The sequence below is a fragment of the Ruegeria sp. K11 genome, assembly GCF_056531905.1.
The window spans coordinates 57,672-112,158 of sequence record NZ_JBQFMP010000005.1; the positions used below are offsets into that span (position 1 = coordinate 57,672).

General features: G+C 60.1%; 59 protein-coding genes (2 of these 59 only partly in view). 35 read left to right on the top strand and 24 right to left on the bottom strand.

Features of this window, described 5'->3' with window-relative positions:
- The 4 genes from ACR0K4_RS09220 to uvrC form a co-directional block, all read left to right on the top strand.
- Positions 1–323, top strand: partial view of a S49 family peptidase gene (locus ACR0K4_RS09220; RefSeq protein ID WP_480853729.1) — the 3' end only. The gene continues 475 nt to the left of window position 1, outside the view; the window shows 323 of its 798 coding nt (coding positions 476–798); its start codon lies off the left edge, out of view; the stop codon is at positions 321–323.
- 168 nt (positions 324–491) lie between these two features.
- On the top strand, positions 492–1,454 hold the full coding sequence (locus ACR0K4_RS09225) for a calcium/sodium antiporter (protein ID WP_480518098.1): 963 nt from the start codon (positions 492–494) through the stop codon (positions 1,452–1,454).
- Between the two features lie 19 nt (positions 1,455–1,473).
- Positions 1,474–2,253, top strand: a complete 780-nt coding sequence (locus tag ACR0K4_RS09230; RefSeq protein WP_480853730.1) for an SDR family oxidoreductase — start codon at positions 1,474–1,476, stop codon at positions 2,251–2,253.
- A gap of 290 nt (positions 2,254–2,543) precedes the next feature.
- Positions 2,544–4,418 (top strand): excinuclease ABC subunit UvrC, encoded by a 1,875-nt coding sequence (uvrC, locus tag ACR0K4_RS09235; protein WP_480853731.1) that lies wholly within the window; start codon positions 2,544–2,546, stop codon positions 4,416–4,418.
- On the opposite strand, the gene ACR0K4_RS09240 is transcribed toward uvrC, so the two are convergent.
- Entirely contained in the window at positions 4,415–5,299 is an 885-nt protein-coding gene (locus tag ACR0K4_RS09240; RefSeq protein ID WP_480853732.1) for a DMT family transporter, read from the bottom strand. The two genes, uvrC and ACR0K4_RS09240, sit on opposite strands and share 4 nt — an antisense overlap.
- 151 nt (positions 5,300–5,450) lie before the next feature.
- Here ACR0K4_RS09240 and pgsA point away from each other — a divergent pair, with 151 nt between their 5' ends.
- Genes pgsA through ACR0K4_RS09255 form a run of 3 tightly spaced genes read left to right on the top strand, consistent with a single transcriptional unit; the run spans position 5,451 to position 6,816 of the window.
- Positions 5,451–6,119 (top strand): CDP-diacylglycerol--glycerol-3-phosphate 3-phosphatidyltransferase, encoded by a 669-nt coding sequence (gene pgsA, locus ACR0K4_RS09245; RefSeq protein WP_480518105.1) that lies wholly within the window; start codon positions 5,451–5,453, stop codon positions 6,117–6,119.
- A gap of 3 nt (positions 6,120–6,122) precedes the next feature.
- On the top strand, positions 6,123–6,368 hold the full coding sequence (moaD, locus tag ACR0K4_RS09250; RefSeq protein WP_480518107.1) for a molybdopterin converting factor subunit 1: 246 nt from the start codon (positions 6,123–6,125) through the stop codon (positions 6,366–6,368).
- Between the two features lies 1 nt (position 6,369).
- Positions 6,370–6,816, top strand: a complete 447-nt coding sequence (locus ACR0K4_RS09255; protein WP_480853733.1) for a molybdenum cofactor biosynthesis protein MoaE — start codon at positions 6,370–6,372, stop codon at positions 6,814–6,816.
- Between the two features lies 1 nt (position 6,817).
- Here the strand turns inward: ACR0K4_RS09255 and ACR0K4_RS09260 are convergent, their stop codons facing one another.
- The 3 genes from ACR0K4_RS09260 to ubiA all read right to left on the bottom strand — a co-directional run bounded on the left by ACR0K4_RS09260 (position 6,818) and on the right by ubiA (position 10,073).
- The gene (locus ACR0K4_RS09260) at positions 6,818–7,138 is read right to left on the bottom strand and encodes a hypothetical protein (RefSeq protein WP_480518111.1); all 321 of its coding nucleotides are present in this window, start codon (positions 7,136–7,138) and stop codon (positions 6,818–6,820) included.
- A 1-nt stretch (position 7,139) separates the two neighbouring features.
- Positions 7,140–9,044 carry an OmpA family protein gene (locus ACR0K4_RS09265; RefSeq protein ID WP_480853735.1) on the bottom strand — a complete coding sequence of 635 codons (1,905 nt, stop codon included), beginning with the start codon at positions 9,042–9,044 and terminating at the stop codon, positions 7,140–7,142.
- 66 nt (positions 9,045–9,110) lie between these two features.
- Entirely contained in the window at positions 9,111–10,073 is a 963-nt protein-coding gene (gene ubiA, locus ACR0K4_RS09270; RefSeq protein WP_480853736.1) for a 4-hydroxybenzoate octaprenyltransferase, read from the bottom strand.
- 12 nt (positions 10,074–10,085) lie between these two features.
- Here ubiA and ACR0K4_RS09275 point away from each other — a divergent pair, with 12 nt between their 5' ends.
- From ACR0K4_RS09275 to ACR0K4_RS09315, 9 genes are all read left to right on the top strand, one after another.
- Entirely contained in the window at positions 10,086–10,811 is a 726-nt protein-coding gene (locus tag ACR0K4_RS09275) for a 16S rRNA (uracil(1498)-N(3))-methyltransferase (protein WP_480853737.1), read from the top strand.
- Complete coding sequence (locus tag ACR0K4_RS09280; RefSeq protein WP_480518119.1) at positions 10,808–11,656, top strand: GNAT family N-acetyltransferase; 849 nt, start codon at positions 10,808–10,810, stop codon at positions 11,654–11,656. The genes ACR0K4_RS09275 and ACR0K4_RS09280 overlap by 4 nt, the downstream gene beginning before the upstream one ends.
- On the top strand, positions 11,653–12,180 hold the full coding sequence (locus tag ACR0K4_RS09285; protein WP_480853738.1) for a hypothetical protein: 528 nt from the start codon (positions 11,653–11,655) through the stop codon (positions 12,178–12,180). The genes ACR0K4_RS09280 and ACR0K4_RS09285 overlap by 4 nt, the downstream gene beginning before the upstream one ends.
- Before the next feature lie 64 nt (positions 12,181–12,244).
- Positions 12,245–13,615: a glutamate--cysteine ligase gene (locus tag ACR0K4_RS09290; RefSeq protein WP_480853739.1), complete on the top strand. Its 1,371-nt coding sequence runs from the start codon at positions 12,245–12,247 to the stop codon at positions 13,613–13,615.
- Positions 13,616–13,852: 237 nt separating this feature from the next.
- Positions 13,853–14,230, top strand: coding sequence for a Hint domain-containing protein (locus tag ACR0K4_RS09295; RefSeq protein ID WP_480853740.1), 378 nt, complete (start codon positions 13,853–13,855; stop codon positions 14,228–14,230).
- Positions 14,217–15,290: a phenylalanine--tRNA ligase subunit alpha gene (gene pheS, locus ACR0K4_RS09300; RefSeq protein WP_480853741.1), complete on the top strand. Its 1,074-nt coding sequence runs from the start codon at positions 14,217–14,219 to the stop codon at positions 15,288–15,290. Before ACR0K4_RS09295 ends, pheS begins: the two co-directional genes overlap by 14 nt.
- Before the next feature lie 559 nt (positions 15,291–15,849).
- Positions 15,850–16,653: a CE1 family esterase gene (locus tag ACR0K4_RS09305; protein ID WP_480853742.1), complete on the top strand. Its 804-nt coding sequence runs from the start codon at positions 15,850–15,852 to the stop codon at positions 16,651–16,653.
- Between the two features lie 78 nt (positions 16,654–16,731).
- Positions 16,732–19,128: a phenylalanine--tRNA ligase subunit beta gene (gene pheT / locus ACR0K4_RS09310; protein ID WP_480853743.1), complete on the top strand. Its 2,397-nt coding sequence runs from the start codon at positions 16,732–16,734 to the stop codon at positions 19,126–19,128.
- Between the two features lie 92 nt (positions 19,129–19,220).
- Complete coding sequence (locus ACR0K4_RS09315; protein WP_480853745.1) at positions 19,221–19,667, top strand: YtoQ family protein; 447 nt, start codon at positions 19,221–19,223, stop codon at positions 19,665–19,667.
- 39 nt (positions 19,668–19,706) lie between these two features.
- On the opposite strand, the gene ACR0K4_RS09320 is transcribed toward ACR0K4_RS09315, so the two are convergent.
- Positions 19,707–20,405, bottom strand: a complete 699-nt coding sequence (locus ACR0K4_RS09320) for a glutathione S-transferase family protein (protein ID WP_480853746.1) — start codon at positions 20,403–20,405, stop codon at positions 19,707–19,709.
- 206 nt (positions 20,406–20,611) lie between these two features.
- On the opposite strand from ACR0K4_RS09320, the gene ACR0K4_RS09325 reads away from it, so the two are divergent.
- Complete coding sequence (locus ACR0K4_RS09325; RefSeq protein WP_480853748.1) at positions 20,612–21,424, top strand: mechanosensitive ion channel family protein; 813 nt, start codon at positions 20,612–20,614, stop codon at positions 21,422–21,424.
- 191 nt (positions 21,425–21,615) lie between these two features.
- Here the strand turns inward: ACR0K4_RS09325 and ald are convergent, their stop codons facing one another.
- Complete coding sequence (gene ald / locus ACR0K4_RS09330; RefSeq protein WP_480853749.1) at positions 21,616–22,734, bottom strand: alanine dehydrogenase; 1,119 nt, start codon at positions 22,732–22,734, stop codon at positions 21,616–21,618.
- A gap of 135 nt (positions 22,735–22,869) precedes the next feature.
- Here ald and ACR0K4_RS09335 point away from each other — a divergent pair, with 135 nt between their 5' ends.
- Complete coding sequence (locus tag ACR0K4_RS09335; RefSeq protein ID WP_480518141.1) at positions 22,870–23,328, top strand: Lrp/AsnC family transcriptional regulator; 459 nt, start codon at positions 22,870–22,872, stop codon at positions 23,326–23,328.
- A gap of 6 nt (positions 23,329–23,334) precedes the next feature.
- Here ACR0K4_RS09335 and ACR0K4_RS09340 read toward each other — a convergent pair whose 3' ends face one another.
- Complete coding sequence (locus tag ACR0K4_RS09340) at positions 23,335–24,174, bottom strand: CPBP family intramembrane glutamic endopeptidase (protein WP_480853751.1); 840 nt, start codon at positions 24,172–24,174, stop codon at positions 23,335–23,337.
- A 244-nt stretch (positions 24,175–24,418) separates the two neighbouring features.
- On the opposite strand from ACR0K4_RS09340, the gene ppk2 reads away from it, so the two are divergent.
- Positions 24,419–25,336 (top strand): polyphosphate kinase 2, encoded by a 918-nt coding sequence (gene ppk2 / locus ACR0K4_RS09345; RefSeq protein ID WP_480518145.1) that lies wholly within the window; start codon positions 24,419–24,421, stop codon positions 25,334–25,336.
- 73 nt (positions 25,337–25,409) lie between these two features.
- On the opposite strand, the gene ACR0K4_RS09350 is transcribed toward ppk2, so the two are convergent.
- Positions 25,410–26,648, bottom strand: a complete 1,239-nt coding sequence (locus ACR0K4_RS09350) for a CAP domain-containing protein (protein WP_480518147.1) — start codon at positions 26,646–26,648, stop codon at positions 25,410–25,412.
- A 262-nt stretch (positions 26,649–26,910) separates the two neighbouring features.
- On the bottom strand, positions 26,911–27,117 hold the full coding sequence (rpsU, locus tag ACR0K4_RS09355) for a 30S ribosomal protein S21 (protein WP_005614280.1): 207 nt from the start codon (positions 27,115–27,117) through the stop codon (positions 26,911–26,913).
- A 111-nt stretch (positions 27,118–27,228) separates the two neighbouring features.
- Here rpsU and ACR0K4_RS09360 point away from each other — a divergent pair, with 111 nt between their 5' ends.
- Both ACR0K4_RS09360 and ACR0K4_RS09365 read left to right on the top strand, forming a co-directional pair.
- On the top strand, positions 27,229–27,921 hold the full coding sequence (locus tag ACR0K4_RS09360; RefSeq protein ID WP_480853752.1) for a COQ9 family protein: 693 nt from the start codon (positions 27,229–27,231) through the stop codon (positions 27,919–27,921).
- A 54-nt stretch (positions 27,922–27,975) separates the two neighbouring features.
- Positions 27,976–28,962 carry an NAD(P)H-quinone oxidoreductase gene (locus ACR0K4_RS09365; RefSeq protein WP_480853753.1) on the top strand — a complete coding sequence of 329 codons (987 nt, stop codon included), beginning with the start codon at positions 27,976–27,978 and terminating at the stop codon, positions 28,960–28,962.
- 15 nt (positions 28,963–28,977) lie between these two features.
- Here ACR0K4_RS09365 and ACR0K4_RS09370 read toward each other — a convergent pair whose 3' ends face one another.
- The gene (locus ACR0K4_RS09370; RefSeq protein ID WP_480853754.1) at positions 28,978–29,835 is read right to left on the bottom strand and encodes a DUF2189 domain-containing protein; all 858 of its coding nucleotides are present in this window, start codon (positions 29,833–29,835) and stop codon (positions 28,978–28,980) included.
- Positions 29,836–30,032: 197 nt separating this feature from the next.
- Here ACR0K4_RS09370 and ACR0K4_RS09375 point away from each other — a divergent pair, with 197 nt between their 5' ends.
- Positions 30,033–31,016 carry a quinone oxidoreductase family protein gene (locus ACR0K4_RS09375; RefSeq protein WP_480853755.1) on the top strand — a complete coding sequence of 328 codons (984 nt, stop codon included), beginning with the start codon at positions 30,033–30,035 and terminating at the stop codon, positions 31,014–31,016.
- 43 nt (positions 31,017–31,059) lie between these two features.
- Here ACR0K4_RS09375 and ACR0K4_RS09380 read toward each other — a convergent pair whose 3' ends face one another.
- The 10 genes from ACR0K4_RS09380 to ACR0K4_RS09425 all read right to left on the bottom strand — a co-directional run bounded on the left by ACR0K4_RS09380 (position 31,060) and on the right by ACR0K4_RS09425 (position 37,664).
- On the bottom strand, positions 31,060–31,593 hold the full coding sequence (locus ACR0K4_RS09380) for an outer membrane protein (protein ID WP_480853756.1): 534 nt from the start codon (positions 31,591–31,593) through the stop codon (positions 31,060–31,062).
- Between the two features lie 256 nt (positions 31,594–31,849).
- Positions 31,850–32,326 (bottom strand): YHS domain-containing (seleno)protein, encoded by a 477-nt coding sequence (locus tag ACR0K4_RS09385; protein ID WP_480518157.1) that lies wholly within the window; start codon positions 32,324–32,326, stop codon positions 31,850–31,852.
- 194 nt (positions 32,327–32,520) lie between these two features.
- On the bottom strand, positions 32,521–32,790 hold the full coding sequence (locus ACR0K4_RS09390) for a hypothetical protein (protein WP_480853757.1): 270 nt from the start codon (positions 32,788–32,790) through the stop codon (positions 32,521–32,523).
- Entirely contained in the window at positions 32,787–33,392 is a 606-nt protein-coding gene (gene plsY, locus ACR0K4_RS09395; RefSeq protein ID WP_480518161.1) for a glycerol-3-phosphate 1-O-acyltransferase PlsY, read from the bottom strand. Before plsY ends, ACR0K4_RS09390 begins: the two co-directional genes overlap by 4 nt.
- Positions 33,392–34,672, bottom strand: a complete 1,281-nt coding sequence (gene pyrC, locus ACR0K4_RS09400; protein ID WP_480853758.1) for a dihydroorotase — start codon at positions 34,670–34,672, stop codon at positions 33,392–33,394. The genes plsY and pyrC overlap by 1 nt, the downstream gene beginning before the upstream one ends.
- Entirely contained in the window at positions 34,669–35,121 is a 453-nt protein-coding gene (locus ACR0K4_RS09405) for a hypothetical protein (RefSeq protein WP_480853759.1), read from the bottom strand. The genes pyrC and ACR0K4_RS09405 overlap by 4 nt, the downstream gene beginning before the upstream one ends.
- Complete coding sequence (locus ACR0K4_RS09410) at positions 35,118–35,504, bottom strand: hypothetical protein (RefSeq protein ID WP_480518167.1); 387 nt, start codon at positions 35,502–35,504, stop codon at positions 35,118–35,120. The genes ACR0K4_RS09405 and ACR0K4_RS09410 overlap by 4 nt, the downstream gene beginning before the upstream one ends.
- Positions 35,489–36,007 (bottom strand): hypothetical protein, encoded by a 519-nt coding sequence (locus tag ACR0K4_RS09415; protein WP_480853760.1) that lies wholly within the window; start codon positions 36,005–36,007, stop codon positions 35,489–35,491. Before ACR0K4_RS09415 ends, ACR0K4_RS09410 begins: the two co-directional genes overlap by 16 nt.
- Complete coding sequence (locus ACR0K4_RS09420; protein ID WP_480518171.1) at positions 36,004–36,939, bottom strand: aspartate carbamoyltransferase catalytic subunit; 936 nt, start codon at positions 36,937–36,939, stop codon at positions 36,004–36,006. The genes ACR0K4_RS09415 and ACR0K4_RS09420 overlap by 4 nt, the downstream gene beginning before the upstream one ends.
- Positions 36,940–36,998: 59 nt before the next feature.
- The gene (locus ACR0K4_RS09425; RefSeq protein ID WP_480853761.1) at positions 36,999–37,664 is read right to left on the bottom strand and encodes a scavenger receptor class F, member 2; all 666 of its coding nucleotides are present in this window, start codon (positions 37,662–37,664) and stop codon (positions 36,999–37,001) included.
- A gap of 85 nt (positions 37,665–37,749) precedes the next feature.
- Between ACR0K4_RS09425 and ACR0K4_RS09430 the strand changes: the two genes are divergently transcribed.
- The 5 genes from ACR0K4_RS09430 to ACR0K4_RS09450 all read left to right on the top strand — a co-directional run bounded on the left by ACR0K4_RS09430 (position 37,750) and on the right by ACR0K4_RS09450 (position 44,729).
- Entirely contained in the window at positions 37,750–38,511 is a 762-nt protein-coding gene (locus ACR0K4_RS09430; RefSeq protein WP_480853926.1) for a uracil-DNA glycosylase, read from the top strand.
- Positions 38,511–39,110 carry a metallophosphoesterase family protein gene (locus ACR0K4_RS09435; RefSeq protein WP_480518175.1) on the top strand — a complete coding sequence of 200 codons (600 nt, stop codon included), beginning with the start codon at positions 38,511–38,513 and terminating at the stop codon, positions 39,108–39,110. Before ACR0K4_RS09430 ends, ACR0K4_RS09435 begins: the two co-directional genes overlap by 1 nt.
- A gap of 108 nt (positions 39,111–39,218) precedes the next feature.
- Positions 39,219–39,761 carry a molybdenum cofactor biosynthesis protein B gene (gene moaB, locus ACR0K4_RS09440; protein ID WP_480518177.1) on the top strand — a complete coding sequence of 181 codons (543 nt, stop codon included), beginning with the start codon at positions 39,219–39,221 and terminating at the stop codon, positions 39,759–39,761.
- Positions 39,762–39,867: 106 nt separating this feature from the next.
- A complete protein-coding gene (locus ACR0K4_RS09445; RefSeq protein WP_480853763.1) occupies positions 39,868–41,322 on the top strand; it encodes an efflux RND transporter periplasmic adaptor subunit in 1,455 nt (484 codons plus the stop codon).
- A 5-nt stretch (positions 41,323–41,327) separates the two neighbouring features.
- The gene (locus tag ACR0K4_RS09450) at positions 41,328–44,729 is read left to right on the top strand and encodes an efflux RND transporter permease subunit (protein ID WP_480853765.1); all 3,402 of its coding nucleotides are present in this window, start codon (positions 41,328–41,330) and stop codon (positions 44,727–44,729) included.
- On the opposite strand, the gene ACR0K4_RS09455 is transcribed toward ACR0K4_RS09450, so the two are convergent.
- Together ACR0K4_RS09455 and ACR0K4_RS09460 are read right to left on the bottom strand one after the other, a co-directional pair.
- Positions 44,720–45,145, bottom strand: coding sequence for an NUDIX hydrolase (locus ACR0K4_RS09455; RefSeq protein ID WP_480853767.1), 426 nt, complete (start codon positions 45,143–45,145; stop codon positions 44,720–44,722). The genes ACR0K4_RS09450 and ACR0K4_RS09455 overlap by 10 nt on opposite strands.
- A 4-nt stretch (positions 45,146–45,149) precedes the next feature.
- Entirely contained in the window at positions 45,150–45,962 is an 813-nt protein-coding gene (locus ACR0K4_RS09460) for a protein-disulfide reductase DsbD domain-containing protein (protein WP_480853768.1), read from the bottom strand.
- 148 nt (positions 45,963–46,110) lie between these two features.
- Between ACR0K4_RS09460 and ACR0K4_RS09465 the strand changes: the two genes are divergently transcribed.
- The gene (locus ACR0K4_RS09465) at positions 46,111–46,665 is read left to right on the top strand and encodes a YqgE/AlgH family protein (RefSeq protein WP_480853769.1); all 555 of its coding nucleotides are present in this window, start codon (positions 46,111–46,113) and stop codon (positions 46,663–46,665) included.
- On the opposite strand, the gene ACR0K4_RS09470 is transcribed toward ACR0K4_RS09465, so the two are convergent.
- A complete protein-coding gene (locus ACR0K4_RS09470) occupies positions 46,666–47,616 on the bottom strand; it encodes an L-threonylcarbamoyladenylate synthase (RefSeq protein ID WP_480853770.1) in 951 nt (316 codons plus the stop codon).
- A 137-nt stretch (positions 47,617–47,753) separates the two neighbouring features.
- Between ACR0K4_RS09470 and ACR0K4_RS09475 the strand changes: the two genes are divergently transcribed.
- The 7 genes from ACR0K4_RS09475 to ACR0K4_RS09505 all read left to right on the top strand — a co-directional run bounded on the left by ACR0K4_RS09475 (position 47,754) and on the right by ACR0K4_RS09505 (position 54,261).
- The gene (locus tag ACR0K4_RS09475; RefSeq protein ID WP_480853771.1) at positions 47,754–49,457 is read left to right on the top strand and encodes an acyl-CoA dehydrogenase family protein; all 1,704 of its coding nucleotides are present in this window, start codon (positions 47,754–47,756) and stop codon (positions 49,455–49,457) included.
- Positions 49,457–50,503, top strand: coding sequence for an MBL fold metallo-hydrolase (locus tag ACR0K4_RS09480; protein ID WP_480853927.1), 1,047 nt, complete (start codon positions 49,457–49,459; stop codon positions 50,501–50,503). The genes ACR0K4_RS09475 and ACR0K4_RS09480 overlap by 1 nt, the downstream gene beginning before the upstream one ends.
- A gap of 4 nt (positions 50,504–50,507) precedes the next feature.
- Positions 50,508–50,957, top strand: coding sequence for a DUF6173 family protein (locus tag ACR0K4_RS09485; protein WP_480518193.1), 450 nt, complete (start codon positions 50,508–50,510; stop codon positions 50,955–50,957).
- Positions 50,958–51,021: 64 nt separating this feature from the next.
- Positions 51,022–52,860, top strand: coding sequence for a glycerophosphodiester phosphodiesterase family protein (locus tag ACR0K4_RS09490; protein WP_480853772.1), 1,839 nt, complete (start codon positions 51,022–51,024; stop codon positions 52,858–52,860).
- On the top strand, positions 52,847–53,407 hold the full coding sequence (locus ACR0K4_RS09495) for a hypothetical protein (RefSeq protein ID WP_480853773.1): 561 nt from the start codon (positions 52,847–52,849) through the stop codon (positions 53,405–53,407). Before ACR0K4_RS09490 ends, ACR0K4_RS09495 begins: the two co-directional genes overlap by 14 nt.
- A gap of 68 nt (positions 53,408–53,475) precedes the next feature.
- Complete coding sequence (locus ACR0K4_RS09500; RefSeq protein ID WP_480518199.1) at positions 53,476–53,610, top strand: aa3-type cytochrome c oxidase subunit IV; 135 nt, start codon at positions 53,476–53,478, stop codon at positions 53,608–53,610.
- A gap of 18 nt (positions 53,611–53,628) precedes the next feature.
- Positions 53,629–54,261, top strand: a complete 633-nt coding sequence (locus tag ACR0K4_RS09505) for a hypothetical protein (RefSeq protein WP_480518201.1) — start codon at positions 53,629–53,631, stop codon at positions 54,259–54,261.
- Here the strand turns inward: ACR0K4_RS09505 and ACR0K4_RS09510 are convergent.
- Positions 54,250–54,487: the 3' portion of an AzlD domain-containing protein gene (locus ACR0K4_RS09510; protein WP_480853774.1), read on the bottom strand. Its footprint extends 95 nt past the window's final position; the window shows 238 of its 333 coding nt (coding positions 96–333); the start codon falls outside the window, past its right edge; its stop codon occupies positions 54,250–54,252. The genes ACR0K4_RS09505 and ACR0K4_RS09510 overlap by 12 nt on opposite strands.

The following is a 54,487-nucleotide window of genomic DNA, read 5'->3' on the forward strand; positions in this document are numbered from 1 at the left end:
ACGTCGCACGTCTGAAACGCCTGCTGGGTGATATCCACGAGAATTTCATTGCGCATGTCAAATCGCGCCGCGGCGGCAAACTGGACGAGACCCAGGATTTGTTCACGGGCGAGGTCTGGCTGGCGCGGCGGGCGCAGGAGTTGGGTTTGATCGACGGCATTGCTCATCTCAAACCCAAGATGCAGGACCGTTTCGGCGACAAAGTGAAATTCCGCCGTTACGGATTGAAGAAACCGTTCTGGTCGCGCTTTGGGGCCGAGATGGCACAGGACGCCATTGCCGGGCTAGAGGAGCGGGCGGCCTACGCGCGTTTCGGTTTGTAATGTGATCATCAAGGCCGTCACTTTGTTTCTGGTCGGCATGGCGGTGCTGGCGATGTTCGGAAAGCTGCGCTTTCCGGGGCAAAAACGGCTGAATTCGGCCAGATGTTCGCGCTGTGGCCGGTTCAGAATTGGCAAAGGTCCCTGTGCCTGCGAAAAGGGGGGCCGTTCATGACAGCATGGCTGTTTTCCGGCCTCGGACTTCTGATCCTGTTGTTGGCAGGGGATGCGCTGGTGCGTGGTGCGGTCAATCTCAGCCTGCGTCTTGGTGTGCCCGCACTGATCGTCAGCCTGACCATAGTGGCCTTTGGCACCTCGGCACCCGAGTTGTTGATTGCGATCAGCGCGATTCAGGAAAACGCGCCGGGTATTGCACTGGGCAACGTTGTGGGGTCGAACACCGCAAATATTCTGCTGGTTCTGGGTTTGCCCGCGCTGCTGGCGACCTTGCACACAAGCGAATGCGACAGCCGCAAGAACTATGTCTTTATGCTGCTCGCTTCGGTTCTGTTCATCGGATTGGCCTTCTGCGGAGTTTTCAACCTGATCAGCGGTGCCATTTTGCTGGTCGCTTTGGGCCTGGTGCTCGGCAATGCCTTCCGCGAGGCCCATGCCCACCGCAAAGCCTGTGGTGAAGCCTGCGCCGATGACGAGGAGCTGGAAGGGTTGGAAGAAGCCGACCCGGACATGCCTTACTGGAAGGTTTCGATTTATCTGATTCTGGGCCTGATCGGGCTTCCCATGGGGGCACATCTGCTGGTCGATAACGCGACAATTATTGCTCGCGATTATGGGGTCAGCGAAACGGTCATCGGTCTGACACTCATTGCCGTGGGCACGTCATTGCCGGAACTGGCCACCACCGTGATGGCCGCGCTGCGCCGTCAGGCGGATGTGGCGCTGGGCAATGTCATCGGGTCGAACATGTTCAACCTGCTGGCCATTATCGGTATCGCGACCTTGTTCGGACGCATCCCGGTTGATCCTGAATTCCTGCGATTTGATCTTTGGGTCATGCTGGGCTCATCCCTGTTGCTGATCCCCTTCGTCTTTTTCAAGAAAGACATCACACGCGGCTGGGGTATGGTGTTGACACTTCTGTATGTAGTCTACGTCATTTCTCTGTTGGCGTAAGAAGCAGGGAGCGAGCCTTATGACCCGAGCGTTGGTGACCGGTGCCGGAATTCGCCTTGGCCGGGCGATGGCCCTGTATCTGGCGCAGCGCGGGTATGATGTCGCCGTCCACTTTGCGACTTCAGAACAGCCTGCACAGGCGGTTGTGGCCGAGATCAAGGCTCTGGGTCGGCACGCCGTCGCATTGCAGGCGGACCTGCTGGACGAAGCGCAGGTGGCCAAACTGTTGTCCCGCGCGGCCGAAGGGTTGGGCGGGCCGATTACGTGCCTCGTGAACAACGCCTCGATCTTCGAATATGACAACATCCACACCGCAACACGCGCCAGCTGGGACCGTCATCTCGACAGCAACCTGCGCGCGCCATTCGTTCTGACGCAGGCGATGGCCGAGCAGGGTCTGGAGCCGGAAACGGACGACGTGGGCGAACCTGTTGCAACCGGACTGATCGTCAACATGGTCGATATGCGCGTCCGCAAGCTGACGCCCGAGTTTATGTCCTACACCATCGCCAAGATGGGTCTGTGGGCGCTGACGCGAACCGCAGCTCAGGCGTTGACGCCTGCCATTCGTGTCAACGCAATCGGACCCGGGCCAACGATGCAGGGGCACCGGCAAAGTGCGGATCACTATAAGGCGCAGCGCATGAATACCGTGCTCGAGCGTGGAGCAAACCCATCCGATATCACCGCGGCGCTGGGGTATTTTCTGGACGCGCACGCGGTTACCGGACAGCTTTTATGCGTGGATGGCGGTCAGCATCTGGGCTGGCAAACTCCTGACGTTCTGGGCGTGGAATAGACAACTCGGATGCAAGTTTTGCACCGCTCTCGTTTCTGTTACCAGCGCGTTACAAAAATGTCTTATCTTTCATACACTTGCCTTATGAAATAAAAAATATATAATAAAAACAATGTGTTATTTGATCGCCTATTTTTTAGGCAAATCAAGGAATCCTTAATGAAACAAGGGAAATTCCGGGCGACCCAAAACTTATCTGCACAGTTATCCACAGAAACCGTGGATTTGTTTTCTCTTGAACTGGAACGCTCAAGATTGCAGCCGGGGTCAGAGAATCATATCTCTGGCGTATGACCACCGACAGCGACTCACCTTCTGACATTCAATCCACCGGCTATTCCTGCATTCAACGGTATGCAAAGACATTGGACGGATCGCCCGGCGTATACCGGATGCTGGACGGTGACAGTCGGGTTTTATACGTGGGCAAAGCGCGGAACCTGAAGGCGCGGGTGTCGAATTACACGCGACCCGGGCATTCGGGCCGGATCGAGAAAATGATCGCCGCGACCGCTTCGATGATGTTTCTGACCACGCGGACCGAAACCGAAGCGCTGCTGCTGGAACAGAACCTGATCAAGCAGCTCAAGCCAAAATACAACGTGCTGTTGCGCGATGATAAAAGCTTTCCCAATATTCTGGTCGCCAAGGATCACGCCTTTCCGCAGATCAAGAAACATCGGGGGGCAAAGAAAGAGAAGGGGGCTTATTTCGGCCCTTTCGCCAGTGCGGGTGCTGTCAATCGGACGCTGAACCAGCTGCAAAAGGCGTTTTTGTTGCGCAATTGCTCGGATTCGATGTTCGACAGCCGCACGCGACCCTGTCTGCTCTATCAGATCAAGCGCTGTTCGGGACCGTGTGTGGGTTTGATTTCGGAAGCGGATTACCGTGAAAGCGTCAGGGATGCTGAGCGGTTCCTCTCGGGCCGGTCGACCAAAGTGCAAGAGGATCTGGCGGAACAGATGATGGCGGCTTCTGAGGCGATGGAGTTCGAACGCGCCGCCGGTCTGCGTGACCGGATAAGGGCGCTGACACAGGTACAGACCTCTCAGGGCATCAACCCGCGCGGCGTGGTCGAGGCGGACGTGATCGGCCTTTACATGGATAGCGGGCAGGCCTGTGTGCAGGTGTTCTTTATCCGCGCAAATCAGAACTGGGGGAACAAGGATTTCTACCCTCGGGTCGGGGCCGACGTGTCGCCTGCCGAGGTGATGGAGGCCTTTTTGGGCCAGTTCTACGACAACAAGGAACCACCCCGGCAACTGATCCTGTCGGACGCAATCGAAAACGCCGATCTGATGCAGCAGGCTCTGTCCGAGAAAGCGGGCCGCAAGGTGGAAATCCTTGTCCCGCAACGCGGCGAAAAGCAGGAACTGGTCGCCGGTGCCCTGCGCAACGCACGTGAATCGCTGGCCCGACGGATGTCGGAAAGTGCCACGCAGGCCAAGCTGCTGCGCGATGTGGCCGAGGCGTTTGAGCTGGACGCGCCTCCGGCCCGGATCGAAGTCTATGACAACAGCCATATCCAGGGCGCGAACGCCGTGGGCGGCATGATCGTAGCGGGCCCCGAAGGGTTCATGAAAAATGCTTATCGCAAGTTCAATATCCGTGGCGACGACCTGACCCCTGGCGACGATTTCGGCATGATGAAAGAGGTCCTGACCCGCCGTTTCACCCGCCTGCAAAAGGAAGATCCCGACCGCGAAAAAGGCATGTGGCCCGACCTGCTGCTGATCGATGGCGGCGCCGGGCAAGTGAGTGCGGTGCGCGAGATCATGGTCGAACATGGCGTCGAAGACATTCCAATGGTTGGTGTCGCCAAAGGTGTTGACCGGGATCACGGCAAGGAAGAATTCCATCGCACCGGCCAGCGTCCCTTTGCGCTGAAACGCAACGACCCGGTGCTGTATTTCATCCAGCGTCTCAGGGACGAGGCACACCGCTTTGCAATCGGAACCCACCGGGCGAAGCGGGCCAAGGCGGTCGGCGCTACGCCTCTGGACGAGATCCCTGGCGTGGGGGCTGCGCGCAAGCGCGCCTTGCTGACTCATTTCGGCAGTGCCAAGGCGGTCAGCCGGGCCAATTTGGCGGATTTGAAAGCGGTCGAGGGGATATCAGCCGGGCTGGCGCAGAAAGTTTACGATTTCTTCCACGACAAGGGCTAGGTGCGGCGTCCCCGCCACAGGATATACAGCCCCGAGGCCACGATCAGCGCGCTGCCGATCCACATGGTGCGGTCCAGCCGTTCGCCGAACATCATAACGCCCAACCCGATTCCGAACAGCAATCGCGAATAGCGAAACGGCGTGACGGCCGAGACTTCGCCGGTGCGCATGGCCTTCATCAGGGACGCATAGGCAATGGCCCCGCACAGGACCGCCCCGGCCATATAGAGGCTGTGTTGCGGGCTGAGCGCGACAAACGCACCGCCTTCGAAGAACCAGAACAGACCCCCGGCAAGAACCACGCAGATGAACCCGTAAAACCCCAGCACCTCGGTGCCCAGCGTCGCTGGCGCGGCGCGGCTGGACAAATCGCGGCCTGCAAAACCGAACATGCCAAGGACCGCCAGAATGGACAGCGCCGAGAAACTGTCTCCGGTGGGCTGAATGATGATCACCACTCCGATCAAACCGATCAGAATAGCGCTCCAACGTCGCCACCCGACAGTCTCGCCAAAGAACACAGCAGCCCCCGCAACAACGACGAGGGGCGTGGCCTGCAGGATCACCGTCGCCGAGGACAGCGGCGTATAGGCGATCGCCAGCACATAGAACAACCGGCCCAGAACCTCGAAACAAGCGCGCACCTGCATCGCGCGCGACCGCACGTCGGGGTGAAACAGGCGGGTGCCGCGCTGCATGGCAACAATGGCGAAGATGACAGATCCACCCAGTCCGAACAGGATCAGAACCTGCCAGATCGGCAGGGCGACTGCGGCGGACTTCAGCAGCGCGTCCTCGACGGCGAACATGGCCATGGCGCCGATCATCCAGGCGCTGCCGATCAGGTTTGACCTGGGGTCGGTTTTAATATGAGTTGTCATGTACCTTGCCCCGGTCTGATGTTCTGCGCAATCTGACGTCAAACCGGCCCGAGTCCAAGGGCTGCGGCGCTTTGACCAACCATCTGTGATTGGGGATGTTTTTCGACAGCCTGTCTTTTCTGTCCTGAAACCGCGATGTAGGGTCGGCATTATGAAGTGGAACCTGCCCAATATTCTGACTCTGCTGCGTCTGCTGGCTGCACCCGGTCTGGCCGTGATGTTTTTGTATTTCACCCGACCCTATGCAGACTGGTTTGCGCTGATCCTGTTCCTGTCGGCTGCGATTACCGACTGGTTCGACGGTTATCTTGCGCGCGCGTGGAAACAGGAGACCAAGATTGGCGCGATGCTTGACCCGATTGCCGACAAGGCGATGGTGGTGATCGCGCTGATGATACTTGTGGGGTATGCTCAGGACAGCTGGACCGCCTGGCTGGTCTTGCCGGCCACCGTGATCCTGTTTCGCGAGGTTTTCGTCTCGGGTCTGCGCGAATATCTGGGCGATGTTGCCGGTACGCTCAAGGTCACCAAGCTGGCCAAGTGGAAGACGACGGCGCAAATGGTTGCCATTGCGGTTCTGTTTTCGCAGGGCATCTTTGAACATTATGCGGTGATGTCGACCTTTGGTATGGATGCCGATCTGGTCGAGCAGGTGATCTCGGGCCAGGTTGAGGACGTGAATCACCTGCGCTGGCATCTCACCGGCATGTACTGGTCCGGACAGATCGGGCTGTGGTTGTTGTGGATTGCCGCCACGCTGACATTGATCACCGGCTATGACTACCTACGTAAAGCGATGCCCCACCTGAAGGAGAGCTAACGGATGGACGTGCTGTATTTCGCCTGGGTGCGCGAACGCATCGGCCTGCCGAAAGAAAAGGTCGAAACGCAGGCTGCCACGGTCAATGATCTGGTCGCAGAGTTGAGCGCGCGCGAGGATCGCTATGCCGCCGCTTTCGCCGATCTGTCGGCTCTGCGCGTGGCGCTGGATCAGGAATTGTCGGATTTTGACGCTCCTTTGACTGGCGTGCGCGAGGTTGCGTTTTTCCCACCCATGACAGGGGGCTGACATGCGCGTCGTCGTTCAGGAAGCGCCCTTTGATCTGGGGGCCGAGGTCAACGCCTTTGCGTCGGGCGATGAGGCGGCAAACGGCGCTATTGTGACCTTTGCCGGCGTCGTGCGCGATCTGGCCACCGGCGATCTGGACGTGATGGAGATCGAGCATTACCCCGGCATGACCGAGCGGGCGCTTGCCAAAATCACCGAAGAGGCGCAGGCGCGTTGGTCGCTGGGTGATGTGCTGGTGATCCACCGCCATGGGCGTCTTGCGCCGGGCGACCGGATCATGATGGTGGCCACCGCGTCGCCTCACAGAAAAGATGCGTTCGAGGCAGCAGAGTTTCTGATGGATTACCTCAAATCCCGCGCGCCGTTCTGGAAGAAGGAAATCACCACATCCGGTTCCGAATGGGTGGCCGCCAAGGACGAGGATGAAGACGCGTTGACGCGCTGGTAAATCAGTCTGCGTTGTTGATACGGCCGCGCAGTTCCTCGGCCTCTTGTCGGGCGGCGCGGACGACTTCCATTGTAGCGGCAAGTTCGGCCTCGGTCTGGGTCAGCTGATTGGTCAGCTCGGCCTCGCGCTGTTGCAGATAGGTGATGGCCTGATCGCGGGTTTCTTCGGCCTCGTGCAGCTCCTGGCTCATGCGATCCAGATCGGCCACGTCACTTTGGCGCACGCGCGACAGACGGTGGGCCAGCCAGTTGGCAAACCAGCCCATGCAGAAGGCTGCGAACAGGATGATGGCGGTGGCGATGATGAATTCGGTTCTGTTCAACTTACTGGTCCTCTGCGCCCGCATCCGTTGCGTCGGTTTCAGGGGTCTCGGCCTCGGCTTCCATCGCCTCAAGCCCGGTTTCGGTGTTGGCGACCGGTTCGGGGCGGATCAGGCGGAATTCGATGCGACGGTTTTCCTCGCGCCCATCCTCGGTATCATTGTCGGCAATGGGCTGCGTCTCTCCATAACCGACAGCGGTATAGCTTGAGGTCGGGATCCGACGCCCACGCAATTCGTTCAGAATCGATTGCGCGCGCGCCTGGCTGAGCTGCTGGTTCATCTCTTCCCGCCCCTGACTGTCAGTGTGGCCCTGAATCTCCAATCGGATCGGGCCGCAATCCCGCAGAATATCGGCGATCTGATTCAACGCGTCACGCGAATCCGAGGCGACCGTGGCCGAGCCGGGTTCAAACGCGATCTTCGTGCTGGCCTGAACTTGAGCAATTTGTTCTTCGCAGAGCTCGGGGTCGGGCAGGGCGTCCTCGGGTTCAGGTGGTTCCTGATAGGTGATCGAAAGCGTGAAATCCTGCGCATCGCCCAGCTTTTCCGACAACAGGCCCGCGATGCGGGGTTTTGCATCGGGATCATGACTGAGCCCCGAAAGGGTCACGTTGTCCGGCGTGACCGTCAACACGCCGTTATGCAGCTGCGACAGCGCCTCCAGCCCCGCCAGGACCCGCACGGGCCAGTCAGCCGGCAGATCAGACACGATGCGGGTCGCCATATGGACTTGCGTCGATCCAAAGGCCGCTCGGGCAAAACTGTCGACCATACTGTGCAAGGTGTCGTCGCTCAGGCGTCCACGCAGTTGCACCAGCCCTTCCGGGCTGCGGGTCGCGGTGAATTCAACCGGGCCGGTCGCGTCTTCCATTTCCGGTTCAGGCAACACCGCATGCAGGACGAACACGTCAGGCAGAGCGTTTTCCAGCTCACCCACGACGCGGTCAAACAGCGCCGTGCTGGTGCCCTGCGCCGCCACCAGAGTGATATCGGCATCCGACAGCGTAACCGAGCCCTGACCAATCTCTGCCAGTGCTTTGATGCTGAGTTCCGCCGCGTCTGCCCAGCGGGGCGAGGGTACGCCGAGGCCAATGGTGCAGCTATAGGGCCCGGTCAGCCCGGCCTGTTGGGCCGCTTCTATGATGGCCTCGCGTGCCGTCTCATCCTGCGCGGAACAGGCGTCGAATTGTCCGCCCTCATCATTGATCAGATAGCGCAGTGTAAAGGGTGTGAGCACCGGACGGGGCGCCGAGATGTCCAGCCCGATCCGCAGGCCGGGAGGGGCCGCCCGGCTGAGGTCTTGTTCCAGCCGTTCCTTTTCCTGCTGGCTTTCCGCGATGGCCGTGATCCGAACCAGCCCGGGACTGGCAGAGATCTTGGCGCGAGGCAGGCTTGTCAGTGCATCCAGCGCAAACCCGATGGCATCATCCCAACCTTCAGGCTTCGGATAGTCCGCGCTTTCCATAAGGTCCGACACCGATCCGTCCTGATCCAGCCTTTGCAGGCGGTTGATCATGGCCTCACGGTCTTCGGTGGCAGGCACCAGACCGATAACGGAAACCCCGCTTTCATTGCGCAGAATTTCCGCCGAGAACCGTGGCGGCGTCAGATCGGCGGTGGGCGCGACCTCCATCTGGTCGATGACACGCGACGTATCAACTTCGGTTCCCGCAGCGGTCAGCGCGTTGAACCGGGTGGCTTCGTCGGGGGCTGTTCCGGTCAGAACCACGCGCAACCCGTCCGATTCGACCTCGGCCCAATCATGACCCTGAAGGTTCAGTGCCCGGCGCACCGCCAGTTCCGAGGCGTCCTCGATCTTTGTCACAGCAATGCTGGCGCCGAAGACGGACAGCGCGGCAGAGACCGCGAATATCAGCGTGACGGCGAGGGCATAAGGCAAATGCATGGGTTGGGTTGCGACTCCTCGGGCCTTGGGTTTCGGACTCATACCCAGCCGGGCGGGCGGGTGCAATCAGAGCATCAGGGCGACGCAGAGGAAGATCAGCGGAATTAGGCCGGTGTCGCGGTTGGCGCGGAACAGTTGCAGCAGTTTGGCATTGTCTTCGGTATCCAGACCCCGCAATTGCCACGCCATATGCCAGCCCATCGCCCATGGCCCCGACAGCGCAACGACCAGCGCCAGGATCGATGCCCGTGACAAGGTCGCGTCGATAATCGCCAGACCCATAAGGCCAACGGTGGCAATCAGGAAATACTTCAGCCATTTCGCGGTGTCTTCGCCAAACAGCCGGGCGGTGGATTTGATGCCGATCAGCTCATCATCTTCGGCGTCCTGATGGGCATAGATGGTGTCATAAAACAGGGTCCAGGCGATGCCGGACAGATAGAGGATGATCGCGGGCCAGCCGACCGTGCCCGTATGCGCGGCCCAGGCCAGCAAAGCACCCCAGTTGAAGGCCAGCCCCAGAAACACCTGCGGCCACCAGGTGAACCGCTTGGCAAACGGATAGATAGCGACGGGCAGCAGCGACAGGACCCCCATCGCAATCGCGGCCCGGTTGAAAGTCAGCAGAATCACCAGCGCCAGCAGGCATTGCATCCCCATCCAGATCACTGCCTGACGCACGCTGACCTGACCCGAGGGGATCGGGCGCGAGCGGGTGCGTTCGACCTTGCCGTCGAATTCCCGGTCAGTGATGTCGTTCCACGTACAACCCGCGCCGCGCATCAGGAAGGCCCCGATGGCGCAGCCGATCGCGATCCACAGATCCTCCCACCGCGGTGACCCATCGCTCAGGATCGCCAGCGCCAGACCCCACCAGCAGGGAATCAGCAGCAGCCATGTACCGATGGGCCGGTCCGCGCGGCTGAGCCTAAGGTAGGGCCGGGCAAAGGCGGGGGCATGGGTGTCGACCCAGTTGCCACTGACCGCGTCCGCGACCTGGCCGTCTGGTGTTGGGGCATTGCCTTGCATATGTAAGGTCTCATGACTGCGAAGATCAGACTGTATGTAGAGCACCCATTGGGTCAGGGGCAATCGGTTCCTTTGACGCGCGAACAGGCGCATTACCTGTTCGGCGTCATGCGCCTGTCCGTGGGCGGGCAGGTGGCGCTGTTCAACGGGCGCGATGGCGAATGGCTGGCCGAGGTGGTCGAGGCCGGGAAGCGCGGCGGGTCACTGACCTGCGCCCGGCAGACCAAGGTGTTGCAGATGCCACCCGATCTGTGGCTGCTGTTCGCGCCGATCAAGAAGGCACGCACTGATTTCATCGTTGAAAAGGCGGCGGAAATGGGCGCCACGCGGATCATGCCAGTGCAGACCGAGTTCACAAATTCCGAACGCATCCGGCAGGACCGTCTGCAGGCCCATGCGGTCGAGGCCGCTGAGCAATGCGGCGGCACATTTGTGCCCGAGGTCACCGATCTGCAACGGCTCGACCGGGTGCTGGACGCATGGCCCGAAGGCCGCCAGCTGATGTTCTGCGACGAGGCCGAAGTCGGCTCGGCCCTGCGTCTGGCCGCACATGAAAAGGGTCACCCTTGGGCCATTCTGATCGGCCCCGAAGGCGGATTCTCGGAACGTGAGCGCAAGCGACTGAGCGGCTTGCCTTTCGCTCATGTGGTCAGCCTCGGCCCCCGCATCCTGCGTGCGGATACGGCGGCAGTTGCGGCCATGACCATGTGGCAGCAGGCGCTGGGGGATTGGGCATGACGTGGCGCGCCGCTGAGGACAGCGATGTGCCGCTGATCGACAGGTTTCTGTCGCAGCACATCCAGACCTCGATGTTCCCGCTGGCCAATCTGCGCGATTACGGCCTGCGCGCGTCCGACCCCCGCGCGCTGAAAGTCTGGGTGCTGGGCGATCCCCTGCGTGCCGTCTTTGCGATCACGAATGAGGGCATGGTGCTGCCGCAATGCCCCGACTGCTCGGACAATGAGCTGGCCGGGGCGATTGATCTGATCCGGGGGCATCCGCTGTTCGGCCTTGCTGCCGAGGCTGGGCAAGCGCGGCGGATCATGAGGCTTGCCGGCTGGGATGACCGGCCCGCGACGCTCAACGGTGATGAGCCGGGGTTTGCGCTGGATCTGGAGCAACTTGTGCTGCCCGATCTGACCGGTGCGCGGCTGGTGCCGATGGGCGATCTGGATCGCTCGGTCACCGAAGGCTGGCGGCGGGACTATTTGATCGAGGCGATGGATTTCGATCCCGCGCGCGCCGCCGATCAGGCTGGTAAAGACTTCGACGCTTACACGGCACGAGACTCGCATCGGGTGCTTCTGGTCGATGGCGAGCCCGTCGCCATGACCGGGTTCAATGCCCGCCTGCCCGAGATCGTGCAGATCGGTGGCGTCTATACTCCGCCCGAGTTGCGCGGGCGCGGCCATGCCCGCCGCGCCGTTGCCCTGCATCTGCTTGAGGCGCAAAACGTCGGGGTGTCCCGCGCGGTGCTGTTTGCCGCTTCCGAATCTGCAGCGCGCGCCTATATCGGTATTGGGTTCAAACCTGCGGGGCACTACTCGCTGATCCTGTTCACCAATCCAAAGGACACGGCATGAGTTTCATCCGACCCGAAGCCAAACTGGCCCTGTGGCGCTGGCGCGAAGTTCTGGTGGCGGGGTTTGTCTTGCTGCTGGGCCTCAGTTGGATTAACGGCCCCGGTGGCCTGCTGGGCTGGATGGGCTGGGTGCTGGTCGTAGTCGCCGCGGCGTTGGCGATCATCGGCGTGCAGCGCGCACGGTTCCGCACCGGCGCGGGTGGGCCCGGCGTTGTGACCATCGACGAAGGTCAGATCACCTATCTCGGTCCGCTCGACGGTGGCATCGTCGCCACGCGCGAGATCGAGCGGCTGGCGCTCGACCCGACCTCGCGCCCGGCAATGTGGGTGCTGGATCAACCCGGCCAGCCGACCCTTCACATTCCGGTGAACGCCGAAGGGGCCGAGGCGCTGTTCGACGTATTCTCGAACCTGCCGGGGCTGAAAACCGAACAGATGCTGTCGGAACTCAACGGTGGTGCGGCGCATCCCGTGGTGATCTGGGAGAAGACGCCATCGCGCCCGGCGCATCTGCGCCTGCATTGACACTGGCGGCATTTCCCCCCACGACTGACCCAAAGACAGACACAGCAGGATCGGAGACCGGTTCATGTCCATCCCCCAATCCGGCGGCGGGCCGATCGAACGCCATGAGCAACTGGCCGAATATCTGGAATCGGGCTGTAAGCCCAAAGAAGATTGGCGCATCGGCACCGAGCATGAAAAGTTCGGCTATTGCAAGGACACGCTGAAACCTCTGCCGTTCGAAGGCACGCGGTCCATCGTCGCCGTGCTTGAGGGCCTGCGCGACCGCCACGGTTGGGCCGAGGTGCGCGAGGCCGACAAGTTGATCGGGCTGGAAAAGGACGGCGCCAATGTCAGCCTTGAACCGGGTGGCGCGCTGGAATTGTCGGGTGCCCCGCTTGAGACCATCCACGAGACCTGCGACGAGGTGAACACCCACCTGCGTGAGGTGAAGGATATCGCCGATGAGATCGGCGTGGGCTTCATCGGTCTGGGGGCCGCTCCGATCTGGAGCCATGATGAGATGCCGCTGATGCCCAAGGGTCGCTATCGGCTGATGAACGACTACATGGAAAAAGTCGGCACCATGGGTCGCGCCATGATGCGGCGCACCTGCACGGTTCAGGTGAATATCGACTTCGGGTCCGAGGCCGACATGGTGCAGAAACTGCGCGTGGCCTTGGCCCTGCAGCCGGTGGCGACCGCGCTGTTTGCGAATTCTCCGTTCTTCGAGGGCAAGGTCAACGGCCAGAAAAGCTGGCGCAGCTATATCTGGCGGCATCTGGACGACGCGCGCACCGGGATGTTGCCTTTCGTGTTCGAGGACGGCTTTGGGTTCGAACGCTACGTTCAATATGCGCTCGATGTGCCGATGTATTTTGTCTATCGCGACGGCCAGTATATCGACGCGCTGGGCATGTCCTTCCGCGACTTCCTGCAGGGCAAGCTGCCTGCGCTGCCGGGTGAAACGCCAACCCTGTCGGATTGGGCTGATCACCTGACAACGGCTTTCCCCGAGGCCCGCATCAAGAAGTACATGGAAATGCGCGGTGCCGATGGCGGCCCATGGCGGCGGCTCTGCGCCTTGCCTGCCTTCTGGGTTGGCCTGACCTATGATCAGGGCGCGCTGGATGCGGCTTGGGATCTGGTCAAAGGCTGGGACGCCGAAACCCGCGAAAACCTGAGAATCGAGGCCGCCAAAGATGGGCTGCAGGCGCGGGTTGGTGACATTCACATGCACGATCTGGCGCGCGAAGTGGTCTCGATCGCAAATGCCGGGCTTGCTGCCCGCGCCCGTCCGGGGGCCGGTGGGCTTGTTCCAGACGAGACGCATTTCCTGAATGCGCTCAAGGACAGTCTGGAATCCGGCAAGGTCCCTGCGGATGAGTTGCTGGAGCACTATCATGGCGATTGGAACGCAGACCTGACGCGGATTTATCGCGAATACAGCTATTGATCAGTTAACGCTGCTGCATCTTTGGCGCAGCGTTAACGTTCTGTTTTCCGGCATCGGGTCCGGCGAATGTCATCATTCTCGTGCCGTGACAAGGCTGTCATAGTGCCTTCGACGCAGTTGGCACATGCATGGCCCGCATCAGCGAACTTCACTATTCGAACGCTACCCGGCAAGCGCGGGCGTGTCCGAGTTTCCTGAGGTTTCACTGGACCCGACCCCAATACACTGGTCTATGAAATGCTCTCTCCCGGCGACAGCGGCGCGACCTGCTTCACCGCCGGGACGATGGTGGACACCCCCGAGGGCCCGCGCCGGGTCGAAACGCTGCGCCCTGTTGATCTGGTGCTGACTGTGGATCAGGGGGCGTGCCCGGTCCGGTGGATCGACGACCGCACGGTCCCTGGGCAGTACGCGGTTCGCGTCTGTGCATATCTCGGTCGGGGTTCAGGGGGCAGAGCGCGACAAAATGTGTCACTGCAACACCATTCGACAAGTACGGGCCGGTCCGCAAGCGACGGTTCTGACCGCAACCTGATCCACGCCCTCTTGCTTTCGCGGGCTGCTGTGATAGCAGAGCTTCAACAGTATTCAGGGGACCGTCATGGACGATCTTAAGGCAAAATATCTGGGCCAAATCGCCGAGGCAGGCGACGAAAACGCGCTTGAGGCGATCCGCGTCGCTGCCGTGGGCAAAAAAGGTGAGGTTGCGCTGAAGATGCGCGAGCTGGGTAAGATGACGCCCGAAGAGCGTCAGGTCGCAGGCCCTGCGCTGAACGCCCTGAAGGATGAGATCAACTCGGCGCTGGCCGCCAAGAAGGCCGCGCTAGCCGACGTCGCGCTGGACGCGCGTCTGCGCACCGAATGGCTGGACGTCACCCTGCCGACCCGCGCGCGCCGTCAGGGTTCGATCCACCCGGTCAGTCAGGCGACCGAGGAACTGACCGCGATCTTCGCGGAACTGGGGTTCTCCGTCGCCGAAGGGCCCCGGATCGAGGATGACTGGTATAATTTCGACGCTTTGAACATCCCCGGCCACCACCCCGCGCGGGCCGAGATGGACACGTTCTACATGCACCGCGCCGAGGGCGACGAGCGCCCGCCGCATGTGCTGCGCACGCACACGTCTCCGGTGCAGATCCGCTCGATGGAGAAACAGGGCGCGCCGATCCGCGTCATCTGTCCGGGCGGCGTCTACCGCGCCGACTACGACCAGACCCACACGCCGATGTTTCATCAGGTCGAAGGGCTGGCCATCGACAAGGACATCTCGATGGCGAACCTGAAATGGGTTCTGGAAGAGTTCGTGAAAGCGTTCTTCGAGGTCGACGATGTCGAACTGCGCTTCCGCGCCTCGCACTTCCCGTTCACCGAGCCGTCGGCCGAGGTCGATATCCGCTGTTCCTGGGATAACGGTCAGCTGAAGATCGGTGAGGGTGATGACTGGATGGAGATTCTGGGCTCGGGCATGGTCCACCCCAAGGTCATCGCCGCCGGTGGCATTGATCCTGAGGTCTATCAGGGTTTTGCGTTCGGGATTGGGATCGACCGTCTGGCGATGCTGAAATACGGCATTCCGGATTTGCGGGCTTTCTTTGACAGCGATCTGCGGTGGTTGCGACATTATGGGTTTGCCGCGCTGGATATGCCGAACCTCCATGGTGGTTTGAGTAGGTAAGTGTATCCGCTGGGCGTATATCTGGCTCGCTATTTGGATTGGTGGGATGCTCGGGTTGCGAAGACCCCATTCCGTTGGCTGCTGGGTTTAATGCTTGGGACACTTCTACTCACACGATTTGCTATCTTGTTAGTAGGCCCCAGTGCTGTCTTTCTGGGTTTCATCCTTTTTGTAGCCGTATGCCCTGGTATTTGGGCTTCCTACATTCGCTTCGGTATGAAAATGCGGCAACGACAGGAAGAAAAAGAGCGAATTATGCGAGTGCAGAGCGGGACCAAGAACGGAAAGTAGAAGGCGCGGAGCAAAGGCCGATAGGCCGCCGTGCTATCGCCAGACCGCCCGGACGGGCTGGCGATTTGTCTCCGTCAGTGCAACGTTCGTACAGTGCTCGGATTTGGCAGGCATAAAGTGCCCAACACAGTCCGAAGATCGCCATCCCGCGGTCTGGCGATAGCACGGCTCGTGATCTGACATGACAAATGGGCCGTTGCGCGGCTTGTTACAGGCTCGCACGGGGTTGTGACGTGACAGTTGGCGTCAGGTGGCTAGGCTCCGGCCTATGATTTACCGACTGCTTTTCCTGCTGCTCACCGCTACCCCGGCACTCGCCATGGGGCCTTGGAAAACCGACTGCCACGGCGATACGGCCTGTGAGGTCGGCGACCGCTCGTATCATGTGCTGGAGCCCGAGGGGTGGGACGGCGAAACGCCTCTGCCTGTGTTGCTGCACTTCCACGGCTGGGCGCGGCAGGGGACTGTGGTGGTGAACCATCAGCGCATCGCAGGGGCGACCAAGCTGCGAGGTGTGCTGCTGGTGGCCCCGAACGGGTTGGGCAAAAGCTGGGATTTTTGGTCGGCGGACACGCGGGATGTGCCTTTTGCAGATGCGGTTCTGGACGACGTGGCAAAGCGCTATCCGATTGACCCGGAACGCATCTATGTCTCGGGCTATTCCTTCGGCGGCGCAATGGCGTGGCGTTATGTCTGCCAGTCGGGCAATGACATTGCGGCCTTGCTGGCTGTTGCGGGTAGCATTCGCCAGACTGAGCGCTGTCCCGAAGCCCCGCGCGAGGCGCGCCATGTGCATGGGCTCAGCGATACGGTGATGGATTTTCCTTATGGCGAGGATGGTGACACGACCTATCCGGTGTCGCTTTGGCGTTCGGCCTATGACTGTCATGACGCCACCCCGCGCGGGGATTGGAGCGTGGTGCCGATCCTGACCCTCAGCCGCGTGGAGTGGACCGATTGCGCGCGCGGACAAGTCACGCTGGACACCCATCCCGGCGGGCATTTCATCCCCCATGGCTGGATCGGGCGGCAGTTGGACGAGCTTTTGGGCCGCACCCCGACCTATCCGTAAGCCGCAGCGCTTGCACCTTGGTGCAATCTTTGCCATTGCCTGTGCCGACTGGATGTTTGCCAAAAAAGGCCCCGAGCAATGAAATTCACTCTGTCCTGGCTGAAAGACCACCTCGATACGGATGCGTCGGTTGATGAGATCGCCGAAGCGCTGACCGACCTTGGCCTTGAGGTTGAAGAGATCGTCAACCCGGCGGACCGTCTGGCGGGCTTTACGCTGGGCCATGTGAAACACGCGGAAAAACACCCCGACGCGGACAAGCTGCGCGTTTGCACGGTGGAAACCGACGAGGGCGATCTGCAGATCATCTGTGGCGCGCCAAATGCGCGCGAAGGGATCACCGTCGTTGTGTGCAAGCCGGGCATGTATATTCCCGGTCTGGATATCACCATCAATGTTGGCAAGATCCGGGGTGTCGAGAGCTTTGGCATGATGGCATCGGAACGTGAGCTGGAGCTGTCGGACGAGCATGACGGTATCATCGAGCTGCCCTCGGGCGCGGTGGGCGATCGCTTCGTGGACTGGCTGGCCGAGAATGAGCCGTCAAAGGTCGATCCGATGATCGAGATTGCGATCACGCCGAACCGCCCGGACGCGCTGGGCGTTGAGGGGATTGCGCGCGATCTGGCGGCGCGCGGGCTTGGTACGCTGAAACAGCGGGATTACGTGCCGGTTCCCGGTGATTTTGAATGCCCGATCAAGGTGACGATTGATGAGGACACGCTGGACGGCGCGCCGCATTTCACCGGGCGTCTGATCCGGGGCGTTAGAAATGGCCCCAGCCCGCAATGGCTGCAGGATCAATTGAAGGCCATCGGGCTGCGGCCTATTTCGGCGCTGGTGGATATCACCAACTATATGACCTTCGACCACAACCGTCCGCTGCACGTGTTCGATGCGGACAAGGTGCAAGGCAACTTGCGGGTCCATCGCGCCAAAGGTGGTGAGACGCTGGTGGCGCTGGATGAGAAGGAATATGCGCTGCAGCCCGGTATGATGGTGATTTCGGACGACAAGGGTCCGGAATCGATTGCCGGTGTCATGGGCGGTGAGGAAACCGGATGTACCGAAGACACTGTGAATGTCTTCCTCGAAAGTGCGTTCTGGGATCACGTGCAGATCGCGCTGACGGGTCGGGCGCTGAAGATCAATTCGGACGCGCGCTATCGCTTTGAGCGTGGAGTGGACCCTGAATATACTCGCGAAGGGCTGGAGCATGCGACGCAGATGATCCTGGACATCTGCGGCGGTGAGGCCTCGAATGTGGTTGAGGCGGGCAAGGCACCGAACCATGCGCGGGCCTATAAGCTGGATGCGGAACGGGTGCAGTCGCTGGTCGGGATGGATATCCCGGAAAGCGAGCAGCGGCAGACTTTGACCCGTCTGGGCTTCCGTCTGGAAGGCGAGATGGCGCATGTGCCCAGCTGGCGGCCTGATGTGATGGGCGAGGCCGATCTGGTGGAAGAAGTCGCGCGGATTGCGTCCCTGACCAAGCTTCAGGGCAAGCCGCTGCCGCGCGTGACCGATGGTATTCCCAAAGCTGTGATGACGCCTGCGCAGCGACGTCAGTCGATGGCGCGGCGGACCTGTGCGGCGCTGGGCTACAATGAATGCGTGACCTATACGTTCATCGACCAGGCCTCGGCTGCGTTGTTCGGCGGTGCAAACGATGCCACCCGTCTGGAAAACCCGATCTCGTCCGAAATGAGCCATATGCGCCCCGACCTGCTGCCGGGACTGTTGCAGTCCGCGGCCCGCAATCAGGCGCGTGGATATGCGGATGTGGCGCTGTTCGAGGTGGGCCCGGTGTTCCATGACGGAGAGCCCGGCGATCAGAAAACCCAGATTACCGGCTTGCTGGTGGGTCGGGATGGGCCAAAGGACGTGCACGGCGCGTCTCGCCCAGTTGACGTATATGATGCGAAAGCGGACGCAGAGGCTGTTCTGGCCGCAATTGGTGCTCCGGCCAAAGTACAGATTCTACGTGATGGGGATGCCTGGTGGCATCCGGGCCGTCATGGCAAGATTTGTCTGGGTCCGAAAAAGGTGCTGGGTGTCTTTGGGGAATTGCATCCGCGCGTGCTGCAGGCTTTGGATATCAAAGGCCCGGCTATGGCGTTTACCATCTGGCCGGACGAGGTGCCCATGCCCCGCAAGTCCGGAGCCACCCGTGCAGCGCTGGAATTGCGCGACCTGCAGGCCGTTGAACGTGACTTTGCCTTTGTCGTGGATGAAGCTGTCGAGGCGCTGACACTGGTCAATGCAGCGGCCGGCGCCGACAAGGCGCTGATCGAGGATGTGCGTGTCTTTGACGAATTCATCGGTGGCAGTCTGGGTGAGGGCAAGAAATCTCTGGCCATCACCGTGCGTCTGCAGCCGACCGATCAGACCTTGAAGGAGAAGGATATCGAGGCCGTCAGCGCCAAGATTGTCGAGAAGGTTGCAAAAGCCACGGGCGGAACGCTGCGGGGGTAAGGGTGGACGCCTCCGGCGGAAGTATTTTGGAAAAGATGAAGGGGCCTGGGTAATCCTTCCCCAACTGCGCCCCAAATGCGGAGGAGAGCCGGATGTTGAAGGTTTATCTGTCGGGTGAAATTCACACCGACTGGCGCGAGCAGATTGTCGCTGGCGCGCAAGGGTTGGATGTGACGTTTGACAGCCCTGTGACCGATCACGGGGCCAGTGATGATTGTGGCGTCTCGATTTTGGGGGCGGAGCCGGATAAATACTGGCATGACCACAAGGGCGCGATGGTCAACGCGATCCGGACGCGCAAAGGGATTGCCGATGCTGATGTCGTCGTGGTTCGGTTCGGTGACAAATACAAGCAGTGGAATGCGGCTTTTGACGCAGGTTATGCGGCTGCCTTGGGCAAGTCGTTGATCGTTCTGCATGGTCCGGAGCATCAGCACGCACTGAAAGAGGTCGATGCGGCCGCGTTGGCGGTGGCAGAAGAGCCTGCGCAGGTCGTCGATGTGCTGCGTTATGTTTTGACCGGAAAACTGCCCGGCTAACGGGTTTGGGTGAGGCTGTTGTGCCTCACCCTTTTGGCATTATTCTGTCGCTGGGATGCTGAGCCCACGCTGTACGGCGGGGCGGTCGAGGAAGCGGTCGACATAAGGTTGCAGGTTGTCGAACCCGCTCCAGCCTACGATCTCTTTCACCCCGTAATAATCCAGACCACGCAGCCAGGGAACGATCGCAATGTCGGCGATCGTGTAATCTCCGGCGATCCAGTCCTGTCCTTCGAGCTGCGTGTTCAGAACATTCAGCAAGCGCTTGGCTTCGGCGACATAGCGTTCGCGGGGGCGGGGATCTTCGATCTCTTTTCCGGCGAATTTGTGGAAATAGCCCAATTGTCCGAACATTGGTCCAAGGCCGCCCATCTGGAACATGAGCCACTGCGTGGCGCGATGTTTGTCGGCAGGGGATGCGCCCAGAAACTGGCCGCTTTTCTCGGCCAGATATAGCAGGATCGCGCCGCTTTCGAACAGGCCAAGAGGTTCGCCGTCGGGGCCATTGGGGTCGATGAGCGCGGGGATCTTGTTGTTGGGGTTAAGCGACAGGAATTCGGGGCTTTTGACATCCGCATCGGCCAGCGTGACCAGATGTGCCTCGTAGGGCAGGCCGGTTTCTTCCAGCATGATCGAGGCTTTGACGCCGTTTGGCGTGGGATAGGAATAGAGTTGGATTTTGTCCGGGGACTTGGCGGGCCAGCGGGCGGTGATCGGGTGTGTTGCGGTGTCCAGCATGACGTGCTCCTGATTAAGCTTCCGACTGAAGGTAGGGATGAAACGAGGGTTCTGCCAGCTTTAGCGGTGTGCGCCACCGGTCATTGGCTGTGTAATTTGGAACAGCGGGGAAAACTGGCGCATCTCTGCCCTAGACCCGGGAGTGCCAATTCGTCACAGTTTCGTGAGACCCGCGATGGCGTTGCGGGGTTTGACGCGAAAAGGAGATGCGCGTGAATGAGGTCGTAACACAGGTGGGTGCGTTCGCCCCGCTGATTATCAATGCCATCAAGGCGTTTGTGGTGCTGATCCTGGGATGGATCGTTGCCGGGGCGATCGGGGGGATGGTGCGCAGGCGGATCAACGCGACGCCGCATATTGATCCGACGCTTGGGAATTTTGTGGCCAGCCTGATCAAATGGGCGGTTCTGGCCATGGTGCTGGTGGCCGTTCTGGGCATATTCGGGATCGAGGCCACCAGTATTGTCGCTATTTTGGGTGCTGCTTCGCTTGCAATCGGCCTGGCCCTGCAAGGCACGCTGAGCGATCTTGCCGCGGGTGTGATGCTTGTGGTTTTCCGGCCTTACAAGCTGGGTCAGTATGTAGATATCGGGGGAACAGCCGGGACCGTGAAAGACCTGAACCTGTTCACGACCGAGCTTGTGACACCTGACAATGTGCAGATCATTGTGCCGAACGGACAGGCCTGGGGATCCGTGATCACCAATTTCTCGGCGCATGACACGCGGCGGGTCGATCTGGTTTTCGGGATTGATTATGGTGACAGCGCGGATGAGGCGATGAAGATCATTATGGATGTGGCCACGTCGGATGAGCGCATTCACAAAGACCCGGAACCCTGGGTCCGCGTGACCAATCTGGGAGACAGTTCGGTAGACCTGACGGCACGACTGTGGTGCGACGCGGCGGAGTATTGGGATGTGAAGTTTGAGCTGACCAAGGCCATCAAGGAAGCCTTTGATGCCAAGGGTGTCTCGATCCCTTACCCGCATTCGGTCGAGATTCAGAAAAAGGGCTGAATGCTCCCGCCCGTCGGGCGGGCATTGGAAATACCCTTCTTCGGTTGGACAAAGCGCCGCGCGTACCGCGCGGCGCTGATGTACCCGCGCAATGGGATCACGAACGAAACAACGCCGCACCAAAGGCGCGGCGCTGTTTTTTTGACGCTGCAATCCCCCTCAAAAGAGGGGGCTTTCAGGGGCCGGAGCGCTTATGATTTGATGGCGACACCGGGCGAGACAACATCGATACCCAGTGCCTTACCGACCGCGTAGTAGGTCAGTTGTCCGGCATGGACGTTCAGACCAGCCATCAGATGTGGGTCATCCTGACAGGCGGTTTTCCAGCCTTTGTCCGCCAGCGACAGCATGAACGGCATCGTCGCATTGCCCAGGGCGATGGTCGACGTGCGGGCCACAGCACCCGGCATATTGGCGACGCAGTAATGCATGATACCGTCGACCTCATAAATCGGCTCGGCGTGTGTTGTGGCTTTGGAAGTTTCAAAGCATCCGCCCTGATCAATTGCGACATCGACCAGAACCGCGCCGGGCTTCATGGACGAGAGTTGGTCCCGGGTAATCAGCTTTGGCGCCGCCGCGCCCGGGATCAGAACCGCGCCAATCACCATATCAGCGTCCTGGATAAGTTCTGCGGTGGCCCCGGCTGTGGAGTACTGGTTCTTGAAATGGCCGCTAAACACGTCGTCGAGATAGCGCAGTCGCGGTAGGGATCGGTCCAGAACGGTGACGTCTGCGCCCATACCCGCTGCGATCTTGGCAGCATGGGTGCCGACCACGCCGCCCCCGATTACGACCACCTTGGCTGGCCCGACACCGGGAACACCGCCCATCAGCACGCCGCGCCCGCCATTGGCCTTTTGCAGTGTCCACGATCCTACCTGCGGGGCCAGACGGCCAGCCACTTCGGACATGGGTGCAAGCAGCGGCAATCCGCCATTGGCGTCAGTCACCGTTTCATATGCAATTGCGGTACAGCCCGACTCCAGCAGATCATGGGTCTGATCCGGGTCCGGGGCGAGGTGCAGATATGTGAACAGCAGCTGCCCTTCGCGCAGCATCTTGCGCTCGCCCGCTTGCGGCTCTTTGACTTTGACGATCATGTCGGCGGTGGCGAATACCTCGTCGGCAGTGTCCACGATCCGCGCGCCTGCCGCTTCATATGCGGCATTGTCAAAGCCTGACCCTGCTCCGGCCCCGCTTTCGATGATCACTTCGTGGCCACGTGCCACGGCTTCGCCAGCGGCGTTTGGGGTCATGCCAACCCGGAATTCTTGCGGTTTGATTTCCCTGGGGCAACCGATTTTCATGAGAGACTCCGTTCATAAACTGCCCAATTTATGGGCAAACCAGGACGCAATTTCTGTGAAACCCCACTTGTCAATTGCCCAAAATACGGGAAATTATTCGAGATATGGTTTGAGTTCTGCAATGGATGTGCGCGAATGGCGATAGATACAACAGATCGAAAGATTCTGGCGGCCCTGCAACGCAAAGGCAGGATGTCTAACGCCGAACTATCAGAACAGGCCAATCTGTCCCCCTCGGCCTGTCATCGACGTGTGCAGCGACTTGAGGCAGAGGGGTATATTCGCGATTATGTTGCTTTGCTGGACGCGCGGAAAATGAACGTTCCGACGACTGTCTTCGTCGAGATCACCCTGCAAGGTCAGGCAGAAGAGGTGTTGGAGGCGTTTGAAAAGGCGGTGGCCCGCATCCCCGATGTTCTGGAATGTCACCTGATGGCCGGAACCGCCGATTATATCCTGAAAGTCGTTGCCGAAAACACCGAGGATTTTGCACGAATTCATCGGCAATACCTGTCGCGCCTGCCGGGGGTATCGCAAATGCAGAGCTCGTTTGCACTGCGGACGGTTTTCAAGACAACTGCGCTTCCGGTGTGACGGGCCTCAGGCCGGGGCGGGATATGTGAATAGAACCAGATGCGCCATGTTGAAGATGAAATGCATCGCAACCGGTACCCAGAGGCGACCCGTTGCATGGTACCCCAACCCGCAAGCCAGCCCCAACAGACTGGCGAAGGCAACCAGTGCAGCGCCACCCGGAGCATGAGCCAGCCCGAACAGAAAACTCGCACCGATCACGCCGGCAATTGATCCAAGCCGGGCCGACAAAACAGATTGCACGTAGCCGCGAAAAAATGCCTCTTCGGCAAGGCAGGTCAGGAACAGGTTCGACAGTGCGAACAGCAGCCACCATTCAGGCAATGCGGTTTCGGGTCGGATCGCCCCAACCGTAAGGCCCAGCGCAAACAAGATGGGAAGCAGCACCAGCCCAAAAGTCAGAGGAAGCAATTGGGTCGGGTGTTTGACGGTCAACAGGGCGGGCCAGGCCAGAAAAACCGCGAGGGCGACTATAGGTTTGTCCAGATTGAGAAACAGGGTAAAGGCTGCGCTGTCAGGGCCGGAACGGACCTGATCCAGCACCTGCAGGTTGTGCACTCCCGGCAGCAGGTGCGCGCCCAGCACCACACACCAGATGACGAACGCACCGTGCCCGGCGATAGCAGGCATGCCATGCAGCTTTGGTAATTGTGACGCGCCCAGCAAACCCAATAGAACGACGCATAGCGCGGTCGGTGATATCAGATTCAACGACACTGCGATGACCAGAAACAGCGCAAGCAACAGTGCGGATAGTTCAGTCCAGCGGACCCAGCCCGCAACCAGCGCAACACTCAGAACCAGCCATGGCCAGGTCACCGGGAGCATGTTCCAAAAGAATGTCATGACACCTCTGCATTGCCACGGTCTTAGATGCGGTACGGCGGCGCGAAATGGCAATGCAAAATTGCCCGGCATTGACCGGCCGAGGGTCAAACAGTGCGCATTGCGTCAATTCCACAACTTGTAACTTGTGGCGGACAAGGCCAAATTGTCACTCTGACAGGCGTGCACGGTCCTTTTTGATCGACATCCGCCGGTTACACAGCCCCGATATGATCCGCGCCCGACAGGAAAGAAGGAGTAGGCATTGGTTTACGAGAACGACAGCGCCCCGAAAGACTGGCTGGAAGCCGAACTGGAAGACACGCTGGACGAGGATTTTGAGATCGAATTCAGCGAGCCCATGCTTTCCATGGAAATCCGGAAGATCTACAAGGATCAGCATCCGGACATGTTGGACCGCAAAGTCTATTTCCGCAATCTGCTGCGTCTGCAAGCCGAACTGATAAAGGTGCAGGATTGGGTTGTGCATACCGGGGCGAAGGTTTGCATCCTGTTTGAGGGGCGCGACAGCGCAGGCAAAGGTGGTGTTATCAAACGGATCACACAACGCCTGAACCCTCGGGTCGCGCGCGTCGTGGCCTTGCCAGCCCCCAGCCGCCGGGAACAAAGCCAGTGGTATTTCCAGCGTTACGTGCCGCATTTGCCTGCCGCCGGTGAGATCGTGTTGTTCGATCGCTCATGGTACAACCGAGCCGGTGTCGAGCGGGTGATGGGGTTTGCCAACGAAGATCAGGTTGAACAGTTCTTTCAGGACGTTCCGGAATTCGAACGGATGCTGGTGCGGTCAGGGATCATATTGCTGAAATACTGGTTCTCGATCACCGACGAGGAGCAACAGTTGCGATTCCTGATGCGCATCCATGATCCAATGAAACAATGGAAGCTTTCACCCATGGATCTGGAATCCCGCATTCGATGGGAGGCATATACCAAAGCCAAAGAGGATATGTTCTTCCGCACCAATATCCCCGAGGCTCCGTGGTACATCGTCGAAGGCAATGACAAAAAACGCGAGCGCCTGAATTGCATCGAGCATCTTTTGACCAAGATTCCTTATGATGACGTGCCGCAGGAAAAGGTGAACCTGCCAGACCGGCGGTATAACCCGGAATATGAACGCCGCATCCTGCCGGATGAGTTGCACGTTCCCAAGATTTACTGAATGGATGCCGAGAGGCAAAAAAAGCAACCCGCCAAATGGCGGGCTGCTTCTTGAGTGGAAACGCAAACCTGTATCAGATCAGGAAGTAGTCACTGTTCAGGCTACTGAGGCTTATGTCCTCGAGGAGGAGCGTATTGCCTAGCCCATCGTCAATCAGAACATCCGACCCTGACTGTTGCGCGTGATTTGCCTTGAGATCACCAAAGCTGGTGATGGAATCCAAGGCCCGCAAGTCAACTTTGTCTTTCTTGCTCAGATCGGTGATCCGGTCATTCCCCGAGGTGAAAATGAACCTGTCGGCGCCGCCTCCACCGGTCATGATGTCATCGCCAGCGCCACCATTCAGCTTGTCTTTTCCGCCGCCGCCTTGAAGGATGTCATTCCCTGCGCCACCGTACAGCTTGTCTTTTCCGCCGCCGCCGTTCAGCAAGTCATTGTCATTGCCGCCGTAAAGCTTGTCTTTCTTGCCACCGCCATACAGCTTGTCATTTCCGTCCTCGCCATACAGACGGTCTTTTCCGCCGCCACCTTTGGCGATGTCATCCCCGTCCCCGGCGTAAATCTTGTCTTTCCCGGAGCGCCCGTCCATCCGGTCGTCACCTGTGCCGCCGTACAGCTTGTTCCCCTTGGATGAGCCGACCAGTATGTCATCCCCATCTTTGCCATACAGGCTGCCGCCTTTCTTGAGGACAAGCCAGTCATCCCCATCGGTGCCTGTCTTGCTGCCTGATACAACTTTCTTGACCGGGTTTGACGCTGTGTCGTTGGGTGCCGCCGGAGTGCTGGGCGCACCAGGGGCGGGTGGTGCGCTGGGCGTAGGTGGCGGTGTACCGGGCCCGCTTGCTGATCCGCCGCTGTCCAGCTGAAGCGGTGCGGACGTCCGGGCAAAGTTCTGGGTGGCCATGATGGCGTTCCAGCCATTGAAATCCCCGGTTTCGATGCCGATGCCGATCACGGTAACATTCGGGTCCAGAATATTGGCTTTATGGCCGGGGCTGTTCATCAGGTTGGTGTGCAGATTGATCACGTCATCCGCCAGACCCGGTGCTCCGCGAATGCTCTGCCAGGCGATGTTCTCGGCTGACCGCCAACTGCCTGAAAAGTCGAAACCCGCGGCTTGCATACGCTGAGTGGCGCTGGATCCGCCAACACCGGTGTGGCTGAACGTGTCGGTGTTCAGCATCCATTGGCTGTGATCCTCAGCCGCGTCATTCAGACGAAGCTCAAGCTGAACGGGCTGCAAACCCCGGCTTGTGCGTTCACCATTAATAAGCGCGAGCATTTGGCGTTCGAGTGTACTTGCAGTGGACATGATTCTGCCTCCGGTCAATTTTATTATTTTGCCGGGACATTAGTGGCGAGAATTGGGCGGCGAGAAGACACAATTTTGCCCTGATCATAGTTGGGCGGAATGCCACCACAAGTTGATGCAGCATGTGCAGAAACCTGCGCATCTCCGGGTTGCCAACCGGTGGGATCGAATTTGCCGAGGGGGTTTCAAAACGACAAACCCCCGGGCGATGCCTCGGGGGTCGTCAAATAGTGTCATCCAAAGCTGGACGAGCGTCAGGTGCTTAGAGCAAACCTTCGCGCTGGGCTTTCTTGCGTGCCAGTTTACGGGCACGGCGGATCGCTTCAGCTTTCTCGCGCGCTTTTTTCTCGGACGGCTTCTCGAAATGTTGCTTCAGCTTCATTTCACGGAACACGCCTTCGCGCTGCAGCTTTTTCTTCAGGGCACGAAGCGCCTGATCGACGTTATTGTCGCGAACACTAACCTGCATGTGGTTGTCACCACCTTTCTAGATAGAGTTGCAAGGAAATTGCAGGAAGTGGCCGTATAGCAAAGCGCCCCTAACTTGTCTAGTACTGGTGCAAGAACCCGGAGAGCCGACATGACCGCGACATTTGAAGACAATAAAGAGCAATTGTTGAACGCAATTCTGGACCATGTTCCGTTTGACGGCTGGTCCGAGACCAGCTTTCGTGGAGCGATTGCAGATTGTGACATGGATGTCGGGCTGGCCCGCGCAATCTGCCCGCGTGGGGCTGTTGATCTGGCGTTGGCGTTTCATGCGCGGGGCGATCAGGCTATGCTGGAACGTCTGAAATCCGAAGATCTGAGCGGTTTGAAGTTCCGCGAGAAAATTGCGGCCGCCGTTCGGTTTCGGTTGCAGGCGGTGGACGACAAAGAGGCGGTGCGGCGCGGCGTGACCCTGTTTGCGCTGCCCATTCACGCCGCGGATGGGGCCAAGGCGATCTGGGGCACCTGCGATCTGATCTGGAGCGCACTGGGTGACACGTCTGACGATGTGAACTGGTACACCAAACGCGCGACGCTTTCGGGGGTCTATTCCTCGACATTGCTGTACTGGCTGGGGGATGATTCGCCCGCGCATCAGGCCACGTGGGAGTTTCTGGATCGCCGAATTGACGGGGTGATGCAGTTCGAGAAACTCAAGGCGCAGGTCAATGGCAATCCGCTGTTCAAACCTTTCCTGGCAGTACCCAACTGGGTGGTGTCGCAGGTTCGCGCCCCGGCAAAGATGCCAGTCGATCTGCCGGGTGCGTTGTCTCCCAGAAAATAGCGGCTGGGCCTTGCCTGACCCGACTGCTAGGCATGGCGCAAAGGAGATTTGTTGATGACCCAGACAATGCGCGCCGTTGAGATTACGCAGCCGGGTGGCCCTGACGTTTTACAGATGACAGATCGACCCATGCCCGAAGCAGGTGTGGGTCAGGTTGTGCTGAAAGTCGCCTACGCCGGTGTGAACCGCCCCGATGCGTTGCAACGGGCGGGGGCTTATGATCCGCCGCCGGGTGCCAGCGACCTGCCGGGGCTTGAAGCTTCGGGCGAGGTTGTGGCCATTGGTCTCGGTGTCGAAGGTTTGACCCTGGGCGATCAGGTCTGCGCCTTGTTGCCGGGCGGTGGTTATGCCGAATATGTGGCGACACCTGCGGCCCACTGCCTGCCGGTTCCTTCGGGACTCGATCTGAAACAGGCCGCGTGCCTGCCGGAAACGTTCTTCACGGTCTGGTCCAACGTCTTCACCCGCGGGGGACTGAAGGCCGGTGAACGGTTTTTGGTCCATGGCGGGTCCAGTGGGATCGGGACAACGGCGATCCAACTGGCCAATGCCTTTGGCGCGCGAGTTTTTGCGACCGCCGGATCAGCCGAAAAGTGTGACGCCTGCGTACGGCTGGGGGCCGAAAAAGCGATCAACTACAAGGATGAAGATTTTGTGGCCGCCATGCGTGCCGAAGGCGGCGCGAACCTGATCCTCGATATGGTGGGGGGCGATTACATCCCGCGCAACGTCAAGGCGTTGGCCGAGGATGGGCGGCTGGTTCAGATCGCTTTCTTGCAAGGTCCCGTGGTCGAGCTGAATTTTGCCATGATGATGGTCAAGCGTCTGACCCTGACAGGCAGCACGCTGCGCCCGCAAAGTGATCTGGCCAAGGCCCGCATTGCGCAGGACCTGCGCGAGGCAGTCTGGCCGTTGCTGGACGCCGGCAGGATCGCCCCGGTTATGGACAGTGAGTATGATCTGGCCGATGCGGCGGCGGCCCATGCACGTATGGAAAGCTCGGGCCATATCGGCAAGATCGTCCTGAAGGTCGCCAGGTAAGGTAACCGGCTCCGGTCATGCAACCGCGCGGCGATAGAGGTGCCAGGTTGCGTGACCCAGGACGGGCATGACCACGATCAGGCCCAGCAACATTGGGATCGATCCCAAGGCCAACATGGCCGCGACGATAGCACCCCAGGTCAGAATGACACGCGGGTTGTGACGCAACACCCGCACAGATGTGACGACGGCCACAGGAACGCCGACCTTCTTGTCCAGCAGCAGCGGGAAACTCACAACACTCAAAGCCAGCGCCACGAGGGCAAATACAAACCCGACAGCCGTGCCAAAGATCACCATGCCCCAACCCGCAGAGGTGGTGAACACTTCGGTCAGGAAGGTGCCTGGCGATGCCGGCGGTTCAGGGCCAAGGGTCTGTGCGTAAATGCTCTGCGCGACCATCAGCCAGACCAGCAGCAGCATGACCATATAGAAGCCAAGCGCCAGAATTGCGCCGAACGAGGGGGACCGGAACACGCCAAACGCGTCCAGCCAGCGCGCTTTACCACCCTGTTCGCGTTTGCGGCTGATCTCGTACAGTCCTACGGCAGCCACCGGGCCGATCAGGGCAAATCCGGCAATCAATGGGGCCAGCAGCGGCACCATGTCCATGTTCAGACCCAGGCCAAACATTACCAGACCCGCGATCGGATAGATCAGGATAAGAAATACGGCATCCGCACGGGTTTCCAAAAAATCCGTGTATCCGGCGCGCAAACAGGTGCGCAGGTCCTGCATCGTCAGAGTTTGAACGGCGGGCAGGTTGCGAATATCCGCGCTACCGATTTCGGTCACGGTTTCCGCGACATGATCTCCGGTCGCCCTCAGGTTGCGGGCGGCCCAGCTGATCGGGTTTCCGATTGTCTTGTCCATCTTCATCCCCTTCCGTGGCATGGGTGCGCGGCAGGATATGTCCGGCGGATTGTGGTCTTCCCTGGCCGGATCAGCCATTTGCGCCTGAATTCAGTATAGCACAACCACGGTCATTTGCCTGATCACCCTTTCGCCACTGCAGGATTGCTCCGACGCACAGGCATGTTAGCTTTGTGTCAACCAGTGGGAGGGGCATCATGCAGCAGACAGCACGTACCGTTATTATTCACGAAACCGGCGGACCCGAGGTCCTGCAAGTCGAGGACAGAGTGCTGGGCGATCCGGGCCCCGGAGAGGTCCGTATTCGCCATCATGCCTGCGGATTGAATTTCATCGACGTGTATCAACGATCAGGGCTTTATCCGATGGAACTGCCGCATGCGCTGGGCATGGAGGCGGCCGGGATTGTCGAGGCTGTCGGGGATGGCGTAGCGCATCTGCAACCCGGTCAGCGTGCTGCCTATGCGGCGGGTCCTGCAGGTGCCTATGCCGAAGCGCGTGTAATGCCTGCAGCGCAGGTATGCCCGCTGCCCGAAAGCATCTCATTCCGGACGGCTGCGGCCATGATGTTGAAAGGTATGACTGTTGAATACCTGTTCCATCGCACCACACCGCTGCGTCGGGGCGACACAGTGTTGTTTCACGCGGCAGCCGGAGGCGTGGGGCTGATCGCCTGCCAATGGGCCAAATCCGAAGGTATTACCCTGATCGGAACGGCCGGAACGGATGAGAAATGCAAGCTGGCGCAGTTCAACGGCGCGAGCCATTGCATCAACTACCGGACCGAGGATTTTGTTCAACGGGTGGCTGAAATCACCGGTGGAAAGGGCGTTGATGCCGTGATGGACTCGGTCGGTGCTGACACGTTCGAAGGTTCTCTGAATTGCCTCAAACCGCTTGGTATGATGATCTCCTTCGGCAACGCGTCGGGCCCTGTTCCGCCGATGGATCTGGGACTGCTGGCGCAAAAGGGATCGTTGAAAATCACCCGACCCACTCTGTTTACGCATATTGCCGATCATGCGGTCTGTCAGGCGATGGCCCGGCGTCTGTTCGGCAAAGTGGAAGGGCGCGAGGTCAAGATTCACGTGGATCAGGAATTCGCTTTGGAAGCCGTCGGCGATGCCCACCGTGCGCTTGAGGCCCGCCAGACGACCGGAAGCACGATCCTGGTGCCCTGACGGTCAGGGCCCGACACCTATGCCGGGCCCTAAAGGACCTTGGTCAGAATCGATAGGCGACGCGAACCTGAACAGTGGTCGCGTCAACGTCCACACCGGGTGAGTCAAAATCGTCGAATTCGTGATACAGCAGCTCTCCGGCTACACTGACATTGGGTGCAATGATCTGTTCATAGCCCGCACCGATGAACCAGCCGTCGTCGCTGCCCAAATCTTCTGTACTCGCTTCGGCATAACCACCGGTTCCGTATAGCAGCCCTTGCGGATTGATTTTGTATCCGGCCCGCGCTTTGATGCGCCAGACATCTTCGACCGTAGTTGCGCCGGACAGATCGACATCGGTCCAGTCATAGTCAAAGCCACCGCCAAAAACCCAATCGCCAGTGTCGTAGTCGTAGCCCAGGATGATGCCGCCAATTACACCATCGCCATCGACGCCTGAAAGGTTTGTATCGACATCGATGTAACCGATCTGCGCACCGCCGTAGAAACCGGTCCAGTCTGTTGCCGATTGTGCCATTGCTGAACTTGCAGTCAAAATCGAGACCATGGTTACGAGTGCTAACTTTCCCGTCATCTTCGTTCCTTTCGTCGAAATTGCGGCTGAGGTGTCAGAAATCCACAGCCTTGTAACACTGAATACGACTTGACCCGGGGCCCGGATCATCGCGGTGCTTACTATTCCGACCTGAACGTTTTGGGCACATCGATGCGTGCGCTGGTTCACTTGCTTTGAACGCTTCGGTTCTGAAATTGGAATTGAATTGGACGATTTCAAACGCAAATCGGCGACGGAGGGGATCCGTCGCCGACCTGATCATGTCTTAAGCTGATTACTGCTGCTGCAGTTCCGCAGGCGTTTTGCTTGCGATTTCTTTCCAGTTGGTGTCGGCGCGCTCGTTGAAGCCCGGGATGTCGCCTTCCCAGCGTTCCTGAATGTCTTTCGACAGGTTCAGGTACAGCTTGTTGTCAACGATTTTCCAGTAGTTCGGGTCGCCATCAAACTTGAAGCCCATCGCGGTGCCGAATGCACAGTAGCCGCCATATGCGGGCAGGTACGCTTCGGGGTTCTCTTCGAAGGCTACTTTGTTTTCTTCCGATGCAAAGCGGTACAGCGCGTCATTGTGCAATGCGGTGATCTTGTAGTCGCCTTTGGTGGCTTCACCCACGGTGAAGTAGGCAACCGGGTCATAACCCTGCAGCGCCAGGCCGGTCGAGCTTGCGTTCAGTTCTACGCCAGCGGCCAGAGCCGTGCTTGCAACTGCGACAGACAGCGCGACGCCGCCGATGAGGGATTTGAACTTGTTCATTGTTTTCACCTTTCGTGAACTGAGCCACCGGACGACACAGCAATTGTGCCTGGGCGACCCTGAAGTTTTTGGTCCGTGCGGTCGGTAATTGGCCGTCACGATCTCGAAGTGGGCGGTCTGCTCATCACGTTCAAAACAATCAATTGTGAATGTGCGTGGGTGAATAAGACCTGTTCACAAATGCAGAGAACCCCTTAGTCCTCCGGCACATAGGACAACACAAACTTCACGACTTTTTGCGCGGGCATTTCGCACGGGCGCAGCAACGGGCCGCTGTTTTTCGTCAGGTAAAGGTTCAGGCTGATGTAATCTCGACCGCCCAACTCATGCGCGACCAGCTTGTGGGATTTGCCCCGCGCGTGTTTTGACCGGCTGACAACATAGCGTTTGTCTGCGCACCATCCCTGCGACGTGCCGATCGGGATGGCGAAAAAAGCGGAAAGGATCGGATCGGACGCGGTCAAGATTGTCCGATTTTCGGCTCGGTTCCGGCGCGGATACGCGAGACATTCGCGCTGTGGCGCCAATAGACCAGCAAGGTCAGGACAACGCCCAGAAGAAAGCTGTGTGCGTCGGTCAGAAGCAGAATCCAGATCGTCGACAGTGCCGCCGCAGCCAATGCGCCAACCGACGATATCCGCCAGACCGCCGCCGCGACCAGCCAAGTCACACAGCAAGCAACGCCAACCCGCCAGTCCAGTGCCAGCCAAAGACCGATGAACGTGGCGACGCCCTTGCCCCCCTTGAAACCAAGCCAAATCGGGAAACAGTGCCCCAGAAACGCGGCCAGCCCGGCGATTTGCGCCGCGTCCTCTCCGGCAATCGCGCGCGCCAGAAGCACAGCAACCGCGCCTTTGGCGGCGTCGAACAGCAAGGTCAACACCGCTGCGGCCTTGTTTCCCGTGCGCAAGACATTGGTTGCGCCGATATTACCCGAGCCGATCTGGCGCAGATTGCCCAACCCCATAACCCGCGCGATGATCATGCCAAACGGGATCGATCCCATCAGGTACCCAAGCGCGGCCCAGAGGATCAGTTCGGTCATGCTGCTGTCGATCAGGGGCATCAGGTTCTCCGGTAGACTTCGTTTCCGGCCACATAGGTTGCGGTGACCTTACCCTGCATCCGCTCGCCGTCAAACGGCGTATTCTGAGATTTCGATTTCAGCGCGAACCGGTCCAGCACAAAGGGTACATCCGGGTCAAAGAGCACCAGATCGGCGGGCGCGCCCTCGGTCAGGCGGCCCTTCTCCAGCCCCAGCCGTTTCGCCGGATTCAGGGCCATCGCACGAAACAGTGTCGGCATGTCCAACTGATCGGAATGATAAAGCCGCAGCGCTGCAGGCAGCAGGGTTTCCAGTGCCACCGCGCCCGAGGCGGCCTCTTCAAATGGCAAGCGCTTGCTTTCCTCGTCCTGTGGTGTGTGCATCGAACTGATCGTGTCGATCAACCCGGTCCGGACGGCCTCGATCACCGCCTGCCGGTCATCTTCGGATCGCAGCGGAGGTTTGACCTTGAAGAAGGTGCGATAGTCGGCCACGTCCAGCTCGTTCAGCGTCAGATGGTGGATCGAGGTTCCGGCGGTGATGTCCAGCCCGTTGCGCTTTGCACGCTCCAGCGCGGGCAGGGCGCGGGCGGTGGTGATCTGATCAGCGTGGTAGGTCGCGCCGGTCATTTCCAGCAGTGCAATGTCACGGTCCAGTCCCATGCGCTCGGCCATCGGGGACACGGCAGGCAGACCACGAAGGGCTGCGAATTTGCTGCTGTTGGCAGCGGCTCCGGCGCTTAGGCCCGGTTCCTGCGGGTGGGCAATCACAAGCGCACCGCAGGATTTTGCATAGGTCAGCGCGCGGGAGAATACCTTGGTGTTGATGATGACATGATCGCAGTCGGTGAAAGCCACCGCACCCGCATCTTGCAGGAACCCGATTTCGGTCATCTCTCGCCCTTCGCGCCCTTTTGTCAGCGCCGCCATCGGCAGGACGTTGACAGGGGCATCCGCCTGCGCGCGGCGGGTGGCGAACTCCAGCGTTTCGGGCGTGTCGACAGCGGGCAGCGTATCGGGGCGGGTGACGATGGTGGTGACGCCTCCGGCTGCGGCGGCCAGACCGGCGGATTTGTAGCTTTCTTTGTGCCGCTCACCCGGTTCACAGACCTTGACCCCGATATCGACGATGCCGGGGGCCAGACATTGCCCGCCGCAGTCAATTACCTGCGCCTCCGGGATTGAGGCCGCGCCTTCGCCCCGGCCCGCGATGAGGCCATCTGAAACGTGCAGCCAGCCAAGTGTGTCCGTCCCGGCCTCGGGGTCGATCAGGCGGGCATTGGTGAAAACGAACGAAGTCATGTCGAGGCCTCTCGGGCTTGGGTCAACGCTTTCAAAGCGGCATCAGGGTCAGGCAGGTATTCGAAGACGAGGAATCTGAGACGGGAAAATACGATGTTCCGATGGCTGCAATAAAAGCTCAGATTTGGATGGATGGGGATGCACTTGGGCTTAAAAATCTTGCTGATCCACCAGATGCTGCGGTTAGTGACGACATACATACGGCTGGTTCGGATCAAACGATCCCACCACATCGCAAAAGCCAAGACGATGGTGCAACTGGCCAACTTCCAAAGGTCTCGGATGGTTTCAGCGAACCACGGGCTTGCCAGCCATGCCAGACCCAGACAGAAGATCAGAATGCCATAGGCCCACCCCACGTGGGGCGGGAAGAATCCGTTATGTGGTTGTCCGACCCAAAGTATCTTTTCGGTTTCGGGTATCTTCTCACGCCACCACTCGTCGCTCATCCCATGGCCCTTTCAATGGCGGCTTTGGTGTCGGCGGGGTCGGCTTGGTACTTGATCAGGTGCTTATCGCCGCCCTTGGTGACGATCTGGACAAAGCTGCCCATCGTGTTGACAGCCTCGATCTGGTTCAGCGCCACCTTGCGTGGTCCGGGGCCGGTGAGGGTTGTCTCGGACATCTCCCACCGGTTAACCAGTTCTTCCGAGGCCAGATACCATGCGCGGATGCCGATGGCTGCCAGACCAGCGGGCGCGCCGGTCCAGATGTAGGGATTGCCGATCAGCCACAGAATGGCCATGGCACCGACCATAGCGAAGGCGGCGATCCAAGTGTTTGTGCGGATATACGCGCCCTTGTCCGCAGCGAAGATCACAGGATCAGCCACAATGCACCTCCGATGGCCAGCAGCAAAATCAACGCCAGAAGGGCCGAACCGAGCCGGCGCGATGTGCCTTCTTCGGGTGACGCCTGTGGGGCGGAGAAGGGTTTGGCGCTTTCGGTCTCGATCTTGCCGCCCGACCAGTTTGTCGCTTCTTCTGTATACAGCCCCAGAAGGCAGACCCTTGGGTCGGGCTTCAATGTCGCCGCTTTACCGCAAAACGCAGCGCTGCGCAGGATCATGACCCAGCCTTCGATGGTCTCCAGCAAGGTGCGGTTCAACTGGTCTTCTGAGACGCCACATCCGTCGTTCAAGTAACCGTACAGGCCGAGATCTTCGAGGTCCGTGACGGGAAAGATGTCGATCTGCGCCGGGTCCAACCCCGTGACCCCAAGAACCTGATCGGCTGCGCCCGGTTCGCGCAGGAACTTCGCCTCTTCGGCGCGCATGTCCAGCGTAAACAGGCGCAGGACGCCGCGTTCATGTGGGGCGACCGTCAGATTGTTCATGCGGCCTCGCGCTGATTGCGGGCCAGCAATTCCATCGCGGCCATGCGGACGGCAACGCCCATTTCCACCTGTTCCTGAATGACCGACCGGTTGATGTCATCGGCCAGAGTGCCGTCAATCTCGACCCCGCGGTTCATCGGGCCAGGATGCATGACGATGGCATCCGGTTTGGCCAGCGCCAGCTTGGCGGCGTCCAGACCGTAGCGGTGATAATATTCTCGCTCGGAAGGGATGAAGCCACCATCCATCCGCTCGCGCTGAAGACGCAGCATCATGACGACATCAACGTCTTTCAGCCCTTCGGTCATGTCATCATAAATTTCGGCTCCGAATTCGGCAAACTGACCGGGCACCAGGGTCGGCGGGCCAATCAGGCGAATTCGGTTTTCCATCTTGCCCAGCAGGATCAGGTTCGACCGGGCCACGCGGGAATGGGCCACATCACCACAAATTGCGATGTTCAGCCGATGCAGGCGACCCTTGGCGCGGCGGATCGTCAGGGCGTCCAGCAGGGCCTGCGTGGGATGTTCGTGCCGCCCGTCGCCCGCGTTCAATACGGCACAGTTCACCTTCTGCGCCAGCAGATCGACCGCGCCCGAATGCGGATGCCGAACCACCAGCAGATCAGGGTGCATGGCGTTCAGCGTCATCGCCGTGTCGATCAGGGTCTCGCCCTTTTTGATCGAGCTGGCCTCCATCGCCATGTTCATCACATCCGCGCCCAGACGCTTGCCCGCCAATTCAAAACTGGCCTGCGTGCGGGTCGAGTTTTCAAAGAACATGTTAATCTGTGTCAGTCCGGACAGAACGTCGGAGCGTTTTGCCGACTGGCGATTGAGATCGACATATGTCTCGGCCAGATCAAGAATGGCGGTGATATCGGATTGCGACAGATGCTCGATGCCAAGAAGGTGACGATGGGCGAAACGCATGGGCGGGCTCCTGTCTGACAATCGGCCCGCTTATAGAAAGCCGTGCGGCGCAAGGCAACCTAGGGATCGGACCCATGGGGCAGTTTCTCGCACCCGCCGTCGGGCAGGCATTGCTCGCCGGGTTTGCACCATCGGGCGTTGCCGCAATCCACGGCTTTGACCGGGACACATCCCTGCTGCGCAGAACATTTGAACCCCGTGCGGCATTGCGAGCCGGTCTCTTCACACAGAAACCATCCCGGACGGGTGCAGCCGCCGCCCGGTAAACAGGCGGTTCCCGAGGCGCATGTGCGGCCATCGTCGCAGAGATTTGGGCGGTTCGGGACCACTCTGCCCGTGTCCAGACCCGGCGATACCGGTTCACATTCTCCGCGTCCATTGCAGAAATTGCCGCCGGGGCAGTCCAGACGTGAGGTGCATTTGTTTGCCCCTTTGGGCGCGCAGCGGGTGCCGCCTGCCACGCAGCGTTCGAACGGTCCGCAGCTGCGTCCGCCGCCGCAATAGGTGCCGCCCGCACGGATGCAGTGGCCGTCAAAACTGCATCTCTGCCCCGCCGAGCAACAGCGCACACCGCATTTGAACTGGCCTGCGCGGCATTGACGGGTCCGGTCGCTCAGACCGCCCCGGTTATGGATGCCATACCTGTCTTGAATTTGCGCAAAACCCTGACTGCTGAACGTCGCCAGCAGCACAATCATCAGAAGGAATCGCACAATTTGCATCATGAATGCACATATGGTCGGTGCGCGGGGTCGCCTGATCAAGGTCTATTCGCTTTCCCTCGGTCAAAAGGTGGTTAGATTGAGGGCAATGGAATCGGCTTTGGATTATCACACCGCGCGGGCGCTGCTGGACTGGCAGGTTGAGCTTGGCGTAACGGACGCAATCGGGGATGACCCGATTGACCGGTACGCGCTGCCTGACACCGCGCCCAAGCCCAGAAAGCCATCTGCGCCTGCTGTGGTTGAAAAATCGACCCAAGTCGACCCGGTCGCGGTCGCCCGGACTGCAGCCCGGGGTGCCGGATCATTGGATCAGCTGCGGGCGGCCATGGATGCGTTCGATCTGTGCGAGTTAAAACGTGGGGCCCGGCAATTGGTCTTTTGCGACGGCATTGCAGGCGCGCGCGTGATGATCATCGGTGAGGCACCGGGCCGGGATGAGGATCGCGAAGGCAAACCTTTTGTTGGTCGTGCCGGACAGCTGCTTGACCGGATGCTGGCGGCAATTGATCTGGACCGGACACGGAACGTCTATATCACAAATGTACTGCCATGGCGGCCACCGCAAAACCGGGACCCAAAGCCCGATGAGATCGGAATGATGAAGCCCTTCCTCGAGCGTCACGTTGCGCTGGCTAAGCCCGACATTCTGGTGGTCATGGGCAATATCAGCTGTCAGGCCGTTTTGGGCAAACGCGGCATCACCCGACTGCGCGGCCAGTGGGATCAGGCGCTGGATTTGCCAGTCATCCCGATGTTCCACCCGGCCTATCTGCTGCGTCAACCTCAGATGAAGCGGCAGGCCTGGGCGGATTTGCTGGAGCTCAAGACCCGGCTTGAGGGGGCGTGATGCGTATTCTGGCCTTCTCTGATCTGCACATGGCCCGCAACCGGGCCGCAGAGATCGTGACTGCCAGCATCGGGGCCGACCTCGTGATCGGTGCCGGGGATTATTGTAACATGCGGCAAGGGCTGGATGAGGCAATGGGTTGGCTGGCAGGCATCGCGGCTCCGTTGGTTCTGGTGCCCGGCAATGCCGAAAGCGCCGCTGAGCTGACCCAGGCGGCGCCCGACGGCGCACATGTGCTCCACGGGACCGGGATGACCTTGGATGGGATACGATTGTTTGGCTTGGGATATGGCGTGCCCGTTACCCCTTTTGGCGATTGGTCCTGCGATCTGACCGAGGCCGAAGCGACCGAGTTGCTGAACCGATGCGAGGGAACCGATATCCTCATTGCGCATTCCCCGCCAAAGTGCCATGGCGACAAGACCTCGGCGGGCGATGCGGTCGGTTCGGTTGCTGTCCGTGACGCCATTGAACGGATGCAGCCACACTTCGCGCTGCATGGTCATATTCATGACAGCTGGGGCTATCGCGGGATGATCGGAGGCACCCAGATTGCCAATCTTGGCCCCACGGCGAACTGGTTCGAGGTCGCCATATGAACCGGACAATCCAGATGCAAAGCTGGTCTGGGTGCCTGTTTTTCTGCGGGCGCGGTGCTGGCTGCGTTCGACGTCTCGCTTGTCACAATGGAAAGGGCCTGACACCACATGTCGCGCATTGACGAAAGCAAGGAATTCATCCCGGTCCGGATTGCGGTTCTGACCGTCTCGGATACCCGTTCGCTGGCCGATGACCGCTCGGGTCAGACACTGGTGGACCGGATCGAAAAGGCAGGCCATTCTGTTGCCGACCGAAAGATCGCGCAGGACGAGCGCGGCGAAATCGCTGCGCAGCTTCGGTTGTGGGTCGGTGATCCCGAGATTGATGTGATCATCTCGACCGGTGGAACCGGGCTGACCGGGCGTGACGTGACAGTCGAGGCGCATCGGGACGTCTATGAAAAGGAAATCGAGGCTTTTGGTACCGTGTTCACCATCGTCTCGATGGAGAAAATTGGTACGTCGGCCGTTCAGTCCCGCGCGACAGGCGGGGTTGCGGGTGGCACCTATCTGTTTGCGCTTCCGGGCAGTCCCGGAGCGTGCAAGGACGCGTGGGACGCAATCCTTGAGAAACAGTTCGATTATCGCCACCGCCCCTGCAATTTCGTCGAAATTATGCCCCGATTGGACGAACATCTGCGACGGAAGTAGACTGGTCCTGCGTTCAACTGTTCATAACCGCTTTGTGGCTTGGCAATTTTCGCAGCCCGGCTACCTTTGACAGATGGCAGCCTGATACAGTTTAGGTGAGTGACATATGCGATTTCTGAGGCAAAGCCTTGTAGGAGTGTTCCTGGCGTTTCTGACGCTGGGCCTGCTGTTTGTCGCCGCCCAGATGATCGTGGGCGCTGTGCAGGAGGTTCTGGATCGCGATGAATCAGCGCCGCCCGCGCGGGAAAGAGTGTTCGCCGTCAGCGTCAGACCGGCGGAATTCGTGACTGTCACGCCCGTTCTGGAAGCCTTTGGCGAAGTTCAAAGCCGACGCAGACTGGAACTGCGGGCGGCCCTTGGCGGTCGTGTGATCGCTTTGGCGGATGATTTCGAGGATGGCGGCGCGGTGACGACCGGAGAAGTTCTGGTGGAACTGGACCCGGCCAACACGCAGGCGGCGCTGGATCGGGCCAAGTCCGATCTGCTGGATGCGCAATTTGAAGAACGCGATGCGGAACGGTCGCTGTTGTTGGCGCAGGACGAGCTGAACTCGGCCAAGTCGCAGGCAGAGCTGCGTGGGCGGGCGATGCAGCGTCAAAAGGATTTGCAAAGCCGCGGCGTCGGGGCGGCTGCGGCGGTGGAAGAGGCCGAACTGGCCGAAGCTGCGGCTCAGCAAGCGGTTCTGGCCCGGCGGATCGCGTTGGCGCAAGCTGAATCGCGGGTTGATCAGGCCACGACTTTGCTGGCGCGGGCCCGCATCGCGTTGGAAGCGGCCGAACGTGATCTGGGCGATATGACCATCCGCGCGGGGTTTAGCGGAACATTGACCGATGTCTCACTGGTCGAAGGGCGACTGGTGGCCGCCAATGAAAAACTGGCCGAACTGGTCGACCCGAACGCGCTCGAGGTGGCGTTCCGGGTCTCGACCGCCCAGTATGTCAGACTGTTGGATGCGCAGGGTAAACTGATTGACGCGCCGGTCACTGTCTCTCTTGAGGTGACCGGAACAGACCTGACAGCACAGGGCCGCATCAGTCGCGACAGCGGATCAGCCGGGGAAGGGCAGACCGGTCGCCTGATCTATGCGCGCATGGACAGCGCGGCTGGCTTCAAGCCCGGCGACTTTGTGACCGTCTCAGTGCAGGAAAAGCCCTTGGATCGAGTGGTCCGTATGCCGTCTTCGGCGTTGGACGCGACGGGAACCGTTCTGGTTCTGGGACCAGAGGACCGGCTGGAAGCGCTGCCGGTCGAACTGATAAGACGCCAAGGGGACCATATCCTGTTGCGCGGCGAGGGTCTGGACGGGCGCGAAGTGGTCATTGGCCGAACCCCTCTGTTGGGCGAAGGTGTCCGGGTCCGCCCGCTGCGTGTGGAAGACAACGCCGCTGCAGCAGCAAATCTGGTGGAGCTTTCTGATGAAAAGCGCGCCCAGCTTGTGGCGCAGGTTGAATCCAGCAAGCGCATGCCCAAGGACGTGAAAGCCCGTGTTCTGGCCCAGTTGAGCGAGGCCAAAGTGCCTGCGGCTCTGGTCCGGCGGCTGGAAACCCGGGCCGGAGGGTAATCGCCATGATGCGCGAGATCCCTGGGGCGGCAAGCGGTATCCTCAGCTATTTCACCCGGCATCGCACGGTCGCGAACCTCCTGCTTCTGGTCATGCTGGTTCTGGGCGCGGCCGCAATCCCGAACATGCGCGCGCAGTTCTTCCCCGATGTCATCCTCGAACGCGTGGACGTGACCGTTACCTGGGACGGGGCCGGGCCGGAGGACATGGATAACGGCATCGTTCAGGTGCTGGAGCCGGTATTGCTGGCCGTTGAAGGTGTCACCAGCACCGAGGCGAACTCTCATCCCGGCTGGACCCGCGTGCGTATGGAATTCGAGCCCAATTGGGACATGGGACGCGCCGTCGAGGATATCCGCACTGCCGTTGACGGTGTAACCGATTTGCCCGAAGACGCCGACGAGCCGCGTATCCGGCGCGGGGCCTGGCGGGATCGGGTTACGGATGTGGTGATCACAGGCCCCACGGATCCCGAACAAATCGCACGTTTCACTGACGAATTCATCAATCGACTATTTGCCGAAGGCGTCACGCGCACGACGATCCGGGGATTGGCCGCACCACGTGTCGTGGTTGAAGTGCCAACCGCGCAACTGATCGCCAACGATATCTCGATGTCAGACATAGCTACGGCCATATCTGCCGAGGTTACCACCAACCCCGCAGGCGAGGTATCCGGTGCCGGAGCCCGCATTCGGACCGGTGTCGAAAAGCGCAGCCCCGAGCAGATTGAGGGTATCGCGCTGCGGACCTTTGCGGACGGCTCGAAACTGGTTGTGGGCGATGTCGCGGAAATCCGGCTGGAGGGCGTGACCCGTGACCGGAGTTATTTTGTCGATGAGCATCCGGCCATGTCGATCCGGGTTGATCGTTCCAACCTGGGTGATGCGATTGCCATTCAGCGCACAGTCGAGAACGTGGCGCGCGAGGTGCAGGCCAGTCTTCCGTCGGGTGTTCAGATCGACCTGATCCGCACACGGGCGCAAGCCATTACCGATCGTCTGGATATTCTGATCGACAATGGTCTGCTGGGTCTGGGTCTTGTTGTCTGTCTGTTGTTTCTGTTCCTGAATGCCCGCATTGCCTTTTGGGTCGCGGCGGGTATCCCGGTGGCCATGTCGGCAGCAATTGCGCTGATGTATCTGGGTGGGTTGTCCATCAATATGGTCTCGCTCTTTGGCCTGATCATCACCTTGGGCATCGTCGTGGATGATGCTATCGTTGTGGGAGAGCACGCCGACTATCGCGCCCGCCGTCTGGGTGAAGCACCGATGATCGCGGCCGAACGTGCCGCGCGACGCATGGCTATGCCCGTCTTTGCCGCGACGATCACCACGGTCATCGCGTTCTTTGGTCTGACCGCCATCGGCGGGCGGTTTGGTGAGTTGATCCGCGACATCCCCTTTACCGTCATCGCGGTTTTGATCGCGTCGCTGATCGAGTGTTTTCTGATCCTGCCCAATCATATGGCCCACGCCATTGCGCATTCGGCCAAGGAGCATTGGTATGACTGGCCCAATCGGGTTGTAAACAAGGGCTTTCGCTGGGTGCGGGATCACCTATTCCGCCCGCTGGTGGGGTGGGTCGTCCGAGCGCGGTACGTCGTGGTTGCGGCGATGTGCGTGCTGCTGGCCAGCCAGATCGCCCTGTTCATTCGCGGCGATGTCAACTGGCGGTTCTTCAATGCGCCGGAACGCGGCTCTGTGACGGGTAATTTTGTCATGATCGAGGGAGCGACCCGCGCGGACACGATCGAGATGATGCGCATCCTGCAGAAAGCGACCGATGAGCTGGGTGAGATCTATGAAGAACGCCACGGTCGCAACCCGATTGACTACGTGCTGGCCGAAGTTGGCGGCAATGCCGGTTTTGGTCTTGCTGCCGCCGAAGGCAAAGACGGTGCTCTGTTGGGCGGGATTTCCATCGAACTGATCGACGCCGATCTGCGTCCTTATTCCAGTTTCGAATTTGTCGGCGAGTTGCAGAGCTTCGTGCCGCGCCATCCCAAGGTCGAAGTGCTCAGCTTCCGTGGCTGGCGCTCGGGCCCGGGTGGCGATGCCATTGATGTGCAGTTTACCGGCGCGGACGTGAATACTTTGAAAGCGGCGTCCGAGGATTTGAAGGCTGAGCTGTCGAAATACCCGGAAGTCACGGCGTTGGAGGACAGTCTCGCCTATGACAAGGAAGAGTTCAGTCTGGACCTGACCGCGCAGGGTCAGGCGCTGGGCTTTCGCATCGAAACGCTTGGCCGGGTGTTGCGCGACCGGTTGAGCGGGATCGAGGCCGCGACTTATCCTGTTGGTCCCCGAAGCGCCGAAATTCGTGTCGAACTGCCCGAAGATGAACTGACAGCCGATTTTCTGGAACGTACGCTGATGCGGTCTCCGGACGGGGTCTATGTTCCGCTGGCCGATATCGTGTCGGTCGAGCGGGAGGCCGGGTTCGCGGTCGTGCGGCGTGAGAACGGGTCCCGCGTCGTGTCGGTTAACGGAGACATATCCGAAGATGATCCCGCAAAGGCGGCCGAGATCGAGCGGGCGATGCGGGATGAAATCCTGCCCAACATCGCGGCAGAGCGGCAGGTCGAATGGGTCATGTCGGGGCTCAGCGAACAGGAAGACGAATTCCTGACCGAGGCCCGCACCGGTCTGATTCTATGCCTGACCGGTATTTATCTTGTGTTGGCCTGGGTCTTTGCCAGCTGGACGCGCCCGCTGGTGGTCATGGCCATTATACCGTTTGGCTTGGTCGGGGCCATTTGGGGCCACCACATCTGGGATGTCCCGCTGAGTATGTTCACGGTGGTTGGTCTGTTGGGGATGACCGGCATCATTATCAACGACTCGATTGTTCTGGTGACCACGATAGATGATTACCGACGCGACCGCGGGCTTGTTCCGTCGATCATCGAAGGCACAGCCGACAGGTTGCGCCCGGTGATGCTGACCACTCTGACCACAGTGCTGGGTCTGACGCCGCTGCTTTATGAAGGATCGCAGCAGGCGCAATTCCTGAAACCAACGGTGATTACGCTGGTTTACGGGCTGGGCTTTGGTATGGCGCTGATCCTGATGCTGGTGCCGGCGCTTTTGGCAATCCTCAATGACGTGGCCCGTCCCATGACCTCGATGCGCCGCGCGTTTCGTGCCCCGGATCGGGTCGTACGCAATGCAGTGCGGGGAACAGCCCTGGCGCTGGCGGCATGGCTGGGTGTCAGTATGATCTGGCCCGCACTGACCGGCGCGCCGTTGCCAGCGCTTGCGGGTTTCTATCCCGGGGCGGATGGGATGAGCATCCTGCATATGGGATTTGGTGTATTCGCTGCCGGGGCTATGCTGATCTTTGTGACCGGTGTGGTGGTGTCCGGGCTCTTGTACGCCCGCCTTGCAGGGCGCGCTCAGGCCTGATCAGAGCGAATGGCCGTGTCCAGCAGTTCCGGAACGCGGTCGCTCATCGGCAGGGTGCGTTGACGGACCTGGTCGGTCGGAAACCAGCGGGCATCGCGCGCGTCATCCGCCGCTTTCGGGCTGCCTGAAACATAGCGGCAGGCCACGCCTACCAACAGGTAATGCGTGTGCACCTGCCCGTGCGCGTCCCGGTGTATCAGGTCCAGATTGTCCAGATAATGCGAGGGGGTGGCGATCACGCCCGTCTCTTCGCGCAATTCGCGCGCCGCGGCCTGCATCACGGTCTCGCCAAATTCCACGTGACCGCCCGGAAAGCCCCAAAGCCCGGCGTCAGGCTTTTTGCCGCGCTGGACCAGCAACACGTGGTCCTGACGCAAGACAACAGCCAGCGCCCCGAGTTTCGGGATACGGGTCACTGTATCAGCCAGCGCTGCATCCCTGAATGTCCACTGCGTGATTGTCGCCCAGAACCGTGATCCGTACCTCGGACCGATCAAGCGCAAAGGCGCCGCCCGAGGCGCTGATCACCTCGGCGCTGGTGACCAGAGTATTGCCCTGCCGCCGGGTTTCCGGTTGCGAGGCCCAAAGCGTCGGGTTTCCGGGCTCGATGACCGTGATTTCGGTGCCACCGGCAGATGGCATGTCGATATGCGCCTCGATCCGCATGCCGTCCGATGTCGGCTGCAAAACGCAGCTGGCTCCGGCGACACCGGCCTCGCGCGCGGAAAACGGACGTTGTGCCAATGCCGCGGCAATGGCCGGGTTGCGGTCCGCGTCAGCGTTCAGCGTGTGGTCGAAATTCAGATGGCCTGGAACGCATACGTCCTTGCAGACCCCCAGATCCATCTCGCCGCGCAAGCGCACGGGCTCGGACGGGTTGACCGGCGTGATCCTTACGGGCAGCACCAGTTGATCTTCGTATCCGATTGACCGCAGCCCATTCTGATCAAATACATCGGGCGCGGGCCATGTGATGTCGACAGCACCCACGTTACCCGAATGGCTCCAGTCGAAATTCGGCGGGATGCCCGCGTCGCCCGGCGCGCGCCAGTATGTTTTCCACCCATCCTGCAGGGTCAGGCGCAACGCACCCTGATAGGTGCCGTCAGCGGCTTTCCCGCCATCCAGCACTTCGAGTTGCACAAGCTGATCCACCCCTTGCGCAAAAGAGGGGCTGGCCAGCATCAGGCTGGCAGTCAGGGCGGCTGCGGCGGGTTTCCAGAGCATCATCATATGTCCAAAATGCGCATTGCGGTCATGAATGCCAAGTCACGTTCCGGTCACCGTGATGAAATACACTGAAATCCCCTTTGATCCCTTGCCATTCCCCACCTCGCGGGGGCATTGTTGAGAGGGTTTATTTCCGAAAGATGTCTGCCTCATGGACCTTACCGGCAAATTGTTGATCGCGATGCCTGGCATGGGCGATCCGCGATTCGAGCATTCGGTGGTGTATATCTGCAGCCATGGCGACGATGGCGCGATGGGTCTGATCGTCAACAAACCGTCAGACCTGCGGTTCAAGACGCTGCTGGAACAGCTGAACATCCCGTGCCGTGTGCCTGCGGTAGGCGAACGTCTGGTGCATTTCGGCGGTCCGGTTGAAATGTCGCGCGGCTTTGTCCTGCACAGCGCGGATTACGAGGCGAATTTGCACTCGATGCAGATATCCCAGGATTTCAGCATGACGGCCACGCTGGACGTGCTCGAGGATCTGTCCTCGGGGCGGGGCCCGCTCAACGCGATGCTGACTTTGGGCTATTCCGGTTGGGGGCCGGATCAGCTTGAGGATGAAATCGCCATGAATGGCTGGCTGACCACCGATGCTACCTCCAAACTGGTCTTCGACGTGCCCGATGACGAGAAATGGGAGGCAGCGCTGGCCACGCTTGGCGTTGATCCACTGAGCCTTTCGGCCAGTGCGGGGCGCGCCTGATCAGCTGTCACGCGGTGCGGCCGCCCGGCGCAGCCTGTCGTTGATCGCAACGCCCAATCCGACATTTGGGACCGGCGACACCGCAATGGGACGCCCGGTATCGTTCAAACGATGAAGGGCGGCAAACAGGTTTGCGGCGGCTTCGATCAGGTCACCGGATTGGGACAGGTTGACTGCGCAATCTACCGGGCCGAAACCCAGCATGACCTCATCTCCGGTTCGGTCGGTGGCGTTCAGGCGCACAGGGGCATCAGGGGCATAATGCGATTGCAACTGGCCGGGTGCTGTCAGCATATCGCCCGCTTGATGATGATGAAGTTGGGCGCCCAAGACGTTTTCGATCTGATCCAGAGACACACCTCCGGGGCGCAGCAACGAGGGCTCACCCGCCAATCCGACAATTGTCGATTCCAGCCCGACGCCACAGGGGCCATCATCCAGAATGGCGGCGATCCGACCGTCCAATCCGGCGCGGACATGGTCTGCGGTGGTGGGGCTGATCTGGCCAGAGGGATTTGCCGAAGGCGCAGCGACGGGCCCGTCAAAGGCAGCCAGCAAAGCGCGCGCGGTGGGATGGGCGGGCACACGAACCGCCAGCGTATCAAGCCCGGCGGTTACCAGCGACGACACCTCATGCCCGGGGCGCAACGGCAGGACCAGTGTCAGGGGGCCGGGCCAGAAGGCCTGAGCCAGCGCATCGGCCTGATCCGACCATTCCACAAACCGCTGCGCCGCGCGGGTCGATGCAATATGCGCGATCAACGGGTTGAAACTTGGGCGCCCCTTGGCCGCATAGATGCTGGCCACGGCCTCACCATTGCGGGCATCACCGCCCAATCCGTAAACTGTCTCGGTCGGAAAGGCGACCAGCAGACCCTGCCGCAGCAAATCCGCCGCCTGCGCGATGCCGCCGGGATCAGCGGACAATTCTTGCGTGCGGTAGGGGATCATGGGGCGTGACGCCGCGTTTTGATTGCGTGTACCATTCGGAAGGCTACTTAATCGTTCAGACCCAGATGCATAAAGGTGGGCGCAGAAGAATCCAACCCTGCCCGCGCCCGCTGACCAAGACAGCCTTAAGGAAAATCATGCCCTATCGCGCGCCTATCACCGATTATGAATTTCTGTTCCGCCACGCCGTCGACTTTGACCGGATCGCCGCCACGGAAAAATTCTCGGAGGCAAGCGCGGATGTGGTCAGCGCGATCCTGACCGAAGCGGGCAAGATGTGCGAAGAGGTGATGGCCCCGCTACAGCGTCCCGGCGATCTTGAACCCGCGCGGCTTGAAAATGGCGTTCTCAGGACCTCTCCGGGATATGCCGAAGGTTGGAAAGCGATTGCCGAAGGCGGTTGGATCGCGATGAGCGGTGATCCCGAATATGGTGGCATGGGTCTTCCGATGACCCTGACCACCGCCGTCAATGAGATGATGAGCGCCGCCTGCCTGTCCCTGCAACTGGCCCCGCTGATGTCTCAGGGTCAGATCGAAGCGCTGGAGCATCATGCAAGCGATGAGCTGAAAGCGCTCTATCTGCCCAAGATGATGGCGGGTGAGTGGTCGGGCACGATGAACCTGACTGAACCACAGGCCGGGTCGGATGTGGGTGCGCTGACCTCGAAGGCAGAACCAAACGGTGATGGCACCTATGCTGTTTCCGGTCAGAAGATCTATATTTCCTGGGGCGATAACGATTTTACCGAAAATGTCTGCCATCTGGTTCTGGCCCGGCTGCCCGATGGCGTTCCCGGCACCAAGGGTATTTCGCTGTTTCTGGTGCCCAAATACCTGCCGGATGAACATGGCAACCCCGGTGTGGCCAATGATCTGAAAGTGGTTTCGCTTGAACACAAGATGGGCCTGCACGGATCGCCGACCTGCGTCATGCAGTACGATGGCGCCAGGGGCTGGCTTGTCGGGGAAGAACACGGCGGTATGGCGGCGATGTTCACCATGATGAACAATGCACGTCTTGGCGTGGGGGGGCAAGGCGTCGGGGCCGCCGAAGGGGCCTATCAGCACGCGCTTGCCTATGCGCAGGAGCGCAAGCAGGGCAAGACGCCTTCGGGCACCATCATCGATCATGCCGATGTGCGTCGGATGCTGATGGGAATGCGCGCTGACACCTTTGCGGCACGCGCCATCATGCTGGCCAATGCGGCGGCGATCGACATGGCTGATGCGACGGGTGATCCTGAATGGGTGGCGCGTGCGGCGCTTCTGACGCCGATTGGGAAGGTCTTTGGCACGCAAACCGGAATGCGCGTCTCGGAAGAGGGCGTTCAGGTCCATGGCGGCATGGGCTTTATCGAGGAAACCGGTGCTGCGCAGTATTATCGCGATGTGCGTGTGACGGCGATTTATGAAGGCACCAACGGCATTCAAGCCATGGATCTGGTGGCGCGCAAGATGATGGATGGGGGCGAGGCGGCCTCGAACCTTTTGGATGAAATCGAGGACCACGCCGAACAGGCCCGGGCAACCATGCCGGAACTGGCCGGTCCCGTGTGGGAAGCAACCGAAAGCCTGCGCGAGGTCACGGAATGGCTTGTGTCGCAATCTGACATGAACACGCGTTTCGCGGGAGCAGTGCCATATCTGAAAGCCTTCGCCCGGGTTTTGGGTGCTCACTATCACCTCAAAGCGGCGCTGGTCGAACCCGAGGGTGCCCGATTCAAGCTGGCGCGGTACTACATCAACGCATTGCTGCCGGAATATTCCGGATTGCTGGTTCAGGCGCAGAACGGGGCCGAGGATATTTATGCCCTCAGCCCTGATGAGCTTGTCGCGTGATGGATGGCGACGCATCTCTGACGATCCGTTACCCGTGGCCTGAACCTCCGGCACCGGGCGAGGCGATCGAAATCGCCGACGGCGTACTGTGGATGCGCCTGCCGCTGCCCATGGCGCTGGATCATGTCAATGTCTATGCGCTGGAGGATGGCGACGGCTGGACGGTAATAGACACCGGATTTTCATCAAAAAAGACTCGTGCGATCTGGGAAACGCTGATGGCGGGGCCCTTGGCGGGCAAACCTGTGTCGCGTGTTGTGGTTACTCACCATCACCCCGATCATGTTGGCAATGCAGGTTGGTTCCAGTCCGAACACGGGGCCGAGTTGATCACAACCCGGACTGCCTGGTTGTTTGCACGGATGCTGACACTGGATGTGCAGGACACCTGGCCGCAGGAAACGCTGGGTTATTACCGTAGCGCCGGGATGGCCCCCGAAGTCCTGGCCAAGCGCCAGTCCGAGCGGCCTTTCAATTTTGCCGACATGGTCTATCCGATGCCGTTGGGCTTTACCCGGATCAAACAAGGCAGCGTGCTCCGTATGGGCGGACGCGATTGGGATGTGCATATCGGCAATGGTCACGCGCCCGAGCACGCGACATTCTGGAGCCGCGATGATCATCTGGTGCTGACCGGCGACCAGATTCTAAGTTCGATCAGTCCCAATCTTGGCGTCTACGTCACCGAACCCATGGCAGATCCGGTTGCGGAATGGCTGGAAGCCTGTGAACGCCTGCAAGGGCTGGCTCGGCCAGAGCATCTGGCGCTGGGCGGACACAAACTCCCCTTCACCGGCCTGCCTCTGCGCATGAAACAGTTGATCGAGAATCATCACGGTGCGCTGGATCGTCTGCGCGACTTTCTGGATGTCCCGAAGACCGCAGCAGACTGCTTTGCCCCTCTGTTCAAACGCCAGATCGGCGAGGGCGAATATGGCCTGGCGCTGGTCGAGGCGGTTGCACATCTGAACCACCTTTACCACATTGGTGTTGTCACCCGGACGCGGCGCGCGGACGGGGCGTGGGCGTTTCAACGCAAAGGGTAAAGCCATGGACAAGATCGAAACCTCGGCCGAAGCCGCTGAATCAGCAGCGCTGCCGCGATGCTACGAGGTTCACGCAAACCCCGAAACGCAATCCGGCAACAAAGAGCTGCCGGGCGCACTGCAACAGCCGGTCGAATCCAAAAGCCCGGCACAATGGGCTTATGAACGTTTGATCCTCTACATCCAGAACTTTGAAAAAACTCTGGATGGTGATCAAGAGGTTGCCATGGGCTTCACCGGCGGTGATGCCGGTGTGATGCGGATCGAAGGGATGGGCTATTTCGATCCGGATGTAATCACCTTCTTCGGATCGGATGCGACGGGTGCGCGGACACAGCTGGTTCAGCATGTCAGCCAGCTGAACGTGATGTTGCGGGCATTGCCCAAAACGGTCGAGGATAAACCAGCCAACCGCATCGGGTTCCGATTGGCGGCTGATCTGGAAGAAAGCTGATGACCTGACTTGCAATTCCGAATTTCACGGCCTTGAATGAATTGATCATTCAAGGGGGCACGATGTGACCGTTTTTTCTGCCGTTACAAACGCATACCGGGGCGCTTGGATCCGTCGCCGCGTTTTTGTGCCCATCTACGTTGCCGTTCGGTTCCTGCTGATTGCGCTGATCGCGCCCGGTGTGGCGATCACCGTGAACCTTGCGGTGTCATTGTCCGATCAGACTGCTTTGACGGATCAGGACATCGCAGCCTTCATCCTGTCGCCTGTCGGGTTCATCGCCGCAATAACGACCCTCAGTATTTTTCTCCTGGCCGAAGTCTTTGTGTTTTCGGTCATGGCCGGATCTTTGCGTATGGGCGAGAGCGATCCCTGGCGCGCCGGAAGTGCGGCGATCGGCCTGATCTTATCTCGCTTGCCCGCTCTGTTCGGCTTTGCGGCGCGTTTTGTGCTGCGCGTTTTGCTCCTGATCCTGCCCTTCGCCGTCGTCAGCGCTGTGATCGCGTGGTGGACACTGACCGAGTATGACATCAACTATTACCTGACCTTCCACCCACCGTCATTCTGGGTCGCTGTCGCGCTGATCGGTGCGGTGCTTCTGGTGATGGCCTGGGTGTTGATCCGGCAATTGTCGGCCTGGGCGTTGTCGCTGCATCTGGTGCTGTTTGAAACCGTCCACCCCGCGCATGCGTTCAGTATCAGCGCGCAACGGATGGAGGGCAAACGCGGGCACCTCAAGATCCAGCTGGGGCTTTGGCTGGCCATGCGGCTCGCGATTGCCACGTTGCTCGCCGCGGCTGCAGGGCTTTTGTTCGATCTGGTTCCGTTGCAGGGGGCGACGCATCTGCGTCTGGCGTTGATCTACAGCCTGGGTGTCGCGGCGCTCTGGTCTTTGGGGGGGCTGGTTCTGGCAGCAGTCGCACTGGGCGCGCTGGCGGTATTGCTGGACGGTTTCTTCGATATTCAAACCGCAGAGCCTGCGCATCCCGAGCCCGGATCGCTGCGGATGCCTCTTTTCCTGACCGTAGGGGTTACGGCTGTTGCCGTACTGATCGGGCTCTGGGTTGGGCAGCACATGTTGCAGCGGGTGCAGGCGCCGGACCGGGCCGAAGTGATCGGCCATCGTGGCGCTGCCGCATTGCGGCCGGAAAACACCATGGCTGCGATCCTGAAAGCGATGGAAGATGGCGCAGATTGGGTTGAAATCGATGTGCAGGAGTCAGCGGATGACGTAGTGATCGTGGCCCATGATAGTGATTTCATGAAGCTGGCAGGTGTGCCGCTGAAAGTTTGGGACGCCACCATGGCGGATGTGGCCGAGATCGATATCGGCAGCTGGTTCGATCCGGAATATGCCGATCAGCGTACGCCCACACTGCGTGAGGTTTTGGCGGCGGCCAAGGGACGTTCCAAGGTTATCATCGAGCTGAAATATTATGGCCATGACATCGATCTGGAAAACCGCGTCGCCGAGCTGGTCGAAGAGTTTGAAATGCAGGACGACATCGCGACGATGTCGCTGAAATACCCGGCGGTGCAGAAGATGAAAAAGCTGCGCCCGGAATGGCGGGCAGGTGTTTTGGCGGCGACGGCAGTTGGGGATTTGTCGGGGTTGGAAGGCGATTTTGTGGCCGTCAACGCTGCGATGGCGTCACCGGGGTTGGTGCGCTCAATTCAGGCGGCGGGCAAGGATATCTATGTCTGGACGGTGAATGACCCGCTGCAGATGTCCGCCATGGCGTCGATGGGCGTCGACGGGCTGATCACGGACCGCCCGGCAATGGCCAACGAAGTGCTGCGGGTCCGCGCTCAGATGGGGCCTGCGGAACGACTGTTGTTATGGCTGGCGACCCGGTTCGGCATGTCCATGGACCCTAAGGAAATGCGCGATGCGAGCCCTTAACCTGTCTCTTGCCATAGTTTGGCTTGCTGTGCCCGCCACCGCGCAAGAGGTTATGCGTGTGGTGGAACTGCCCGCACACCGGGCGCTTGTGGCGCAAAGCACAGGGGCCGAGCTTGCGCCGTTTGAAACCGACGGGTGTTCGGGCGGGTTGTCGTCCAGCTGGCGTCTGGTGGCGGAAACGTTCCCGAAGCTGGCGGATTTGTATGAGGCGCATCCGCCTTGGGAATATTGCTGCGTGACACACGACCAGGCCTATCACAATGCAGGTGGCGCGCATCAACCCGACGACAGTTTCGACGCCCGTCTGGCGGCGGACGATGCGCTGCGGTCTTGCGTTAAGGACCATGGCAAGACTCATGCCGACGAATACGCCGTGCGTTATGACATGACGCCCGAACAAATCCGGTCCGTCCATTCTATCACGGCCGAGGCGATGTATATGGCAGTTCGATTCGGGGGTGGCCCATGCAGCGGATTGCCCTGGCGATGGGGGTTCGGCTATCCGGGCTGTTCGGTCTTTGCCACGACGCCACCTGCGCGCGAATGACGTGGTGACAGGCCTGCGAATTTCGATTATCCAACATCTCAAACACGCGAATTGGGAATCTGTGACACATGGCTGAACACAAGCACGGCGAGATGGACATCACCGTTCAAACCAAAACCTTTGACGGGTTCGTCAAATTCACCACGTGGTGCGTGGTGGCGATCTTCTTCCTCTGCGTCTTCCTGGCGGTGTTCGCGTCTTAAAACGGACGAGGTTCACCCGTGTTCAGGATTGTCATTGCTTGCCTGCTGGCCGTACTGGTGGCGGGCTGCACCGGGTCACAGCGCCCTCAATCTGATCAGGCCGAGATCGTGGCCCGGTCCTATCGTGACCCGGGGCCATCGACCCTGACGCTGTACACGATGATCAACACCCGCACCGGATCGGGCGCGCACACTTCGCTGATGATCAGTGGCAGCGAACGGGTGATCTTTGACCCCGCAGGCTCATTCCGGGCGGATGTCGTGCCAATCCGGGATGATGTTCTGTATGGGATCACGCCAAATGTGGAACGCGCCTATCGCAGCAGCCACGCGCGCGAGACCCACTATGCCCGCATCCAGACCATCGAGGTGACGCCGCAGCAGGCCGAGATCGCGCTGCAGCTGGCCAAACAATCCGGCCCGGTGGCCAGTGCGTTCTGCGCAAATTCGACTGCCGGCATCCTGCGTCAGGTGCCGGGCTTTGAAGAGATTGACGTGACATTCTACCCGGTCAAGCTGTCCGATCAGTTTGGCCAGTTACCGGGTGTTGTCACGACTGAATACCGCGAGAATGACGATGCCGACCTTCAGAAGGGTCTGGCGGCCAACAATGCGCGTCTGAATCAGCTGGAAACGGTCTCAACCCAATAAGAACAGGAGCCCGTAAAGCGTCGCTGCCCCGGTGAGAATCGCGGCGATCACGTTTTTTGTTGTCACTCCGACCGCCAGCGCCACGGCAGCCGCGACCATCCGTGGGGTATCAGGTTGCCCGTCGGTGGCCGTCGGCCAGACGACCAGAGGCGCGATGAGGGCCGGGATGATAGCCACCGCCGTGTAACGCAAATGCCGCAGCAGCCACGGGGGCATCGGACGGTCA

What these genes read in the sequence shown, in the direction of transcription:
- ACR0K4_RS09225 (WP_480518098.1), top strand. Translation starts at nt 492, where the DNA reads ATGACAGCATGGCTGTTTTCCGGCCTCGGACTTCTGATCCTGTTGTTG.
- ACR0K4_RS09230 (WP_480853730.1), top strand. Translation starts at nt 1,474, where the DNA reads ATGACCCGAGCGTTGGTGACCGGTGCCGGAATTCGCCTTGGCCGGGCG.
- uvrC (WP_480853731.1), top strand. Translation starts at nt 2,544, where the DNA reads ATGACCACCGACAGCGACTCACCTTCTGACATTCAATCCACCGGCTAT.
- ACR0K4_RS09240 (WP_480853732.1), bottom strand. Translation starts at nt 5,299, where the DNA reads ATGACAACTCATATTAAAACCGACCCCAGGTCAAACCTGATCGGCAGC.
- pgsA (WP_480518105.1), top strand. Translation starts at nt 5,451, where the DNA reads ATGAAGTGGAACCTGCCCAATATTCTGACTCTGCTGCGTCTGCTGGCT.
- moaD (WP_480518107.1), top strand. Translation starts at nt 6,123, where the DNA reads ATGGACGTGCTGTATTTCGCCTGGGTGCGCGAACGCATCGGCCTGCCG.
- ACR0K4_RS09255 (WP_480853733.1), top strand. Translation starts at nt 6,370, where the DNA reads ATGCGCGTCGTCGTTCAGGAAGCGCCCTTTGATCTGGGGGCCGAGGTC.
- ACR0K4_RS09265 (WP_480853735.1), bottom strand. Translation starts at nt 9,044, where the DNA reads ATGCATTTGCCTTATGCCCTCGCCGTCACGCTGATATTCGCGGTCTCT.
- ubiA (WP_480853736.1), bottom strand. Translation starts at nt 10,073, where the DNA reads ATGCAAGGCAATGCCCCAACACCAGACGGCCAGGTCGCGGACGCGGTC.
- ACR0K4_RS09275 (WP_480853737.1), top strand. Translation starts at nt 10,086, where the DNA reads ATGACTGCGAAGATCAGACTGTATGTAGAGCACCCATTGGGTCAGGGG.
- ACR0K4_RS09280 (WP_480518119.1), top strand. Translation starts at nt 10,808, where the DNA reads ATGACGTGGCGCGCCGCTGAGGACAGCGATGTGCCGCTGATCGACAGG.
- ACR0K4_RS09285 (WP_480853738.1), top strand. Translation starts at nt 11,653, where the DNA reads ATGAGTTTCATCCGACCCGAAGCCAAACTGGCCCTGTGGCGCTGGCGC.
- ACR0K4_RS09290 (WP_480853739.1), top strand. Translation starts at nt 12,245, where the DNA reads ATGTCCATCCCCCAATCCGGCGGCGGGCCGATCGAACGCCATGAGCAA.
- ACR0K4_RS09295 (WP_480853740.1), top strand. Translation starts at nt 13,853, where the DNA reads ATGCTCTCTCCCGGCGACAGCGGCGCGACCTGCTTCACCGCCGGGACG.
- pheS (WP_480853741.1), top strand. Translation starts at nt 14,217, where the DNA reads ATGGACGATCTTAAGGCAAAATATCTGGGCCAAATCGCCGAGGCAGGC.
- ACR0K4_RS09305 (WP_480853742.1), top strand. Translation starts at nt 15,850, where the DNA reads ATGATTTACCGACTGCTTTTCCTGCTGCTCACCGCTACCCCGGCACTC.
- pheT (WP_480853743.1), top strand. Translation starts at nt 16,732, where the DNA reads ATGAAATTCACTCTGTCCTGGCTGAAAGACCACCTCGATACGGATGCG.
- ACR0K4_RS09315 (WP_480853745.1), top strand. Translation starts at nt 19,221, where the DNA reads ATGTTGAAGGTTTATCTGTCGGGTGAAATTCACACCGACTGGCGCGAG.
- ACR0K4_RS09320 (WP_480853746.1), bottom strand. Translation starts at nt 20,405, where the DNA reads ATGCTGGACACCGCAACACACCCGATCACCGCCCGCTGGCCCGCCAAG.
- ACR0K4_RS09325 (WP_480853748.1), top strand. Translation starts at nt 20,612, where the DNA reads ATGCGCGTGAATGAGGTCGTAACACAGGTGGGTGCGTTCGCCCCGCTG.
- ald (WP_480853749.1), bottom strand. Translation starts at nt 22,734, where the DNA reads ATGAAAATCGGTTGCCCCAGGGAAATCAAACCGCAAGAATTCCGGGTT.
- ACR0K4_RS09335 (WP_480518141.1), top strand. Translation starts at nt 22,870, where the DNA reads ATGGCGATAGATACAACAGATCGAAAGATTCTGGCGGCCCTGCAACGC.
- ACR0K4_RS09340 (WP_480853751.1), bottom strand. Translation starts at nt 24,174, where the DNA reads ATGACATTCTTTTGGAACATGCTCCCGGTGACCTGGCCATGGCTGGTT.
- ACR0K4_RS09350 (WP_480518147.1), bottom strand. Translation starts at nt 26,648, where the DNA reads ATGTCCACTGCAAGTACACTCGAACGCCAAATGCTCGCGCTTATTAAT.
- rpsU (WP_005614280.1), bottom strand. Translation starts at nt 27,117, where the DNA reads ATGCAGGTTAGTGTTCGCGACAATAACGTCGATCAGGCGCTTCGTGCC.
- ACR0K4_RS09360 (WP_480853752.1), top strand. Translation starts at nt 27,229, where the DNA reads ATGACCGCGACATTTGAAGACAATAAAGAGCAATTGTTGAACGCAATT.
- ACR0K4_RS09365 (WP_480853753.1), top strand. Translation starts at nt 27,976, where the DNA reads ATGACCCAGACAATGCGCGCCGTTGAGATTACGCAGCCGGGTGGCCCT.
- ACR0K4_RS09370 (WP_480853754.1), bottom strand. Translation starts at nt 29,835, where the DNA reads ATGGACAAGACAATCGGAAACCCGATCAGCTGGGCCGCCCGCAACCTG.
- ACR0K4_RS09375 (WP_480853755.1), top strand. Translation starts at nt 30,033, where the DNA reads ATGCAGCAGACAGCACGTACCGTTATTATTCACGAAACCGGCGGACCC.
- ACR0K4_RS09380 (WP_480853756.1), bottom strand. Translation starts at nt 31,593, where the DNA reads ATGACGGGAAAGTTAGCACTCGTAACCATGGTCTCGATTTTGACTGCA.
- ACR0K4_RS09385 (WP_480518157.1), bottom strand. Translation starts at nt 32,326, where the DNA reads ATGAACAAGTTCAAATCCCTCATCGGCGGCGTCGCGCTGTCTGTCGCA.
- plsY (WP_480518161.1), bottom strand. Translation starts at nt 33,392, where the DNA reads ATGCCCCTGATCGACAGCAGCATGACCGAACTGATCCTCTGGGCCGCG.
- pyrC (WP_480853758.1), bottom strand. Translation starts at nt 34,672, where the DNA reads ATGACTTCGTTCGTTTTCACCAATGCCCGCCTGATCGACCCCGAGGCC.
- ACR0K4_RS09405 (WP_480853759.1), bottom strand. Translation starts at nt 35,121, where the DNA reads ATGAGCGACGAGTGGTGGCGTGAGAAGATACCCGAAACCGAAAAGATA.
- ACR0K4_RS09415 (WP_480853760.1), bottom strand. Translation starts at nt 36,007, where the DNA reads ATGAACAATCTGACGGTCGCCCCACATGAACGCGGCGTCCTGCGCCTG.
- ACR0K4_RS09420 (WP_480518171.1), bottom strand. Translation starts at nt 36,939, where the DNA reads ATGCGTTTCGCCCATCGTCACCTTCTTGGCATCGAGCATCTGTCGCAA.
- ACR0K4_RS09425 (WP_480853761.1), bottom strand. Translation starts at nt 37,664, where the DNA reads ATGATGCAAATTGTGCGATTCCTTCTGATGATTGTGCTGCTGGCGACG.
- ACR0K4_RS09430 (WP_480853926.1), top strand. Translation starts at nt 37,750, where the DNA reads ATGGAATCGGCTTTGGATTATCACACCGCGCGGGCGCTGCTGGACTGG.
- ACR0K4_RS09435 (WP_480518175.1), top strand. Translation starts at nt 38,511, where the DNA reads ATGCGTATTCTGGCCTTCTCTGATCTGCACATGGCCCGCAACCGGGCC.
- moaB (WP_480518177.1), top strand. Translation starts at nt 39,219, where the DNA reads ATGTCGCGCATTGACGAAAGCAAGGAATTCATCCCGGTCCGGATTGCG.
- ACR0K4_RS09445 (WP_480853763.1), top strand. Translation starts at nt 39,868, where the DNA reads ATGCGATTTCTGAGGCAAAGCCTTGTAGGAGTGTTCCTGGCGTTTCTG.
- ACR0K4_RS09450 (WP_480853765.1), top strand. Translation starts at nt 41,328, where the DNA reads ATGATGCGCGAGATCCCTGGGGCGGCAAGCGGTATCCTCAGCTATTTC.
- ACR0K4_RS09460 (WP_480853768.1), bottom strand. Translation starts at nt 45,962, where the DNA reads ATGATGATGCTCTGGAAACCCGCCGCAGCCGCCCTGACTGCCAGCCTG.
- ACR0K4_RS09465 (WP_480853769.1), top strand. Translation starts at nt 46,111, where the DNA reads ATGGACCTTACCGGCAAATTGTTGATCGCGATGCCTGGCATGGGCGAT.
- ACR0K4_RS09470 (WP_480853770.1), bottom strand. Translation starts at nt 47,616, where the DNA reads ATGATCCCCTACCGCACGCAAGAATTGTCCGCTGATCCCGGCGGCATC.
- ACR0K4_RS09475 (WP_480853771.1), top strand. Translation starts at nt 47,754, where the DNA reads ATGCCCTATCGCGCGCCTATCACCGATTATGAATTTCTGTTCCGCCAC.
- ACR0K4_RS09480 (WP_480853927.1), top strand. Translation starts at nt 49,457, where the DNA reads ATGGATGGCGACGCATCTCTGACGATCCGTTACCCGTGGCCTGAACCT.
- ACR0K4_RS09485 (WP_480518193.1), top strand. Translation starts at nt 50,508, where the DNA reads ATGGACAAGATCGAAACCTCGGCCGAAGCCGCTGAATCAGCAGCGCTG.
- ACR0K4_RS09495 (WP_480853773.1), top strand. Translation starts at nt 52,847, where the DNA reads ATGCGAGCCCTTAACCTGTCTCTTGCCATAGTTTGGCTTGCTGTGCCC.
- ACR0K4_RS09500 (WP_480518199.1), top strand. Translation starts at nt 53,476, where the DNA reads ATGGCTGAACACAAGCACGGCGAGATGGACATCACCGTTCAAACCAAA.